Raw genomic sequence first — 57671 nt, forward strand, 5'->3', positions numbered from 1 at the left:
AGTGGGCACGGTGACCATGGCCAGGACCAGGACGGCGGTCGCTATCAGCCCGCCGACGGCGGTGGCGCGCCGCCCGGCGGTGTCGGCGAGGTGGCCGCCCAGGGGCTGGCTCAGCAGGTTGCCGGCACCGTAGCAGGCGGTGAGCAGCGCGGCGTCCGCCAGGTCGAGGCCGCGGGCGCCGGTGAGGTACAGCAGCAGGAAGGGCAGCAGGAATCCGCAGGCCCGGTTGACGAACGCGCCGCCCCACAGCCACCAGAACTCCGTGGGCAGGCGCCGGGGCCCACTGCGGCCGGGGGCTGTACGGGCCGGGTGGGGCGGGTGGGGCATCGCCTTCAGGGGCCTTTCGTGGGGGTGGGGTCGGTGACCTGGACGGTGCAGTGGCCCAGCGCTTGCTGGGCGCGTTCGACGGCCTGGGCGGTGTCGTCTCCGGTGGCGATGACGTGGCCCAGCCGCTCGAGGTTGGACAGCATGCGCGGGGCGCGGTCGCCGACGGCGCGCTGGAAGCGGACTTCCCGTACGCCGGGCAGGGCGGCGAGGTGGGCGGGGTCGGTGAGGTGGGTGATGACGCCGTGGCCGGGTGAGGGGATGAACCGTACGGCGGCGCCGCCCAGGGCCCTGGGGCGTACGTCGGGGCGGCGGCCGAGGAGGGCGTCGAGCTGGGCGCCGAAGAGGTCGACGCCGTCGGCGAGGCGGACCAGTTCGGCGATGCGGTCGCCGGCGACGCGGGGGTTGATCTCGACCACGCGCGGCTGGCTGCGGCCGAAGCGGCAGCGCAGCTCCACGTGGGCCGGGCCCCAGGTCAGGCCGGTGGCGGCCACGGCCCGTTCGGCGGTGCGCAGGAGTTCGGCGGCCAGGGGGGCGGGGATCTGTGCCGGGTAGTGGTGTCCGAGCTCGATGAAGTGCGGTGGCGGGCCCAGGAGCTTGGCGTTCACGCCGATCCCCCGGCCGTGGAAGATCTCCACCGAGAATTCCTCGCCGGCGAGGTACTCCTCGACGAGGACTTCCCGGGGCACTTCGAAGCCGAGGTAGTCGGCCAGGGACAGGATGCGGCCGGCGTCGCGCACGACGTCGCCGGGGGTGGCGCACAAGGTGATGTGGGCGCTGCCGGCGAGGGTGGTGGCCTTGACGACGACGGGGTAGCCGATCCGTTCGGCGTGGGCGAGCGCCTCCTGGGTTGTTTCGGCGCGTCCGAAGGCGGCGTTGAGGCCGGGGTGGGGCTCCAGGGTGGTGCGCAGCAGTGCTTTGGAGCGGCAGCGGCGTACGGCGTCGGGGTCGGGGCCGGGCAGGTGGAGGCGGGCGGCGGCATCGGCGGCGACCTGGACGGAGAACTCGTAGAGGGTGGTGAGGGCGGCCAGGTGATCGATGGTGCGGCAGTGGGCGGTCACGGCGTCGGTGTCGTCGGTGCGGCAGTGGTGGATCTGTGCGCCCGCCTCGCGCAGCCGGGCGGCGCCGGCGGCGGGCATGCGGCCGTCGGGGTGGGTGAGGACCAGCGGCTGGTGGCCTCTTTCGCGGATGAGGCGTACGGCGGCTTCGCCCGCTCCGGTGGGCGGTGCTTCGAGCAGGACGACAGTCGGGGTGGTGGTCGTGGGGGTGGTGGGGTGGAGGGGGCGGGGGTCGGTCACGTGTGGGACTCCTTGTGCGGGGTCGGGCCCCGGGCCGGGGGGTGGTGGTGCGGGGAGGGGTCGGTCACGGGGTCGCGGTGGGGGCCGCGTGGGGTGGCCGGAGAAGCATCGCGGTGTTGCAGAAGGCCGAGTTGGCCATGTTGATGGGGTTCAAAGTGCTCCCGGCGGCGCCGTTCGTGGTGCGGGTGGGGGCGTCGTGGCGTACGAGCAGGCCGGTGGAGCGGCCGCCGATCAGGTAGGGGGACAGCACGAAGGCGACGTCCTCGTGGTGCACGCGGTCCTGTCCGGGTGAGAAGAACGGCATCCGCAGGGTGTCGGCGTCGACGAGTTCCTGCAGGACGACGTCGTCGTGTTCGAGTTCTTCGTGCAGGATGCGCAGCCACTGGGTGGGGCTGAGGTCGCGGCCGAAGACCACGCCGTGGCCGCCGTGGCCGCACGAGGGCTTGAGGACGAGGCGTTCGCGGGCCTGGGCGGCGTGCGCGAGCGGGGCGCGGCGTTCGGCGGCGCTGTGGTGGCGCGGCAGGTGCAGGGTGAACGGCAGGTGGTCGCGGACCAGTTGGCGGTCGGCGGGGTCGAGCAGGTCGATGTCCTGGTGGATCCAGGCCAGGACGGCCTTGGCGGAGAGCAGGCTGGTGGCGTCGCTCTGGAAGAGGCGGACGGTGCCGGCGCGCTGGGCGCGGGCTGTCGCGGCCAGGCCGCCGTTGTCGTCGCTGACCTCGTCGCTGAGGAAGGGGCACAGCATCGCGTCCACGCGGTCGGTGCCGGCGTAGAGGACCGCGGTGTGGTCGGTACGCAGCTCGGACAGGCTTGCCTGGATGACGCGCAGGCCGGCGCGGGTGGCGCTGTCGGCCGAGGGGCGCAGGTAGGCGCGCAGTGCCGCTTCGCCGTCCAGGCCCGGGAGGCGGCCGCCGGCCGTCCAGGTCGGGATGAGCAGGCGGGGCGGTCCGTCGTCGGGGTGGGGCAGGGTCGCGGCCAGGTGGGCGGAGCGGGCTTCGATGACGGAGGGCGGGGGGATGAGGTGGGGGCCGTCCCACAGGTCGTGGTAGGCGGCGGCCAGGACGTCGACGGCGCGGGTGGCCGCGACCGCGGTGCTGATGTTGAGCTCGAGGAAGCGGGGGGTGCCCTCGCTCAGGAGGATGTCGGGGCGGGCGCAGGCGGTGAGTTCGGCGTGGTCAAGGGGCCGGTCGCGGTCGAGCAGGGGCAGTTCGCGGGGGTAGCGCAGGAGGTCGTAGAGGTCGCCGGCGGTGCGGGCGCGGCGCAGGCAGGCGTCGACGGCGAGGTGGATCATGCGGGCGGCCAGGTGGCCGAGCGCGCTCGCGGCGTCTTCGGTCAGGATCAGCGGGCGCAGGGGCTGCCAGGGCTGTTGCCAGCCGGGCAGTTCGTGGGCGGGCCACTGGTCGGTGGCGGCGATGCGGGTGTTGAGGAACCGGGTGCGGTGGGCGGCGGGCAGGTTCTCCCATTGGTCGTGGAGCTTCACTGTGCTGCCTCCGTGAGGGTGGGGGTGGGGTGGGCCAGGCGCCAGGTGATCAGGCGGGCGAGGCGGCGTACGCCGTCGCGGATCTGGTGGGGGTCGAGGTAGCTGATGGACAGGCGCAGGGCGTTGCGGCCGCCGGGGCCGGTGTGGAAGGAGCTCATGGGGGTCCAGATCACGCCGAAGCGTTCGGCGGAGATTTCCAGCAGGGCCTCGTCGGCGGCGAAGGGCACCTCGAGGCAGGCGAAGAATCCGCCGCCGGGGTTGTTCCAGCGCACGCCGCGGTCTGCGGCGTCGGGCAGGGCGGTGGCGAGTGCGTCGAGCAGCACGTCCATGTTGCGGCGGTAGAAGCGGGCCGCGGGGTCGTTGGCGGTGGCCAGGCTGCAGTCGTGTTCGACGAGCATGCCGCCGATCACGGCCTGGCTGACGGCGGGGGTGTTGACCGTGATCATGCTTTTGATCTTGGCCAGTTCCGCGGCGAGCGGGCTGCTGGTGCCGGTGGCGGGGTCGCGTACCGGCTGGCCGGCCACGACGTAGCCGACGCGGGCGCCGGGGAAGCAGGACTTGGCGAACGAGCCGAGGTAGACGACGTGGCCGCGGGTGTCCAGGGAGTGCAGGGTGGGGTGGCGGTGGCCGTCGCGGGTGAAGAAGCCGTAGGGGTTGTCCTCCAGGAGGAGCAGGTCGTGGCGGTGGGCGACGGCCAGCAGGCGGTGGCGGTCGGTCAGGGTCAGGGTGTGGCCGGAGGGGTTGGCGAAGTCGGGCACCACGTAGCAGGCCCGGGGGCGTTTGCCGGCTGCTCGTGCGGCGTCGGCGGCCCGGGCCACCGCGTCCGCATCCAGGCCGTTGGGTCCTTCGGGGACGGGATGGAGGGGGATGCCGAGGACGGCGGCGGCGCCGGTGACGCCGGTGTAGCAGGGTTCGGGGACGAGCAGGACGTCGTCGGGGTCGGCGAAGAGGGCGCGCAGGGTGGTGAAGAGGGCTTCCTGGAATCCGACGGTGATGACGACGTCGTCGGGGCGGGCGTGGATGCCTTCGTCGTTGTGCAGGGTGCGCACGAGGAGTTCGCGGATGATGCCGCTGGTCGGCCCGTACTGGACGAGGGTGGTGGTGATCTGTTCCTCGCTCAGTCCGCGTTCGTCGCGCAGGTACTGGCGGTAGCGGGCGATGAGGCGTTCGGTGTCGCCGGGGGTGAACAGGCCTTCGTGGGGGCGTCCGGGGGCGAAGGAGATCGCGTGGGGGAAGCGGTCGACGATCTCGTTGAGGAAGTTCATCACGTCGAGCAGCGGGTCGCACAGCGACGGGTGGAGGGTGGCTTTGTCGAGGGTGAAGGGGTGGGGGCCGGTGTTCACGGGGCCTCCTGCCGGGTGGTGGCGGGTATGGCGGCTGCCGGGGGGTGGGGGGCGAGGAGGGTGGGGTCGAGGTCGGCGAGGGTGGGGCGGCCGCACAGGGCCATGGCGTCGGCCAGTTCCGAGGTCAGCAGGTTCAGCAGGTGGCGGACTCCCTGGTGTCCGTCCACGGCCAGGGACCACAGGACGGGGCGGCCGATCAGGACGGCGCGGGCGCCGAGGGCGAGGGCCTTGAGGGCGTCGGTGCCATCGCGTACTCCGCCGTCGAAGAGCACTTCGCAGCGTTCGCCGGCCGCGCGGGCGACGTCGGGCAGGAGGTCGATGGTGGCGGCGGTGGTGTCGAGCTGGCGGCCGCCGTGGTTGGAGACGATCACGGCGTCGATGCCTTCGGTGGCCGCGCGGGCGGCGTCGGCGGGGGCCAGGACGCCTTTGAGGACGATCGGCAGGTCGGTGATGCGGCGCAGCCAGGCGATGTCGGACCAGGCCAGGGCGGGTTCGAGGGTGTCGGTGGTGTGCTGGGCGATCGCGGAGTGGCCCGGGGAGGCGTGGCCGAGGCCGGTGTGGGTGTCGGGGGTGAAGTTGCCGGGGCGGATGCCGGGGGGCAGGGCGAAGGCGTTGCGTGCGTCGCGGTAGCGGCGGCCGAGGACGGGGGTGTCGACGGTGAGGACCAGGGCCGTGTAGCCGGCCTGCTGGGCGCGGCGTACGAGGGTCTGGGTGATGTGGCGGTCGCGGAAGCAGTAGAGCTGGAGCCACAGGGGTCCGCCCGCGGCTTGTGCTGTCGCTTCCAGGCTGTGTCCGGAGAAGGTGCTGAGGATGGTGAGGGCGCCGGCGTCGGCTGCGGCCCGGGCGGTGGCGATCTCTCCTTCGGGGTGGGCCAGGGTGTGGTAGGCGACGGGGGCGACGGCGATGGGGGTGGCCAGGGTGGTGCCCAGGACGGTGGTGGTGGTGTCGGGTGTGCCGGTGCCGGTCAGGACGTTGGGGCGCAGGCGCAGGCGTTTGAGGGCGGCGGTGTTCTCGCGGAGGGTGATTTCGTCGCCGCTGCCGCCGGCGATGAAGTCCCGTACGGCGCGGGGCAGGCGGGTGTGGGCGAGGCTCTCGTAGTCCTGGACCCTGAGGGGTTGCATGTCAGGCTCCGCCGGTGGTGGCGGGGGCGGGGTGGGGGGTTTCGGTGCGGCGTACGGCTTCGTAGAGGGCGCGGATGTTGCCGCTGCCGAAGGTTTTGGCGCGGTCGCGCTGGATGAGTTCGAAGAAGAGGGTGCGGCGGGGGTGGGTGGAGCGGGTGAAGATCTGGAAGAGGCGGCCCCAGCGGTCCTGGTCGGCCAGGAGTGAGCGGGAGCGCAGGGCTTCGGTGTCCAGGGGCGGGTGCAGGGGGCCGACGCGCTGTTCGAGGGTGTCGTAGTAGGTGTGGGGGGTGGCCAGGAAGTCCACACCGCCGGAGCGCAGGGTGTCGGCGGCGTGGGCGATGTCGTCGGTGCGGAAGGCGATGTGCTGGACGCCGGGGCCGCCGTGGTCGGTGAGGAAGCGGTCGATCTGGCCTGCCTCGCGCCGGGGGTCGGGTTCGATGAGGGTCAGGACGAGGTGGCCGGCGGGGTCCTGGACGACCTTGGAGTCCATGGCCTGGCCGCCGACGGTGACGTACTCCTCGTAGGTGACGTCGAAGCCCAGGGCGTGGCGGTAGTGGTCGGCGGTGGTGGCGAGGTGACCGTGGGGCAGGCAGATGGCGAGGTGGTCCACGGTGTGCAGCAGGGGGGTGGTGGGGTGGGTGTCTGTGGTGGGGTGCAGGGTGTGTTCGGTGGGCGGCAGGGGGTCGGTGGGGTCGTCGCGTTCGATCAGGGAGTGGGTGACGTCGCCGAAGGCGCGTATGCGGGCGACGGTTCCGCCGGGCAGCCGCACGGGGGCGCTGACCGGCTCGGCGCCGCGGGCGGTCAGGGTGCGGAAGGCGTGGGCGGCGTCGTCGACGCTCAGGGCGATGTCGGCGACGCCGTCGCCGTGCCGGGCGACGAAGTCCCGTGCGGGCCCGTGGGGGGCGGAGCTGATGAGCAGCCGGATGCGGCCCTGGGTCAGGAAGGCGGCCTGGTGGGGGGCTTCGGGTGCGGTGCGGGCGGTCAGGGTGAAGCCGTAGGCGTCGCTCAGGAGGGCGGCCTGGGCGAAGCAGTCCTCGGCGTGCAGGTGGAGGTGGTCGATGCCCTTGACGATCATGGGGTGCCTTTCACGGGCGGGAGCTGCGGAAGGGGGCCGGCGGGGGGCAGGTGCGGCAGGACCTGGCAGGCGATGCGCTCCAGGACCCGCAGGTCGGCCTTGAAGGGCGCTTCGGTGCGCGGGAAGGGGATGACGAGGTCGGTGAAGCCCAGCGCGGCGCAGCGGTGGGCCCGTTCCTCGAAGGCGGCGGCCGAGCGCAGCGGGTGCTCGGCGCGGTTGACGTCGAGGAGCAGGCGGCGCATGGCGGAGGGCGGGCGGTCCTCGTGTGCGCAGGCGCGGGTGAAGGCGGTGATCTGCCGGGCCAAGGTGGTGTCCTCGGCGACGGGTGCGAGGCGTCCGCCGCCTGGTGAGCGGCCGTTGGTCACCCAGATGTCGGCGTGCCGGGCCGCCACGCGCAGGGCGCGGGGGCCGGCCGCGGCCACCGCCAGGGGCATGCGCGGCTGCTGGCGGCAGCCGGGTGTCATGCGGGCGTCCTGTGCGGTGTAGTGGCGGCCGTGGTGGGTGGTGCGGTGCTGGGTCAGGAGGCGGTCGGTCAGAGCGACGAACTCAGCGAAACGCTCGTGGCGCAGGCGGGGGTCCTCAACAGCCGGGCCCAGGACGGTGGCGTCGGTGCCGGCGGGCGCGCCGGCGCCCAGGCCGAGCACCATGCGCCCGTCGGAGAGGTCGTCGAGGGCGATGAAGTCCTTGGCGAGGGTGACGGGGTGACGGAAGTTGGGTGAGCTGACGAGCGTGCCCAGGGCGATGCGGGAGGTGGCCCGTGCGGCGGCGGCCAGGGTGGGGACGGCCGCGTACCAGGGGGCGTCGCTCAGGTCGCGCCAGGCGATGTGGTCGAAGGTCCAGGCGTGGGCGAGGCCGAGGTCTTCGGCCAGGCGCCAGGCGTGTTCGCTCTCGCGCCATGGCCCGGTGGGCAGGATCAGCACGCCCACGCGCAGCGGCGCCCGCTCGGGAGGCTGCGGCGGGTGGCTCATGTGCCGACCACCGCGTTGAAGGAGGCCCCGGTGAAGGTCGTGGAGATCACTCCGGTCCGGTCGAAGGGGTCGTGCCGGGCGAAGCAGCCGCCCGGGCGGCCGTCGAAGAGCAGGGGGCTGATGACCGGTGCCACGTGGTGCTCGGCCGTACGGGCGGCCGAGCGGTCCCAGAAGCGGCAGGGGAAGCGGTCGGGTTCGACGTATTCCTGCACCACCCAGGTGCCCTCCCCCAGGGCGCGCTCGCACTGCGCGTTCCAGGCGGCCGTCTCCAGGCGGGCGCCGATGGACACGGCGGTGCCGCAGTTGCCGGCGGACGGTTTGAGGACCAGGCGCCGCTGTTCGGCGCTCAGCAGGGCGGGCAGGTCCTGGCGGCGGCCGCGGTAGTCGACGGGGCCCTCCCGCACGACGCGGGTCCACGGCAGGTACCGGTCGATCACCTCGCGCTGGCGGCTGCTCAGCCAGGGGCCGCCGGCCGAGGCCCAGGCCAGGACGAGCTTGTTGGAGATGAGGAAGGCGCTCTGCGGCGCGAGCATCAGGCAGCCGCGGCGCTGCGCCTCGCCCAGGGGGGCGGGGTCGATGCCCAGCTCGTGCCAGGCGTCGATCATCAGGTGGCGCAGGCCCACCGGGTAGCGCGGGACGCCCTCGCCCAGGCCGTCGAGGAGGTCCTCGGGTTCGAAGAATTGCGCGGGGATGGCGCGCCGGTGGCGCAGGTAGTCGACTTCCAGGCGGAAGTAGCGGTCGTCGCTAAAGCCCGATTCCCGGCTCGAGCCGAGGATCGCGACGCCGGGGCGCCGCCCGAGGCTGCGGGCGGCCCGCTCGTAGAGGTCGGCCCGCACGGCGAAGGGCCGGGGGGTGGTGTAGGGGACGGGCCGGTGGCGGTAGAGGCGGTCGTAGACGGTCAGGATCTGGTCGGTGGTGACGACGCCGCCGACGGCGCCGCCGACGTTGAATTCCAAGAAGCGTGGTGTGCCGTCGCTGAAGACGACGTCGGGCCGGGCGATGGAGGTGGCCCACTCGGCTTCGATGCCGGGGTCGGCGAAGTAGGGGTGGGAGCGGGTGTTCTGGCCCAGTGCGGCGAGCTGGCCCTCGGGGGTGGTGGCGTGGGCGCGCAGGGTGGTGTGGAGGATGGCCAGGAGGTCGCGGGAGGCCTGGTGGAGTTCTGCCATCCATGGCCGGGGGACGGCTATGGGGTGCAAGGGGACGTGGGAGGAGCGGACGAAGGGCACGCCCCGCATCTCGTGCAGCAGCAGGTCCGCGGCATCCGCGTCGGGCATGACCGGTCGCCAGGGCGCGGGGGGTGTGCGGGGGTTGCTGGGTGGTCTCACGTCGTCTCCGCGGGGGCGTCGGCGTCGCACAGGCCGTCCAGGTCGACCAGGCGGATGCCGGTCAGGCCGGGGCAGGTGGCGGCGAGGGAGTCGGTCAGGGGCGGCCTGGCCTCGTCGTGGAAGTAGAGGGCTTCGAAGGTGTGGGGGCCGTGCACGGCCAGCAGGGGGTTGCGGTGCAGGAAGTCACGGACCTGGGGGGTGTCGTGGGCGACGTGCAGCCACAGCCGCCGTTCGCGGTGCAGGTCGGGCGGCGCTACGACGGCGGCGCCCAGTTTCCGTTTGAACTGCCAGGTGCCCTTGGACAGGAACGGCTCGCTTCCCGACAGGTCGACGCAGTCGATGCCCTTGGCCGCCGCCCATTGCAGTTGCAGGTGGTAGACGGCTGCCAGGGCGCCCTGGCGGCGGTGCTGGTCCTCGCCGTCCAGCACTCCGATGAGCCGGCCGGTCAGGCGCCGCCTGTCCCGGTCGACGGCGGCCAGGGCCCCCGCGACGCGCCGGTGGCCGTCGTGGACGAAGAACAGCAGGCCGCCGGGGCGGAAGAGGCTGTGGTAGGCGGTGTCCCGGTCCATGCTGCGGGCGGACCCACCGTGCCGCTCGCGCATGGTGGGCGCGTGCATGCGGTCGTAGAAGTAGGCGAAGTCGGCGGCGCTGCGGGAGACTTCGAGCCGGTAGCCGTGCCGGCGGACGTTGCGCTGGTGCTGGCGGCGCTCGGAGGCCGAGACGCGCCCGCGCCAGCCCTGCCCGTCATCCGTGCGCACCACCTGGTGGACGCGGAAGGGCAGGACGAAGGAACGCTCGCGGGGCAGGCGGGCCACCGTGGCCGGTGAACCGCCGACCAGGACCAGGTCCGCGCCCAGGCGCGCGCACGCCTGCAGTACCTGGGGCCGCGCCACCCGCAGCACGTGGGTGGTGGCCGGGCCCGTGGTGCCCGGAAGGCTCAGGGCCCGGTCCTGCAGGAACGCGGTGAGGTAGGTCAGGCCGTCGCCGACGCCCGAGTAGGCCAGGGTCAGGCCACCGGCGGTGCGGCAGACCCACAGCGTGGTGGTCGCGCTGCGGTCCTCCGCCCAGGCCCGGACCGTGTTGACCAGCGGGTTCTGCAGATGACGCCAGGCGTAGCCGGCCCGCGCGCGCAACGGCCGGACGTATCGGCCCGCCGCGGTGGCTGCCAGGGGCACGGGACTCTCCTCAAGTGGGTGCGGGGGGCCGCCCCCTGTTGTCCGGGCCGGGCGTCGTGCCCGGCCCGGAGAACAGGGGGGGTGGTGCGGGTGCCGTCAGGGTCAGCGGGTCGGCATCGCTTCGGTGTGCTCGCGGCCGCGCACGATCTCGCGCACCTGGTTGGTGTTCTCGTCCATCAGCAGGACGACGGGGTGCCAGCCGGCCGGAAGCGGCTCGGGCACCTGGGCGTAGGCCATGATGATGACGATGTCGTCCACGTCCACCAGGTGGGCCGCGGCGCCGTTGAGCTGGATCGTGCCACTGCCCCGCTCACCGGGGATGGCGTAGGTCTCCAGGCGGGCGCCGTTGGTGACGTCGACGACCTGGACCCGCTCGAAGTCGCTGATGCCGGCTTCGTCGAGGAGGTCGGCGTCGATGGTGATGCTGCCGACGTAGTGCAGGTCGGCCGCGGTCACCCGGGCACGGTGGATCTTGGAGTGGACGAGCGTCTTGTACATGGTCATCTGGGGTTTCCTCGCAATGCTTCGAGAACGGAAAAGAGGGGGTGGGAAAAGAGGGGTGGAGAAAGGGGGGTGGGGAGAGGGGGCTGCCGGCGGCGGTCTCAGGCGGAGGCCGCCGCCAGCAGCAACCGGCTCACATCGCCCGCGGTGCTCACCGCAGTGGTGTGCGCCTGCGGCAGGGGTGCGAGGAGCCGGTCGGTGTAGAGCCCCGAGCCGTGGATGACGATCTCGGCATGCTCGGGGACAAGATCACGCTCGATGGCGAGATGGACACCGGTGACCGCCTTGACCAGCGACCACTCCCGCAGGTCGCGGGGGTCGGCGGGCAGTTCGTGGCCAAGGGGGGCCAAAAGGCGGCGCAGCCGGGGGTAGAAGGCGAGGCATTCGTGGAGGGAGACCACGATGCCCCCGCCGCCGTGACGGCCGATCAGCTCGTTGACCTGGGCGGAGGTGACGGGGGCCCGGGTGTAGAAGGTGGGGTCGATCTGCTCGTGCGGGTCGTGGGTGACGGCCGGGAAGGCGCCGTCGTCGTCGCCGCGGTGGTAGAGCCCGGTGGTGGGGTCGAGGGCGTAGGGCGGCAGCAGTTCGTGCGCGGGCGAGCCCTTGAGGAGGCTGAGCACCATGTCGGGGGTGGCCAGTTGCTGGATGAGGAAGAACCCGGGGTGCCGGGCGGGCACGGGCAGGCCGGGCACGGTCTGCGAGGTGAGCGTGCGGTGGCCCAGGTGGTAGCCGAGCAGACCGTAGGCGCTGGAGACGGCGTGGGCGTGCAGCCGGGGGGCGCCGTCGGCCTCGACGGGGAAGGCGTCGGCCTCGACGAAGGCGCGGGCGGCGTCGGCGAGCCGGTAGTTGTCCAGGTCCAGCGAGTACCACAGCCGCCACCCTCCTTCTTCGAGGCCGGCCTGCCGGGCCAGGGCCGCCGCCTGGGAGGCCAGGTCCTTCACCGCGGCCGGGCTGTCCACGTCGGCCAGGGCGACGGGGTTGGCGCGCCGGGCGTCCTCGTCCGTGGACAGGGCGCTCTCGCGCAGCTTGGTCAGTGACTGCCGGGGAACGACCGTGACGATGCGCAGCTGGTCGGCGCCGACGAGGCCGTGGGCGTGGGCCCGGGCGACGGCATCACGCAGGGCGGTGCCCTTGTTGCCGGAGGTCGGGGTGAGGATGAGGATCCGCTCACCGGTGGTGCGGATGTGCTCGACGGCGCGGGCCACCATCACCAGGGAGGCGAAGGTCTTGGTGGTCAGGGTGCCCGGGTTGCCCATCAGGTCGAGGAAGAGCAGCCGGCGTCCCCGGTGGGTTGCCAGGTCCTGCATCGACATGCCGGACGTGCCGAAGTAGGCGGTCAGCTCCGGGGTCAGGGGCGGCAGGGTGAAGGCGGGGCTGAAGGATTCCTGCAAGCCCTTGCCCTGCCCGGCGCGTTCGGCACGTTCGGCGCGGATGGTGGCGGCCGCGAGTTCGAGGCCCTGGTAGTAGTGCGCGATCGCGTTGTCGCGGGTCAGCCGGATCGGAGAGGGGTGGGTGGTCGTCATGCGGGCGTCCTCGTCGTCGAAGGGCTCGTCGGGGAATGGCGCTGCGCGGAAGCACGGAAGAAAAGGGCGGGCACGGGGCGGAACCCGGAAAGGGGGGGGTGCGCAGGCGGCGACGGCGGAAAGGGAAAGGAGGCGGGAGCGGGGGCGGGGGCTCAGGGCGCTGTGGGGGCCCAGGTGTCGGCGGCCATCTCGCGGCACAGGTAGGTGGGAGGACCCATGTGGGCGATGGCCCGCGCGTCCCGTGCCAGCCGGTTGACGGGATGGGTGGCGACGAACGCCGCGCTCCCCAGGACCTGCTGGATACGGGTGCAGGCCGACTCCGCCACCGTCGAGCCGAAGGCCTTGGCGTGGAGGGCCAGGCGCAACGCCCCGCCGGACGCGGCCCGGGCACCGGCCCGGTCGACCAGGGCGTGGGCGGCTTCGACCGAGGCCTCCACCTCGGCCAGCGTGTGCCGCATCGCCTGGTGTGCGAGCAGACCCCGGTCGGCCGACTCCCTCAGCGCGGTGTCCAGGGCGGCCCTGGCGATGCCGGTGCTCACCGCGCCCAGCGTGTACCCCAGGTGGTGGGGGTGCGCGATGATCTCGGGGGTCTGCGCGGCCTGGCCGAGCCCGGCGTCCCCGGGGAGGCGGCAGTCCTCGAAGGAGACGAAGCCGGTGGCGGAGGAGCGCATGCCCACCAGGCCGGGGCCGGGATGGGCGTGGGCCCCGGGGGTGCCGGCGTCGACGAGGAAGAGGCTCTGCGCGGTGCTGCCGTAACCGCCCTCTCCCCCGTCGGAACTCTGGGCGAGCACGAGGTAGACGTCGGCGATGCCGGCGCCGGTCGCGAAGGTCTTGTTGCCCTGGACCCGCCAGGTGTCCGGGCCGCACGAGGTGGCCTGGGTGCCGAGCTTCGCCTTCGAGGCGCCGGCCTTCTGCTCGCTCCACACGGAGGCCGCCAGGCATTCGCCCGCGGCGATGGCGCTCAGGTAGCGCTGTTTTTGCCGCTCCGTTCCCCAGCGGGCGATCCGCGCCGTCACCGCGCAGTGCAGGAAGAGGACGATCGCGAGCGAGGCGTCGGCTCCTGCCACCAGCCTGACGGCGTCATTGACCGCGCCGGCACCGGCGCCCACGCCGCCGTACTCCCTGGGCACGGCGAGCGAGAGCAGGCCCGAGGTGCGCAGGGCCTCAAGGCTGCGCGGGTCCGGGCGGCCCTGCTCGTCGGAGGCCGCCGCCCGGGCCCGGAACACCTCGAGGGCGGGGGCGAGGTCCGGCAGCAGAGCGAGCGCGTCGGATGCCGGGAGCGCGTGTTCTACAGCTCGCATGGGTGCAGACCATTGCCTTTCAGAAGGGTGGCGATGCCCCGCGGTCCTTCAAGGAGGGGGCGGGGCGCGTCGGCCGGATGCTGTGCGGGGGCTGTGCGGGTGCTTCCGCAAGCCGGGCGCCGCAGCGACGCGGTGCGATGGGCAGAGCCTCACACGCCATTTCCGGCCGCCGGGGCGGCCCAGCGGCCCCGTGGGAGAAAATGGGACGGGGGATGGTGATGAGGCGGCTCTGACCTGCACCTTCCCCTCCCTGCCCTTCGGGGAGAGCGGGAGCAAACGAGATGGCCCACGGCCGGAACGGGACCACGGGCCGGTCCTCCACCCCCTCCCCCGCGGCCGCGCTGCTCCCCTGATCCGGCGTGCCGGGGTACCGGGGGTGCGGATGCCCGGCGGCGGGCGGGAGCGGCCTGCCCGGACGGGCTGGGGAATCGTCCACGGGAGGTGGGTGGCGGGCAGGACGGCCGCGCAATGCGGCCGGCGCCGCGGGCGGGCAGACGCCGGCGGCCATGGCCCGGCCCTTGTCCAGGGGTGGGAGACGCGTGGGATGGGCGGGAGGGGTGGGGCGGTCCGTACGCCCGGCCGCTGGGCCGTGGCGTCGCCGACGCCGCGCACCGCGTGCGGGTGTGGCGGTGCGTCACAGGGTGTGGCCGGAGGGCGGATTCGCGCGGCGGGGCCGTCTCGCGGGCACGATGTCCGGCGGCGGCAGGGAGGGGTGGGAGGCGCGTTACGGGTGGCGGTCCGGGATCCGTACCGCGCCCGTGCAGGTGCGGTCGGCGACCGCGGGATGGAGCAGGTCCAGGCAGGCGCCCACCGCATCGCCGGGATCGACGGGCAGCATGGGCGAGTCGTGGGAGCTCGCGGTGGGCAGGCCCGTGGTGTCCGCGCGGTGTCCGCCGTTGAACACGGTGAGCACGTCGCCTTCGAGCAAGCGCTCGGCATGGGCCCACACGGTGCGGCAGGTCGGGCTGTGACGCACCTGCACCCGGGCATGGCCGATCCACGCCGCGTGCAGGACGGCCGCGTCCGCGCCGCACTCGGCGGGCGGGAGGCCTCCTGCCGGGGCCCGGTGGCCGGAAGTGGCCGGGCGGTGTGTCGCGGTGCCGGGCGCGGCGTAGAGCACGGCGGTCACGGTGACGAGCAGGACCGCTGCCAGCAGGACCAGCCAGGAGGACGGGGCGGTGCGGGGCGGGCGCAAGCGGCCCCGGGAGACGGTGGGAGGGGTGGGCGGGACGCTGGGTGGCGGGGCCGGGGCGGCAGGTGGCCGGGGGCCGGCGGCGGGGGCGGGGGCGGGTGCCGCGATGCGGCCGTTGGCCAGTTCCCAGCAGCGCACCGCCGGGGCCGGGTCCGCTCCCGCGAGCCGCGCGAGGGCTTCCACGGCGGAACGGGGAGGGAGCTGCTTGCCGTTGAGGAACCGCTCCCAGGAGGAGCGGCTGTAGCCGGTGCGGCAGCCCAGGCGGGCGTAGCTCAGCCCGGTGCGGGCCCGCAGGCAGCGGAGTTCGGTGACGAGCCGGCGCCGGTCACGGTCCATCACGGCAGGTCGTTCACGGGGCCGTGGGCGCGGGTGTGCCCTTGCCGGTGCATTCCTCGTCGTGGCGGGGGATCACCCCGCACGCGATCGCCTCGCCGGGGGTGTCGGTGGCCAGCATGCGGGTGTAGACGTCCTGTCCCCAGGTGATCTCCGCGGTGCGGGAGCGTCCGTCCGGGGTGCTCACGCGGACCTGGTAGCCGACGGTGCCGTTGTCGATCCGTGCCCATACCGCTGAACAGCCGGGGCTGTGGCGCAGGGTGACGACGAGTCCGACGAGCCAGGTCGTGCGGAGGGTCGTGGCGTCGCGGCCGCATCCCATCGCGGTGGGTTCCTGTCCCTCGCAGCTCTTGCCGCGGCATTGCGGGGTAGCCGGGGGTTCGGGGGCGGCCGGTGCCTTGGTGGCGGTCGCGGCGGCGATGGCGGCGTGGTCCGCGGGGTCGGGACGGTGCAGGTGCCGGGCGGTGAGGAAGACCGAGACGGCGGCCACGGCCGCCAGGACGAGGGCTGCGGCCGCCCAGCGGGCGGCGCGTATCCGCAAGGACGGGCGCAGGCGTTGTGCCGGGCGCCTGCAGGCCGGGCAGGCGGCGTCGGTCCCGGTGGGCGGGGTGGTCGGCGGGGCTGTGGCCGGTTCGGGCTGTGGGTCCGGGGTGGGGAGGTGGTCGTCGGTTTCCCGGGCGTACTCCCACAGTGCCAGGAGGCGGTCCCGGTCTCCCCCGGCGACGTCGGCGAGCTGCTCGACCGCCGCGCGGGTGGGGGGCTTGCCCCCGTTGAGGAACCGCTGCCAGGACGAGCGGCTGTAGCCGGTCCGCTCGGCCAGGGCCTCATAGCTGAGGCCCGAGCACTCCTTGAGCCGGAGCAGCTCGGTGACGAGCCGTCGTCTGGCCTCGGCGGATTCCTCGTCGAGACGCTGCCGCATCGCCCCCACGATCCGTCCCCTTCTTTCGCTTCCGGGTCACGGCCGGGTGCCTCCGATGACGTCCCGTCATCACACGGGTGGCTGCCGGAGAAGCTGGCGCCGCGTTGAGTGGACTGTAATCGACGAAGGTGTGAAATCACCCCAACCGGCCAGTGTCATAACGATCACATAAGCCTCCCTGATCGACACATAAGCGCAGCTAGGGGGCTTGCGGTGCGAAACCGGTGGAGGCCTCTCCCGGGTGGGAGGCCGGTCCTGCCCGTGGTGAGCGCCTGGGCGTATCGGACGGGGCGTCAACCTCCGTCTCCGGCATGCCTACGGCCGGGTGGCATGCGCGGGCTTTGCCGCTTAGGGCCGATATCTGTTGGTATGTGCTCACACGTTTCCGGTGGCGCCGCGCCGCCACTGCCGCCGCCCTGTGCCTGTCCGCCCTCGCCGCGACCACCGCCCCCGTATCGGCCGAGGCGCCCCTCTCCGCGCCGGCCGTCCGCCAGGACCTGCCAGAGCCGCCCTCCACGGACGTCGCCCGGGTGGAACTCGCCGACCTCACCGTCGAGCCGCCGCACTCGATGACCGGCTACAGCCGCGCGAAGTTCCCGCACTGGGTCAAGCAGCAAGGCGCCTGCGACACCCGCGAGACGACCCTCGCGCGCGACGGCAGGGACGTGCGGCTCGACGACCAGTGCCGGGCCGTCTCCGGGACGTGGGTCAGCGCCTACGACGGCAAGGTGTTCGCCTCGGCCGGCCAGCTGGACATCGACCACATGGTCCCGCTGGCCAACGCCTGGCGCTCCGGGGCCGACACCTGGAGCACCGACCAGCGCAAGCGGTTCGCCAACGACCTGACCAACCCCCAGCTCATCGCCGTCTCCGCCGCCTCCAACCGCTCGAAGGGCGACCAGAGCCCGGACCAGTGGCGGCCGCCGCTGACCTCCTACTGGTGCACGTACTCCCGCGCCTGGACCCACGTGAAGCACCTGTACAAGCTGAGCGTCACACCAAGGGAGCAGGAGACCCTGGTGACCATGCTGGACACCTGCGAGCACTGAGCGGCGGCCGGCGCCGGCGGGCGGCAGGGGTCTGCCGGCGGGGCTCAGGGCCGCCAGAGGTAGCGCACGTCCGGCTCGCGTTCCTCGTTGCGCTCTCCATCGGTCCGCTCGGCCTCCACGAAGCCGTGCCGCTCGTAGAACCGCCGCGCCCCCGCGTTGACCTGGAACGTCCACAGGCCCAGCCCCTGCGGCCGCTGACGCTTGGCCAGGTCCACGAACCGGTCGCCCAGCCCCCGGCCACGCCACGGCGGATCGAGGTAGAGCTGCTCCAGCTCCGTACCCTCCAGCACCAGGAGCCCGGCCACCGCGCCGTCCCCGGTCACCGCCACCCAGCTCTCGCACCGCGGCACGACCACGCAGGAGAACCACTGCCGTACGGCGGCGTCGTCGTGAGCGCGGCGCACGGTCGGCAGCGCGGCGGCGAAGGAACGCAGCCACACCTCCGCCATGCCCGGCGCATCGCGGTCGTCGGCGCGCCGCAGCACCATGTCATCGGAATCGCTGTTCACAAGGCGTGACTCTCACAGATGAGGGATCGCGGCGCAGCCGGATTTGCGGGGCGTTCCCGGCTGAGGTGATCCGGCCCGGCGTGCCGACTGGTTGGCAAGGCCATGTACGCTCCCCGCCATGCGACTTCCGGCCGACGCCCTCCTGTTCGACAGCGATGAAACGCTGGTCTCCTCCCTGCACTCGGTCGTGCGCGCCTGGACCCGGTGGGCCCAGTCCTACGGGCTGACCCCGGCGGACGTGGCGCGCGTCGAGGTGCACGGCCGGCCGGCTGCCGCGATCGTCGCCGAACTCCTGCCGGCCGAGCAGGTCGCGCAGGCGCTGGTGCGCCTGGAGGAGGCCGAGGTCGCCGACGCGGCCGCGGGCGGTGTCGTGCCGGTTCCCGGTGCTGTGGAGCTGCTGGCTTCGCTGCCGGTGGACCGGTGGGCCGTGGTGACGTCCGCGAACCGGCGGGTGGCCGGGGCCCGGCTGGGCCAGGCCGGCATCCATCCCAAGTTCCTCGTCACCGTCGACGACATCACCCACCACAAGCCCCACCCCGAACCGTTCCTGCTGGCCGCCGAGCAGTTGGGCGTCGACCCGGCCCGCTGCGTGGTCGTCGAGGACGCGCCCGCCGGGCTGGCCGCCGGGCGGGCGGCCGGCATGGCGACCATCGCCCTGACGACCACGCACCGTGCGCAGGAGCTGGAAGCGGACGTGACGGTCGCCGACCTCACCGCCCTGTCCGTTCAGGTCATGGGAGACGGGCGGCTGGAGATCTCCGTCGCCGGCTGACGGCAGCCCTGTCAGGGGTTGTCAGGGGTTCAGTGGTGGGAACCCTGACGGCATCGGAACGTCCGGCGGGGCGGGGAGATCCGGCGGCCTGGGGAGGTCGGTGGGCCAGCCGGCCGGCGGGTCCTGTCGCGGGGGCGGGTCCTGTCGCGGCGGGAGGGGGTGTTCCCTCACCTCGCCCACCTTGTCCTTCACCTCCGTGAAAACGCCGGCGACAGTGGCGAAGACGGCCGTCGCTCCCAGGCAGAGCAGGGTGGCGAACACCGCGAAGCCGATCTGCCAGCCGGCCTTCGCCCTCGCCTGCGGGTCACCCGGCGGATACGCCGTCGCCCGGTCGGGGCGCCCGGCCGGGTAGCGGACCAGGACCGTCTCCCCTTCGAAGACCGTCGCGCGCCCGTCCTCCTCGAAACGCCTCGTCCTGCCGTCCTCGTCGGTGAACTCGTACACGTGGCTGAGGGACCTCGACGTACCGCGTTGCAGGCCGCGCCGCCACACCGTCGTGGTCACGTACGTGCGTACGCAGCGGCCCTCGACCGCCCTCCCGTCGCTCCAGGCCGCCTTCAGGCGCCGTCGCCGCCGCAGTGCCGCCGTCAGCAGGGCCAGGGCGCCGAGGGTCATGAAGCCGGGTATCGCCGGCAGAACGTACTCGATCACGGGCTAGGCGTCGCCCTTCGCGGTCGCCTTCTCGGCGGCGGTGGCCGTGGCCGTGGCTGTGGCTGTGGCCGTCCGGCGGATGACGTCCAGGGTGTTGCGGACCGTCTCCAGCGTGCGGGCGCGCATCTCCTCCAGGACCTCCTCCTTGCTCCGGCCGTCGGCCGCCCGCGTGCCCGCGGAGGGCAGCTGCGGCATGTCGCCGATGAAGGTCAGCGTCAGGGCACCGGAGGCGTCCTCGCCTATGCGGTTGCGGATGACCCAGCTGGCCCGGTCGTCGCGCCGGAAGAAGCTGACCAGGAGAGGGGCCTCGAAGGTGACCTCCTCCCTCAGGCGCTCACCGCCTACGACGACCTCGCGCAGCAGCCCGTTCTCACGCCGCTCGAGCACCGTGCACTCGCTCATGCCGGGGACGAACGGCACGGCGTTCTCGGCCTTGCGCAGCAGTCCCTCCCAGACCTGGGCTCGGTCGAGGCGTGGCTGCTCGGGATGGGCGGGGTCATTGACGGGCAGGGTGACTTCAATGCGCATGACAGGGACTCCACGGTGGGTTTCGGCGCTTGCCGGACACTTGGTGATCTTGCTGTCTCGCGCGGCCCGTATCAAGGGATATCCGGGTGGCGTGGCTCGATTTCACGTCCCCGGCCGCCCCGGCCCTTTGCACGGCCGGGGCGGTGGAGGGGCTTCAGGCCGCCGTACCGGGGCGGTCCGGCAGGGCGTCGGGGGAGGTGCGGGGGTGCGGGATCTCGGGCTGGCCGCTGTGCTGCAGGGCCACGGTCCGGGCGGGGGCGGGGATGCGGATGCCCTCGGTGCGGTAGCGGTGGTGCAGGCGCTTGATGAACTCGTGCTTGATGCGGTACTTGTCGCTGTACTCGCCGACCCCGAGGATCACGGTGAAGCCGATGCGGGAGTCGCCGAAGGTGTGGAAGCGGATGGCCGGCTCGTGGTCGGGGACGGCGCCGTTGATGTCCTTCATCACGCTGTCGACGACCTCGTTGGTGACCCGTTCGACGTGTTCCAGGTCGCTGTCGTAGGCGACGCCCACCTGGACCGTGACGGTCAGGTTCTGCTCGGGCCGGCTGAAGTTGGTCATGTTGGTGCCGGCGAGCTGGGCGTTGGGGATGATGACGAGGTTGTTCGAGAGGTCCTCGACCACCGTGATGCGCCAGTTGATGTCGCGGACGTAGCCCTCCTCACCGCTGCTGAGCCGGATGTAGTCGCCGGGCTGGACCGTCTTGGAGACGAGGATGTGCACGCCCGCGAAGAGGTTGGCCAGGGTGTCCTTCATCGCCAGGGCGATCGCCAGACCGCCCACGCCGAGGGCGGTGAGCAGCGGGGCGATGGATATGCCGAGGGTTTCCAGGACGATGAGGAAGCCCATCGCCAGGACCGCGATGCGCGTGATGTTGACGAATATCGTGGCCGACGCGGCGACGCCGGACCGGGACTGCGCCACGGTCTGCACCAGACCGCTGATCACCCGGGCGGCGGTGAACGTCGCGGTCAGTATGACGAGCGTCGTCAGTACCTGGTTGACGGTGTGTCCGACCTGGCTGGTCAGCGGGAGGGCCGCTGCCGCGGCCGCCACGCCGATCGCCACCGACGACCAGGGGGCGAGCGTGCGCAGCACGTCGACGATGATGTCGTCCCCGGCCCACTTGGTCCTGCGGGCCCGCTCGGCGAGCCAGCGCAGGATCACGCGCAGCAGCAGGGCCACGGCCAGGCCGGCGGCGATGGCGATGCCGGCGACGATGATGTCGTGGAGTGTCAGGGCCCGGGTCATCGGCGCTCCCCCGCCGTTACGGAGAGCTGGGCTGCCAGGTCGCACGCTGCCGCGGTCGCCGGGAGGCCGGAGTAATGACCGGAGTAATGAATCGTCACCTTTTACCTGTCTGTCCTGACGGATCGTGATCGCGCCAGGTCACGGGGTGGCTTGGCGCGCGAAGTCATCCTCCATCACGCCTGTTTCGGCGCTGCGCGGAGGAGGGGGATTGTGGGATTGCGGGGGTGGCCGGCTGACCGGTGACCGCCGGGGGGCGGACGGCGTGTGACCGTCCGCCGTGAGGGCACCGACCACATTCTCGGCATGGCCTACAGCGACGCCGATGTCGTGGAATTCCTGCGCCGGGCCGGGCTGCCGGACGCCGAAGCCCTGCTGGACGACCCCGACGCGGTGGAATGGGCCGGAGGCCGGCCCCACGAATGGACGGCCGCCTGACCCCCGGCGGGGGGGTGGCGGGAGGGTGCGTGGTGGGGCCGCCGGTACCGGCCCGGGGGCTGGTCCGGATGCGTCCGGGGGGTTTCGGGGGCAGGCTGGAGGCGTGTCCGGAGTTCCGCGGATCGTGGTCCACCCGCCGGCGCCCTCAGGCGGCCGGCGGGTGAGCATCGGCGCGGAGACCCTGGGCGTGGCGTACGGGGTCGTGGATCTGCTGGAGTTCCTGGTGCGGGCCGGCGTCAGTACCGATGTGCCGCTCGACGATCCAGAGGTGATCGACTGGCGTGGCGGCGGTCCCGGCATCTGGTCGTGAGCGCCCGTCCGGGGTAGGTACGGCAGGTACGGCGGTCAGGGGCCGGGGGCGGTCAGGGGGCTGCGGAGGCTGGGGACGGATCCCGGGTGCTGGTCTGAGGCCGGCGGCCTGTCGTGCGCTCAGGCCCACGGGGGCCGGCAGCCAGCGGCCAGGCGCCGCCTCGCCCTTCAACAGCGTTCGCTTGTAAGCGGGTTGAGGATGCAAGGCATCCTCCCTGACCTCGAACAGCGTCTGGCGGCGTTCACGCCGATCCGCCGCGTCGTGTACGAATGGATGTGCCCAGTGGGGCGACGCTTCGGAACGGTCTTCGAGGAAGGGTGTGGCGGATGCTGGTGCTCGGACGCTCGCAGGTCGAGGGTTTGCTCGAGATGGACGCGCTGATCGATGCCCTGGCCGTCGCGATGGCCGACCTCAGCGCGGGCCGCGCCTCGGCGCCCGACCGCGTCGCCGCGCTCGTACCCGGACGCCAGGGGCTCCTGGCCGCCATGCCCGGCTACGTTCCCTCGGCCCCGGTGCTGATGAGCAAGCTGGTCTCCCTCTTCCCGCGCAACGCCGGGACAGCGCTGCCGACCCACCAGGCCGTCATCATGGTGTTCGACCCGGACACCGGCGAGCCCACGGCCCTGCTGGACGGTACGGCCATCACCGCGGCGCGGACCGCCGCCTGTTCGGCGCTGTCCGCGCGGCTGCTGGCGCGCGAGGACGCCACCGTGCTGGCGGTCCTGGGCACGGGCGCGCAGGCCCGCTCCCATGCCCATGCGATCAGCCGGGTCCGGCCCGTCCGGCAGATCCGCGTGGCCGGACGGGACCCGGCCAAGGCCGCCGCCCTGGCCGGGGAACTGTCCGACGCCCTGGAGGCGGACGTCCGGGCGGCCCCCAGCTACGCGGCGGCGCTCGACGGCGCGGACATCGTCGCCGCGACCACCCACTGCCTCGAACCCGTGGTCCGCCGCCCCTGGCTCACCCCCGGGGTGCACATCACCTCGGTCGGCTACAACCCGGACGGCCGCGAGATCGACGACGCCACCGTCGCCCAGGCCCTGGTCTGCGTCGAGTCGCGGCAGGCCGCGCTCGCCCCCTTCCCCGCCGGCAGCAACGACCTGCTCCTGCCGATCCGCGACGGCCTCATCACGCCCGACCACGTCCACGCCGAGCTGGGCGAACTCCTGGCCGGCACGAAGAGCGGCCGTACCTCGCCCGGGCAGATCACCCTCTACAAGTCGGTCGGTGTGGCCGCGCAGGACGCGGCGGCCGCGGCCCTGGTCGTTGCCGCCGCCCGCGAGCGGACGGTCGGCGAGGAGATCACACTGGGGTGATGCGGGGGAAGGGCCCGCCGTTTGCTCAGGTCAGGCGGCGCTTTTCGTACGTGCGCGAATAAACCTGTGGAAGCGGCGGGCGCGTTCATGGCAAACTGATCTTGGCGAAAGCCGAAGGGGTGTAGCTCAGCCCGGCCAGAGCAGCGGACTCCAAACCCGCTAGTCGCAGGTTCGAATCCTGTCACCCCTGCCCATCCCCCCTAGGGGACCTGTTACAGCGTCAGGACCACTTTGCCCTCGGCCTGGCGGGTCTCCAGGGCGGCGTGCGCGTCCGCGGCCCGCTCGAGGGGGAAGCGGGTGAGCAGCGGGGTCAGCCGGCCTTCGGCGGCCTCGTTCAGCGAGCGGGTGATCAGTTCGCGCATGCCGCCGGGGGGAATCATGTCCGGGCCGATGGCCCAGGTGGCGGTCAGTTGCCGTTCGATAAGGTCCCGGGTGGAGATCTCGGTGGGCTCCCCCGCGGCCCAGCCGTGCAGCAGGAAGCGTCCTGCGGGGCCGAGCAGTTCCAGCGCCTGACGGCCCGCGGTGCCGCCGACTCCGTCGAAGACCACGCTCACCTCGCGGCCGTCCAGGGCGGTGCGGACCTGCGCGGGCCAGTGGTCGGTGCGGTAGTCGACCGCGACGTCGGCGCCCAGCGCGCGGACCCGTGCGGTCTTCGCCGCCCCGCCGGCCACGCCGACGACGAGCGCGCCGGCGGCGCGTGCCGCCTGCACCAGGAGGCTGCCCAGGCCGCCGGCCGCCGACATCACCAGCACCACGTCCTCTGCGGTCAGGCGTGCGACGCGCAGCAGTCCCTGGGCGGTGGCGCCGGTGGTGACCATCGCGACGGCGGCGTCGGCGTCCAGGCCGCCTGGGATCGGGTACAGGTCGCTGACGGAGGCGAGGGCCTGCTCGGCGTAGCCGCCGCCTGCTGTCAGCTGGGCGACGACCCTGCGGCCCAGCCAGCCGGCGTCGACGCCGGGGCCGAGGGCTGCGACGACGCCGGCGACCTCGCCGCCGAGGACGGCGGGCAGCGGCGGCGGGAGGTGGGGGCCGACGGTCGTGCCGCTGCGCAGACGGGCGTCGATCAGGTGGACGCCGCTGGCCTGGACGTCGATGCGCACCTGCCCCTCGGCGGGGAGGGGGGCGGGCACCGTCTCGTGGGTCAGGTTCCGGGCGGGGCCGTAGGCGTGCAGCCGTATCGCGTGCATGTCGTGCGCTCCAAGATCGCCTCGCCGGCACACGGGGCCGGCGAGTGGTGACCCTGACTATCCGGCATCAACCATGCTTGAGGTCAAGAGCCCGCCGTCCGTCGTGGCGGCGTCCGTCGTGGCGGCGTCCGTCGTGGCGGCGTCCGTCGTGGCGGCGTCCGTTGACGGCGCTCCTACAGCGCTGGGTATGACGGCGATGAGGAACACTCGTACGGGGAGGTGCTCGTGAGGAACGTCGCGCTGCCGGCCGGTGTCGTCGAGTACGACGACCGTGGAGCGGGGCCCGTGGTCGTCCTGCTGCACGGGCTGCTGATGGATCACACCCTGTGGGACCGCGTACTGCCCCTCCTGCCCCAGGGGTTTAGGTACGTGCGTCCCGTGCTGCCGCTCGGGGCCCATCGCCGGCCGATGAACCCCGGCGCCGACCTCACGCTGCGCGGACAGGTCCGCCTGGTCGCCGACTTCCTCGACGAACTCGGCCTCGAGGACGTCACCTTGGTGCATGCCGACTGGGGCGGGGCGCTGTTCCTGACCGCCCACGGCTGGGACCGGCGCGTCGCCCGGCAGGTGATCCTGCCCTGCGAGGCGTTCGAGAACTTCCCGCCCGGCCTGCCCGGCAGAATGGTCTCCCTCGCCGCCCGCCTGCCCGGCGGCTTCCAGCTCGCCGCCCGCCAGCTGCGCCTGCGCCCGCTGCGCCGGCTGCCGGTGCTGCTCGGGCAGATGGCCCGCCGGCCGCTGCCGGACGACCTCGTGCGCCGCTGGACCGAGCCGATCCTGCGCGACGCCCGCATCCGGCGCGACCTGCTCGCCTACTGCCGCAGCCCCTTCGACAAGCCCGAACTCGTCCGCGACACCGAGGCGCTGGCCCGCTTCACCGGCGACGCGCTCGTGCTGTGGTCGCCCGACAACCGCGTGATGCCGCTCGCACACGGCCGCCGCCTGGCCGGCCTGCTGCCCGCGGGCCGGTACGCCGAGGTGCCCGGCGCGTACGTGCTGTCGATGCTGGACGAACCCGAAGCCGTGGCACGCGAGATCGGCCGCTTCCTCACCTCTCCCCCACCCCCGACATAGGGCGCGCGTGTCGGCCGGAGGGGGCCGGGTTTCACACCGTCACCACGATCTTGCCGGTGTGGGTGTTGGACTCCATCAGGCGGTGGGCGTCCACCATCCGCTCCAGGCCGTCGAAGGTCTCGGCGATGACGGGCGTGAGCGCGCCGCCATCGAGGCCCGAGCCGATGAAGGCGGCGGCGCGGCGGCGGAAGGCCTCCTGGCGGGCGAGGGCTGCGTGGGAGTAGGTGTGGACGGTCAGCGGCCAGTTCATGGACAGCTCCAGGGGGCGTGTGTCGAGCCAGCCGTAGAGGACCGCGGTGCCGCCGGGGGTGAGCGCGTCGCCGAGGGCCGCGAAGCCGGGGCCGCCGACCGCGTCGAAGGCCAGGTGGGCGCCCTGGCCGCCGGTGATCCGCTTGACCTCCTTGGCCAGGTCCTGGGAGTCCGTGGTGATCACATGGGGCGCGCCGAGCTCCTCCAGCTGCTGCCGCTTGGCCTCGCCGCGGGTGGTGGCGATGGGGATCGCGCCGATGCGCAGGGCGCTCTGGAGCGCGGCCGTGCCGACGCCGCTGGAGGCGCCCGTGATCAGGACGTGGTCGCCGGGGGCCAGGCGGCCGGTCTCGACCAGGCCGCCGTAGGCCGTCGCGTAGGTCAGCCACACCGCGGCGGAGGTCACCGCGTCCACGCCTTCGGGGCGGCGCACCACCGATTCCTGGGGCAGGACGACGCGTTCGCCGTAGACGCCGTGGATGCCGAAGTCGAAGTTGGCGGCGGCCATCACCGCGTCGCCGGGGGCGAAGGCGTCGACGCCTTCGCCGACCGCTTCGACCACTCCGGCGGCTTCGTATCCGAGCCGGGATGCGGGCAGGGTCGGCTGGTAGTAGTAGGTGCCGGCGCGGAAGAGGGCCTCGGCGCGGTTGAGGCCGATGGCCTCGACGCGGAAGAGGACCTCGCCCGGGCCGGGGTCGGCCAGCGGCACGTCCTCGGTCGTGAGGACCTCGGGGCCGCCGAGTTCGTGGAAGAGGACGGCCTTGGTGGTGGATGTCCTGCCGGTGACTGCCGTATGTGCGGGGGAAGTTGTCATGTGGACGACCGTATGCAGCGTTCAAGAGACGATCCATGTCTTGAACCCTTTCCTTTATGTCTCATCGTCTTTGTGTTGCTGCGGTACGGTGCGGTCATGGACGTACTGAGCGATGCGATCGCGGCCATGCGCACCGGGCTCCCCCACTCCTCGCGCGCGGTCAAGCGTGCGCCGTGGGGCGTGCGTTTCCCGGCCTCCGAGGGCGCCGGGTTCCACGTCGTGCTCCAGGGGTCGGCCTATCTGCTGCCGCCCGGGGACGCGGCCCCCGTGCGGATGGGCCCCGGCGATGTCGTCTTCCTGGCCCATGGATACGGTCACGGCCTGGCCGACCGTCCCGGAACCCCGCTGGAGGAAGCCCGCCTGGAGCCGGACGGCTCCTGGCCGACGCTGCGCCACACCGGGCCCGTGCACGACGAGGACACGCTCATGCTGTGCGGGGCCTACCGGCTGACCAAGGCGCGGGCCCATCCGCTGCTCACCGAGCTGCCGCCCTTCATCCATCTCCCGGCCCGCGTCGGAGCCGGCGGCCGGCTGCGCGCCGCCGTGGATCTGCTCGGCGCCGAACTGGCCGACCCCCAGCCCGGCTCCGACGCCGTCGTGCCCGCGCTCCTGGACACCCTGCTGCTGTATCTGCTGCGCACCTGGTGGCTGGCCGAGCGGCCGGAGGGCCCCACGGGCTGGGCGGGGGCCCTGAACGACCCGGCCGTGGCGGCCGCGCTGCACGCCATCCACGACGAGCCGGCCAGGGGCTGGACCGTCGAGGAGCTCGGCGCCCGCGCGGGGCTCTCCCGCGCCGCGTTCGCCCGCCGTTTCACCACGCTGGTCGGCCAGCCGCCGCTGGCGTACCTGACCTGGTGGCGCATGACGACGGCGGGCAGGCTGCTGCGCGAGGCCGGCGACCCGCTGCGCACCGTCGCCGAACAGGCGGGCTACACCTCGGAGTTCGCCTTCGCCAAGGCCTTCAAGCGGGAGTACGGGGTGGCGCCCGGCCAGTACCGCAAGCAGAGCGCGGCAAGCGCCGGATGAACCTGGCCCGGTAGCCGCGGCGGCCGCGGGACGCCGAAGGCCCGGCCCGCCTGCGCGGGCCGGGCCTTCGGGGTGGCCGGGTGCTGCCGGAACCGGAAGGGGGTCAGGCGGTGGGCTGGGGCTCGGGGGCGGCCGGCTGGGCGGGCTGCTGGGTGGGTTGGGCGAATTGGGTGCGGTGGAGTTCTTCGTAGCGGCCGCCGGCGGCGAGGAGATCGGTGTGGGTGCCGCGTTCGACGATGCGGCCGCCTTCGAGGACCAGGATGAGGTCGGCCGCGCGCACGGTGGACAGGCGGTGGGCGATCACGACGGCGGTGCGCCCTTCGAGGGCCTCGTCGAGGGCTTCCTGGACGGCGGCCTCCGAGGTGGAGTCGAGGTGGGCGGTGGCCTCGTCGAGGATGACCACACGCTGGCGGGCCAGGAGCAGACGGGCGATGGTCAGGCGCTGGCGTTCGCCGCCGGAGAAGCGGTAGCCGCGTTCACCGACGACCGTCTCCAGCTGGTCGGGCAGGGCCGCCACCAAAGCGTCGAGGCGGGCGCGGCGCAGGACGTCCCAGATCTCTTCCTCGCTCGCGTCGGGACGGGCCAGGAGCAGGTTGGCGCGGACGGTGTCGTGGAAGAGGTGGCCGTCCTGGGTGACCATGCCCAGGGTCTCGCGCAGGGAGGCGGCGCTCAGGTCGCGTACGTCGACGCCGCCCACGCGCACGGTGCCGGCGTCGGTGTCGTAGAGGCGGGGCAGGAGCTGGGCGATCGTGGATTTCCCGGCGCCGGAGGAGCCGACGAGGGCGACCATCTGACCGGGTTCGGCGCGGAAGGAGACCTGGTGCAGGACGGGGGTGCCGCCGCGGGCATCGAGGGTGGCGACGTCCTCGAGGGAGGCGAGGGAGACCTTGTCGGCGGCCGGGTAGGCGAAGTCGACGCCGTCGAACTCCACCGACACCGGCCCCTCGGGCACGGCCCGGGCGTGGGGTTTTTCGGTGATCAGCGGCTTGAGGTCGAGGATCTCGAAGACCCGCTCGAAGCTGACCAGGGCGCTCATCACCTCGACGCGGGCGCCGGCGAGAGCGGTCAGCGGGGCGTAGAGGCGGGTCAGGAGCAGGGCGAGGGCGACGACGGCTCCGGGCTGGAGGTGGCCGCGCAGGGCGTAGAAGCCGCCCAGTCCGTAGACCAGGGCCAGGGCCAGGGCGGAGACGAGGGTGAGGGCGGTGATGAACACCGACTGGGTCATGGCGGTGCGGATGCCGATGTCGCGCACGCGCCGGGCCCGGGCGGCGAATTCGGCTGACTCGTCGGCGGGGCGGCCGAAGAGTTTGACGAGGGTGGCGCCGGGGGCGGAGAACCGCTCGGTCATCTGAGTGCTCATGTCGGCGTTGTGGCGGGCCGCTTCGCGCTGGAGGGCGGCCATGCGCGAGCCCATGCGGCGTGCGGGCACGACGAAGACGGGCAGCAGGAGGAGTGCGAGGAGGGTGATCCGCCAGGAGATGCCGAGCATCACGACGAGGGTCAGCAGCAGGGTGACGAGGTTGGAGACGACACCGGAGAGGGTGTTGCTGAAGGCGCGCTGCGCGCCGATGACGTCATTGTTCAGGCGGCTGACCAGGGCCCCGGTGCGGGTGCGGGTGAAGAAGGCGACGGGCATCTTCTGGACGTGGTCGAAGACCGCGGTGCGCAGGTCGAGGATGAGTCCCTCGCCCAGGGTGGCGGAGAGCCTGCGGGTGAGCAGGGCCAGGCCCGCCTCCGCCACGGCGATCACCGCGATGAGGGCGGCCAGGCGGGTGACCGCGCCGGTGTCCTCGCTCTTGACGATGGCGTCGACGACGCGGCCGGCCAGGACGGGGGTCGCCACCGCCAGGAGCGCGGTGACCACGCTGGCCAGCAGGAACCAGCCCAGCTGCCGGCGGTGCGGCCGCGCGAACGCGGCGATACGGGCCAGGCTCGCCCGCGAGAAGGGCCGCCGGTCCTGCTGGGCGTTCATCGCACTGTGCAGCGATGTCCACGCGGTGACTTCCATGTCCACGGGTTCCTCCGGGGTGTCGGTTCACCCCGAACGCTAGAACCTCAACCATGCTTGAGATCAAGTGGCGGCGGACGGCGGGTGACGAGCAGCCTGCCCCTGACGGGGTATCACCTCCCTTTCGCCTTCGATTCTTAGACGTGGACCCGCAGAGGCGGTTGCGATTCCCAGGCACACGGCAGGCCGCTAGGGGTGCGGTGCGGCCGTGGGGTGGTCAGTGGATGCCGGTGCGCCGGCCCTCCCAGAACCGGGTCCGCAGCTCACGGCGCAGGATCTTGCCGGTCGGGTTGCGCGGCAGGGCGTCGACGAAGCCGTAGCTCATCGGGATCTTGTAGTCGGCGATGGCGCCCTTCAGCGAGAGCATCAGCTGCCGCGGGCTGACCTCCTGCCCCTCCCGCAGCACCACGCACGCGTGCACCGCCTCACCCCAGGTCTCGTCCGGCACCCCGATCACCGCCGCCTCCGCCACCGCCGGATGACGCCCGAGCGCCTCCTCCACCTCGGTGGGATAGACGTTGGCCCCGGCGACGATGATGGTGTCCTTGACCCGGTCGCACAGGAACAGATAGCCGTCGGCGTCGAGATAACCGGCATCGCCCATGTGCAGCCAGCCGTCGACGACCGCCGCCGCGCTCGCCTCCTCGTTCTTCCAGTAGCCCAGCATCCGCGCCGGAGTGCGCACGCACACCTCGCCGGGCTCCCCCACCGCGGCCTCGCGCCCGTCCTCGGTGACGATCCGCACCTCCACCCCCGGGCAGGCGAGCCCCGTCGCCCTCAGCCGCGCCCCGCCCGGCACATGCTCCCCCGGCGGCAGCAACGCCACCGCGTTGCCGGCCTCCGTCGCCGAGTACGCCTGCACGAAATCCGCCCCGATCACCTCCAGACAGCGCGAGAGCAGCGCCTCCGAGATCGGCGACGCCCCGTAGACCACCTTGCGCAAAGAAGCGAAACTCTGCGCCGTGGCCGCAGGCTCGTCCAGCATCATCTGCAGCATGGCCGGCGCGACGAACGTCGTCGTCACCCCCGCCTCCCGGATCAGCCGGACCGCCTCCTGGCCGATGAAACTGCGCATCACCACATTCGTCACACCCGCCGCGAAACCCTGCATCGACCAGTTCAGCCCCGCCAGATGCAGACCCGACAGGCTGATCAGGCTCCTGTCCCCGGGCCGGAAGTCCACCCAGTCCAGGCCCCCCTGCCGCATGGACTCCCCCAGCGCGAAGAAACTGCGGTGCGCGATGACCGCCCCCTTCGGCGCCCCGGTCGTCCCACTGGTGTACACCTGCGCCACCGCGTCATCGGGGGTCGCGTCCACGGTGAGGTCCGTATCGAGGTGGCCGGTCTTCCACGCGGTGAAGCCCGCTCCCCGCTCCTGCTCCGAGTCCAGCGCCACCACCGTCCGCAGCGCCCCCAAATCCGGCCGCAGCCGGGCGAGGGTGTCGAGGAACTCGCGCTCGGCGAAGACCAGTGCGGTGTCGGAGTCGCGCAGGATGTGCTCGATCTCGGGGGCCGTCAGCCGCCAGTTGACGGGGACGAGAACGGTGCCGCTCTTGGCGCAGGCGAAGGCGATCTCGTAGTAGCGGGCGGACTCCTTGCCCAGGTAGGCCACCCGCGCGCCCCGCTCCAGGCCCGCGCCGAGGAGCGCGTGGGCGCTGCGGTTGCTCTCCCGGTGCAGCTCGCGGTAGCCGACTTCGGTGCCCTCGAAGCTGATGGCCGGGTGATCGGGGCGGCAGCGGGCGTGGTGGCCCGTGATGGCGTCAAGAGTGCACGGTCGGCTGTCGTTCATGCTCGCTCACAGGGAGAGGAAGGGAAGGAAGGGGGTGGGGTGGGGGCGGGTCAGTTCAGGGCTTCGACGGCGTCGGCGGCGGCGGTTGTGGTGGTGGGGAGTTGCTGGTCGATGGCGGCGGCCAGGAGGCGCGCGGTGGGGTGGGCGAACACCTCCGAGACCGGCAGCGTGATGCGCAGCGCGTTCTGCAGCGCCTCCCGCAGGTCCACCGCGCCCAGCGAGTCCAGACCCAGCTCGGAGAAGTTCGCCCCGGCCTCGACCTCGCAGGCGTCGTCGAAGCCGAGCGTTGCGGCCAGTACCTCGCGGACGAACCCGGTCAGCGCTTCGCGGCGTTCGTCCGCGGTGAGCGCGGCGAGCTGTTCGGGGGACGGCGGGAGCGGGGCAGCGGAGGTCGGGGCGCTGAGGGCGGGGGGCGGGGCGTCGGTGTCCCGCTCGGCCACCCCTGCCGCTGCCGCTGTCGGTGCCGGTGTCGGTGTCGGTGCCTGTGGTGTTGTCCTGCCGGTCAGCGGGAGCCAGTAGCGCTTGCGGTCGAAGGCGTAGGTGGGCAGGGCGACCTTGCGCCGGGTGCTGCCGCGGTGGAAGGCGGGCCAGGAGACCGGCAGGCCCTGCTCGTAGAGCCGTGACACCGCCTTGAGCAGCACGCTGTCGTCGCGTACGCCCGGCTGCAGGCTCGTCAGCCACACCTGGTCCTTCGCCGGCAGGCACCGCTTGGCCAGCGCCGAGAGCGTCCCCGCGGGGCCGATCTCGACGAAGACGTGCGGGCCACGGCGCTCGAGCGTGCGCATGCCGCCCATGAAGTCCACCGGCTCGGTCAGGTGCCGTACCCAGTACTCGGGGCGGGAGATCTGCCGCCAGCGGGCCGGCTCCCCGGTGAGGTTGGAGATGAAGGCCAGCTCCGGCTCACGGAATTCGACCGTCTGGAGCACCGCGCGGAACTCCTCGGCGATCTCGGCCATCAGCGGGGAGTGGAAGGCCTGCGAGACCGACAGCGGCTTGCACATCACGTCCTGCCGCCGCAGCTGGCCCACCAGTTCCTCCAGCGCCCGGCGGCCGCCGGAGACCACGACCTGCGAGGGGGCGTTGAGCGCGGCGATGGCCAGGTCCGGGTACTTCTCCACCAGCGGCGCCACCGTCTGCGCGTCCGCCCTGACCGCGGCCATCGCCCCGGGCGCCGGCACCGAGTCCATCAGCGCGGCCCGTACGGCCACCAGGCGCACCGCGTCGGGGAGGGAGAACAGCCCGGCGACCGTGGCGGCCACGATCTCGCCGAGACTGTGACCGATCATCGCGCTGGGCCGCACCCCCCACGACAGCCACAGCCTGGCCAGCGCGTACTCCAGGACGAACAGCGCGGGCTGGGTGTAGCGGGTGCGGTGGATCTCCTCGGCCGCCTCGCCACCGGCCTTGACCGCCGCACCGGACTTGCCGGTCTCGCCCGTCTTGCTGGTCTCACCCGTTTTGTCGGTCTCGCCGAACATCATCGCCTTGATCGAGCGGCCCAGATGCGGCGCGAACAGCTCGTCGCACTCGTCGACGACGGCACGGAAGACGTCATGGCGCCGGTAGAGACCGGCTCCCATGCCCACGTGCTGGCTGCCCTGCCCGGTGAACAGGAACGCCACCTTGCGCGGACCCCCGCCGTCCTTGCCCGGCCTGGTGGTGAGCGCGTCGAGCCCGTCGTCCAGCAGCCGCTCCAGACCCTCGCGGTCCTTGACCACACCGCTCAGACGGTGCGCGAAGTGCGCCCGGCCGACGTTCGCGGTGTAGCAGAGGTCCGCGACGTCGAGGCCGAGGTGCCGCCCCAGGAACTTCTGGTAACGCTCGATCTGGCCGGCCAGGGAACGCTCGCTCTTCGCGGACAGCGTGAACAGGCAGGCGGCCGAACCGCCGGAATCCGCACCCGAGCCGGCACCGGAGCCGGTGGCGGCGTCGGGGGCGGGGTCGGTGGCTGCGGCAGGGTCTGTAGCGGGGTCGGGGACGGGCGGGTGGGGGGCCTCTTCCAGGACCGCCGAGGCGATGGTGCCCGTGAAACCGAAGGAGTTCACCACCGCCCGCCGCGTCGGCGCCTGCCAGGGGCCGGCCTCGGCGGGCACCGTGACCGGCAACCTCTCCCACGGGATCCGCGTGGACGGCGTGGTGAAGCCCAGGTGGGGGAAGAAGGCGCCCTCGCGCATCTGCGCCACCGCCTTGACCACGCCCCCGATGCCCGCCGCCGCCTCCATGTGCCCGATGTTCGCCTTGTGCGAGCTGACCACCACCGGGCGCTGCGCGCTGTGGGAGGCGGCGAACACGTCGCTGATCGCCCCCATCTCGATGGGGTCGCCCAGCGGTGTGCCCGTTCCGTGGGCCTCGACGAACTGCACGTCCGAGCTCTGCAGCGCGCCGGCGGTCAGGGCGCGCCGCATCACCGTCTCCTGCGCCAGGCCGTTGGGTACGTACAGGCCGGCGCTCTCGCCGTCCTGCCCGACCGCGGTTCCCCGTACGAGGGCCAGCACGGTGTCCTTGTCCCGCTTGGCATCCGACATCCGTTTGAGGACCAGAACGCCGCAGCCCTCCGCGCGGCCGTAGCCGTCGGCGCTGTCGTCGAAGGTCTTGCAGCGCCCGTCGGGGGCCAGGGCCTCCAGGTCGCGGAAGAGCATGGTGGTGCGCGGGTGGTGGATGGCGTTCACTCCGCCGCACAGCGCGATGTCGCACTCCCCGCGCCGCAGGCCCTCCACCGCGTAGTGCAGCGCCACCAGCGAGGCCGAGCAGGCGGTGTCGATGCTGATGCTCGGCCCGCGCCAGCCCAGGAAGTACGACAGGCGGCCGCACACGCCCGCGTGCGAGACGCCGGGGGCGACGTTGCCGTCGAGCTCGTCGTAGCCGAGTCCTTCCAGCTCCATCGCGTAATCGATGTTGCTGGCCCCCATGTACACGCCGCCGTTGCCGCCCCGCAGCGCGGTGGGGTCGATGTTCGCGTGCTCCAGCGCCTCCCACGCGGTTTCCAGGACCAGGCGCTGCTGGGGGTCGATCCAGTTGGCGCCCTTGGGTGAGATGTTGAAGAACCGGGCGTCGAAGAGGTCGATACGGTCCAGGAAGCCGCCCGCCTGCGCGGAGCCGGCCTCCTTGGCGCCCCGGCCCGGGGCGAACGCGCCGGCCTCCCAGCGGTCGGTGGGGACCGGGACCGTCGCCGAGCTGCCGGCCCGCAGGAAGTCGGTGAACTCCTCGAGGGAGTTGTTGCCCCCGGGCAGGCGCAGTCCGATGCCGACCACGGCGATCGGTTCGTACTTCTCCAGCAGCAGCTTCTGGAGCAGTTCGCCTTGCCGGCGGATGGTGTCGGCGGATTCGGCCATGGTGCTCACCTCTCGTATAGGTCCTTCAGCGCGGCGTCCAGGAACGACGCGGCACCGGCATCCGCGGGCGTGGGCTCTGCGGGATCCGGTGCGGGTGCGGGCGCGTGGAAAAGGTCGGCGAGAAGACCCTCGGTGAGGTGTTCCAGCAGCTTCTCCAGGGTCGGGCTGTTGAAGAGCAGGTTCGCGTCCAGCTCCACGCTCAGCAGCTCTTCCAGGCGCTGCTTGAGGCGGGTGATGCTCAGCGAGGTCAGGCCCAGGTCGAAATAGCTCTGGTCCGCGGGGAGGTCTTCCTCGTCCGTCATCAGCAGGACCGCTCTGAACTCCCGCCTCACCAGGTCTTCGAGAGCGTCCCGGCGCTCGGGCCTGGCAAGATCCGACAGCATCGTCAAGGCCGGTGTGGCCGCCGCGTCCGGCCTTGGAAGCGTCATCCGGGATTCCTTCCCCTTTTTCCCCGGGCACGCCGGAGGGCATATCGGTGCCGGGAGATGTGTGGTGCGCAGAACTACTGCCGGCGGATTCCTTCGCGGAGTTACGCCGGATTCATCCAAGCAACCGGGGGGAAGGAGCGTCCAGGGCGTGGAAGGGGCCCGGCAGGCGGGTGTGGGTCCGGCGTCAGCACGGCATCAGGAGCGGGCGTCTGTGGCGTGGTGGTTGCCGGGGCCGGTGCCGGGAAAGCCGCGGACCCCGCTCACTGCTGGGGGCGTCGACGCCTCCGGTGTGAGCGGGGTCCGGGGAAAAAAGAGCCGGGCTCTTTTCCTTCTTGCTTGTCTACTGGGCGGCCGGGTCGACGTCCATGAACTGGTAGTCGATGCGGATGAGGCCGTCCGCGTCGAGGATGATGAACTCCGTGCCCACGGCCGCCACATCGCCGCCGCCGGCGGGCACCATGTGCCAGATGATCCGCACCGCGTCGTGGTTCTCGTGGTACTCGTGCACCTTGAAGGTGAAACCCTTCAGGATGAAGTCCTCATAAGCCTCGCGGATGGCCGCGTCCACCTGCTCGTGCCCGCGGTACTCCTCGCTCACGTTGGCGTAGTGGCCATCGCTCGCCCACAGTTCGCCGATCGCCTTCAGACGGCGGTCGGCGTCCGCCTCGTTCCACACCGCCGTGTAACGGGCAACGAAATCGGCAACCTTGCTCACGGAAATCTTCCTCCCACACAAGAAAAACTGATTACGGACATCGGCTGCCCACACACTGGCAGCGGGGATACGGGGCCGTCGATTACCTGGGAAGTAATCCACCGCCAGCACTGACGGCAGCTACGGCTGCGGCTGCGGCTGCTTGCGCCACTCGAGCACGGCGGTTCTGCGCTTGCCCTCGACCATTCCCGACCCCTCCAGGGTCAGATGGCCCGGGCGCAGGTCGGCGACCTCGCGGACCTGCTCGGTGCCGGCCCAGCCGGTGATCGGTGAGGTGACGCTGACGAGATGGACGGCCTGCCCGCCGGCCAGGCGCCACTTTCCCGCGTAGCCGACGGCGTCGGAAGCCCCTGGGGTGCTCGCGGTTCCCGAGGTGCGCATCATGTTCACCGACATGTGGCCGTCGGGGGTGTAGATGAGCAGTCCCCTGGGGTCCGGGCCCAGGGGTCCTTCCAGGCGGTTGCCGTCCTCGTCGCGTTCGTAGCAGGCGGCGAGAGTCCACGCTCCCACCAGGTCTTGGGCGTTCATGTCTGCTGGTCTCCGAAACGTCATGGGTCATCAAGGGCGGGCGGGGCGCGGGCCGGCGGCGGATTCCATGAGGTGGGTGGCCGCCAGGCTCCACTCCTCGAACGTCCGGCACTGACGGGCGAGCCCGGTCACCTGCTCGCAGGTCTCCCCCACCGGCACGTGCAGCGGGCTCTTGGGGTCCAGTGCCGCGCGGACCACGACATCGGCCACGGCGCCGGGATGCCCGCCGCCGGCGTCGTCGCAGGTGGCGCGCATGTACCGTTCGGCCCACGCGTGGTCCTGCGCGTAGGGGCCGTGGGGGTCGACGCTCTCCTGCCAGCGTCCGGCGAAGATCTGCGTGGGAACGTAGTCCGGTTCGACGCACACCACCCGGATGCCGAGCGGGCCCACTTCCATGGCCAGGCACTCGCTGGTGACGGACAGCGCGTGCTTGCTGGCCATGTAGAAGGCGTTGTACGGGATGCCGGGGACGAGGCCGGCCATGGAACCCACGTTGACGATCACCCCGTGGCCGCGTGCCCGCATGCCCGGCAGCACGGCGCGGGCCATGCGCACCGCGCCCCAGTAGTTGGTGTCCATCACTTCTTCGGCGCGCTGCGCCGCGATCGTCTCCACCGGTCCGGCGTGGGAGAGCCCCGCGTTGTTGACCAGGATGCCGACCGCGCCGTGCCGCTCCTCGACCGCGCGCACCGCGGCGGTGACCGACGCCTCCTGCCGTACGTCCAGTCGCAGGACCTCCAGCGGCAGGCCCTCCTCCCGTGCGGTCTCCAGCAGTGGGGTGGCCTTGGCGGTGTCCCGCATGGAGGCGTAGGTGAGGGTTCCCTGTCGGGCGAAGGCCAGAGCGCTGTGCATGCCGATGCCGCTGCTGCATCCGGTGACCAGTGCGACGGTCAATTCTGCTCCTGGGGTGTACGTAGCGGGCGAAGAGAGCTGACAGTGCGCGGCGGCTCGGGTGGCGCCGCGATGACAGGCCCGGCCCGGCCCGTGTCGGGGCAGGTGGGGGGAAATGTTGTTCCGGTGGCGCGGGTGGGCGGAGAGGGCAGGATTCGAACCTGCGAGGGCATGCACCCCGGCCGGGCGTGATGCCCGGCCCCCGTTGGGCCGCTACGGGAACCTCTCCTTGATCCGGGTTCCGGGGTTTTCCGGAGCCGTTCACGAGAACCACTATGCCGCATGCTTCTGATGTTCTGCTGACGTCCGGCTGACGATGCGAAATGCGGGTGCGGAATGCGGGTGTGGGTAAGGGTTTTCGGCGGGCTGTCCCGGGCTGGCGGGCTGTATTCCGCAATTACTAGGTGAGTCATCGCATCTGCCGGTCACGCGCTGGTACTGTCCCGGCAAAATTTTGATGCTTCGCATCCTTCGACGGAGGCTTGATGAGTTACGGCACGGCACAGGCCGCGGGCCGCTGGTTCCACTCGGGCGCGCTGCGCCCGGACGCGGCCGTCCGGTTGTTCGTCCTCCCCCACGCCGGCGGGTCGGCTGCTTCGTACGCGCGGTGGGCGTCGTTGTTCGACGCCGGGGTGGACGTGCAGATCGTGCAGCTTCCCGGCCGCCAGGACCGCAGGGGTGAGGTGCCGTTCACCGAAGTGGGGGCGGCGGTGGAGGCGTTGTACGACGCGGTGGAGGCCGAATGGGACGGGCGGCCGTTCGCGTTCTTCGGGCACAGCATGGGTGCGCTGCTCGCCTACCGGCTGACGGTGGCGATGCAGGCCGAGGGCGGTCCGGGGCCGTGTCTGCTGGCGGTCTCCGGCTGGGCCGGGACCGCGCACCGGGCCGGCCCGGTCGCGGTCGGGGAGTTGTCGGACGAGGAATTCCTGGATCAGGTCGGGCAGTTCGGGGGGCTGCCGCCGGAGGTCGCGCGGAACGCGGAGCTGCGTGAGCTGGTCCTGCCCGCCCTGCGCGCGGACTTCTGTCTGCTGAGCGATTACCGCGACGACCAGGCCCGCGTCTCGTGTCCTGTCGTGGCCTACAGCGGGAGCGGTGATGCGCTGCTGGCCGGGGGCGCCATGGGCGGCTGGTCGGGGCTCAGTGAGGACTTTCTCGGGCTGAGTGAATTCCCCGGAACGCACTTCTACCTCTACGAACACGCCCTGCCCCTCGCGGCGGACCTGGGCCGGCACCTGCGGCGGTGCGCCGCCGGCACAGCAGGATAAGAGAGAGGGGGGGTGGTGTTGTGGGGTTTGCGCCCTGATGGGGCGCTGACGTGAGGCTGACCGAATTCGGCGCCCGGCGGGAACAGACTTCACCGGCGGCCATCAACCGGTGTTAACTGAGCCCCGATTCACCAGAAGCCGCGGGCATTCCTTTTTCACTTCACGCCATCCGGGCATCGCGGCACTTCATATTCGCTTTGGTGCACGCCGGGTGTGCGAACCTCGGAAGGGACACAGCCGAAAGCATGAATTCGTCGACCGGGGCCTGCCCGGATCATGTGAGGACCGGCCCCTCCACAACCGGCGCAGGCATTCTCACCTACCCCTCCTACGTGGGTGGCCGCGACATCCCATCGGACGCGCACGTCTACACGGTCACGACCTCCTCGATCCTGGACGACGTCTTCGAGAGCCTGACGCTCAAGCGCAAGCTGGAGCGCGGCACCGCCGACGTCCCGGCCGCCGCCGGCTTCGTCGTCGGCCGGTGCGCGGTCGCCGAAGCCCCCCTGGTCGCCGAGGCCACCGAGGCCGCGGCCGCCGCGGCCCCGTTGTGGGCGCGGCGGCCGTTGCGGGAGCGGATGGCGCTGGGTGAGGGCATCAGGCGGCGGTTACGGCAGCGGCACGCGGAGTTCGTCGAGCTGCTCACCGCCGAGGGCACCCCCCGCTCGCTCGCCGAGTGGCAGGTCGCCGGCCTGCTGGAGATCTTCAGCGAGCAGACGCTGGGCTGGTGCGCGGCGCAGATGCGGCAGGAGATCGACTACGGCGGGCGCCGGATGCTGCTGCGGCGCGTCCCCGACGGCGTGGTGGCGGTCAACCCGCCGCAGAACGCGCCGGCCAGCAGTGCCCTGTTCGGCATCCTTCCCCTGCTGGCGGGCAACACCGTCGTGCTCAGGGCGCCGCGCAGCGCACCGCTGGGCGTGATGTTCGCGATGCGTGAGCTGGTGGTGCCGGCCCTGGAGGAGATCGGTGCGCCGGCGGGCACACTCAATGTGTTCTGCGCCCGGCCCGGCCCGGTCATCCAGCACTGGCTGGACAGCCCGCACGTGCGCGACATCTTCTACACCGGCGGCGTGAGCCGGGGCCTTGAGCTGGAGCGCGAGTGCGTGGCCCGCGGCAAGAAGCCGGTCCTGGAACTGGCCGGCAACGACTGCGTGCTGGTGTGGCGCGACGCGGACCTGGACGCGGCCACCGAGGCCATCAGCGAGTGCTTCTTCGGCTCCGGGCAGATCTGCATGGTGCCCAACCAGGTACTGGTCCACCCGGACGTCGCCGACGAGCTGCTGGAGCGCCTGCGGCTGGCCGCGGCGATGATCCGGCCCGGGCTGCCCGAGGACCCCGGGGCGCTGCTGTCGCCGGTGCTGCGCAGCGAGCGGTTCTTCGACTACGTACGCGACGCGCTGGACAAGGGCGCGAAGGTGGTCCACGGGGCGCGGCGGCTGGAGACCGACGGCACCGCCTCCGACACGGGGCTGTTCCTGGAGCCGACCGTGCTGCGCGTGGACGGGCTGCGCGGGTGCCGGGAGATCGAGGCGGTGCGGGAGGAGACGTTCTTCCCGCTGCTGCCCGTGGTGGTGCCCGAGCCGGGTCCGGACGGCGAGGTGCTCGCGGCGATGCTCGGCTACGTCAACGACAACCCCTACGGGCTGCGGAACTCCCTGTGGGCCGGCGATACGGGGGTGATCGAGGCGTTCGTGGAGCAGGTCGGCAACGGCGGGCTGCTCAAGGTCAACGACTCCCACATCGGGTTCCTGCCCTACATGCCCACCCACGGTGGCACCGGCCGCACCGGCGGGGCGTTCGGCGAGGCCAACTTCCCCATGCTGCGCACCACGCACCTGCAAGGGGTGTCCATCGCCGGCGGGTCGGTACGGCCGCGGGAGGCGGTGTTCGGTTCGTACGCCGAACTCCTCAAGGGCGACGGCGCGGCGAGCAGTGACGGCGGGGTAAGCGGCGGTGGCGGGGCGAGCGGTGACGGCGGGACGAGCGGTAACAGCGGGGCGAGCGGTGACGGCGCGGTAAGCGGTGACGGGCGAGATGGTGCTGCGGGCCGGGCGTTCGCGGCGGAGAGGTAAGAGGGAGCGAGCCATGCGGTTCATGCAAGCCGACCGACAGACATGTGACCGGCTTCTGCCGGGGCTGCGCGCCGAGCTGGAAGGGCTGCCGCTGGCGGCCCTGGAGGCCGAGGGCGGCCCGGCGATGGAGCTGTTCCGAGCCCACGGCGGGTCGAACCTGCTGGTACCCAAGGCCTACGGGGGCCTGGATGCCGACGCGCTGGAAGCCACCCGGGTGGTGCGGGTCCTCGGTTCCCTCTCGCCGTCGCTGGCGGTGGCCACCGCCATGCACCACTTCTCCATCGGCACGCTCTTCGGTATCGCGGACACCTTCGCCAAGGACACCGACCTGGACGGCCTGCTGCTCGAGCGGGTCGCCGGGGAACGGATGCTGGTGGCGTCCGGGTTCGCCGAGGGCCGCAGCGGCCAGGGCATTCTCAGCCCCACCATGGAAGCGGTCCCCGTCGAGGGCGGCTACCTGCTCAACGGGTCGAAGAAACCGTGCAGCCTGTCGAAGTCGATGGACCTGCTCACAGCGAGCGTGGGCATGCGCCAGGCCGACGGATCGGTGGAGATGGGCTTCCTGCTGCTGCCCGCCACCACCCCCGGCATCAGCGTCCACCCGTTCTGGTCGAACCCCGCACTGGCGGGCGCCCAGAGCAACGAGGTGCGCCTGACGGACGTCTTCGTCACCGACAGCCAGATCCTCAAGCCCCCGGCCGAGTACGCCCAGGCCCTGAGCGAACTGCAGGAAGTCGGCCTGATCTGGTTCCAGATGATCACCTGCGCGGCCTATACGGGCGTGGTCAGCGCCCTGGTGGAACAAGTGCTGCTACGGAGCCGGGCCAGCGCGGACCGACGGGCCGCGGTCGCGGTGCGCGTGGAGAGCGCGGCCGCACTGACCGAAGGCCTGGCCCGGCGGGTGATGGACGGCGACACCGGCAACGACGGCCTGGCCGCCGCCCTGGTGACCCGCTACACCGTCAAGGACCTGCTCGCCGCCACCGTCACCGAGGCCGTCGAGCTGCTCGGCGGCATGTCCTACATCTCCTCCGGCGACGTCTCCTACCTGGCCACCGCCTCACACGCACTGGCCTTCCACCCGCCCTCACGCGGCGGCATGACCGACGCACTGCTCGACTACTACGCCGGCCAGCCACTGGTCGTGGCATGAAACGCCCGGTGTCGAATACCGGCTCGCGTCCACACTCGCATCCCAGCTCGCATCCCCGCTCGCATGCCAGCTCGTGTCCCAGTTCGCGTCTCAGGAGGTACAGGCGATGACCACCACGACCGGAACCACGACCACAGCCGCGGCTACGGCTGCGGCTGCGGCCACATCCGCGGGTGCGGGTGCGGGTGGTGAGGGGGCGCGGGTGCGTGCGCTGACCACGCGCTACCGCACGTATTTGAGCAAGGGCCGGGCCTCGCTCGGTGAGATGTTCGGCGGGGACGTCGAGGACTCCTCGGACGGGGCCTGGCTGCAGACCGCTGCCGGGCGGCGGATCCTCAACTGCGGCGGCTACGGCGTGTTCCTGATGGGCGCCCGCCACCCCCGGGTCCTGGCCGAGGTCAGACGCCAGCTGGAGACCAACCCGGTGGCCACCCGCCTGCTGCTGGAACCGGAAGTCGTCGACGCGGCCGAGGCCCTGGTGGCCGTGGCCCCCGCGGGCCTGCAGAAGGTGCACTTCGCCGGCGGCGGCGCGGAAGCCGTCGAGGCCGCCATCAAACTCGCCCGGGCCCAGGGCAGACGACACCTGGTGTCCATGGAAGGCGGCTACCACGGCAAGACCATGGGCGCCCTCAGCGTCACCGCCAAGGACACCTTCCAGGCCCCCTTCCAGCCCCTGCTGCCCGGCGTGTCCCGGGTCCCCTACGGCGACGCCGGCGCCCTGGAGAGCGTACTGGCCCGCCACGAGGGCGAGGCCTGCGTCATCGTCGAACCCGTACAGGGCGAGGCCGGCGTCATCGTCCCGCCCGCCGGCTACCTGCACCAGGTACAGCAGCTGTGCCGCCGCTACGGGGCGCTGTTCGTCCTGGACGAGATCCAGACGGGCCTGGGGCGCCTGGGCCACTGGTGGGGCGCGGATGCCGAGGGCGTGCGTCCCGACGTGCTGCTGGTCGGCAAGGCCCTCAGCGGCGGCATCGTGCCCGTCTCCGCGATGGTGGCCACCGCCGAGGCGTTCCGCCCCTTCGACAAAGACCCCTTCATCCACACCTCCACCTTCTCCTGCAACCCGCTGGCCATGGCCGCCGCCAAGGGCGCGCTCGCCGCGATCGGCGAGGACCGCCTGGTCGAGCGGGCGGCCGAGCTCGGACAGCTGCTGCGCAGCGAGATCGAACGCATCGCCCGGCACGTCCTGGGCGACCGGGTGCTGGAGGTCCGCGGGGCCGGACTGCTCATCGGTATCGAGTTCACCGTGCCCGGCATGGCCGGTGACCTGCTGCTGGAGCTGATCGGCGCGGGAGTGCTGGGCAACCACTCCCTGAACTCCGCGACCGTCATGCGCCTGACCCCGCCGGCCATCCTCACCCCCACCGACGTCACCTTCCTGCTCGACGCCTTCGAACGCGCGGCCCGCGCCGTCCTGAACTAGCAACCCCGAGCGTTCGGCCCGCTCTGCGCCCCGCCCCCACTGAAGGAGCCTTCACCAGCCGTGCGAAGCATCCATCTCTGTGTCGACATCACCACCGACGACGCGGCGACCGCCTTCGGGCAGATCGCCGACTTCACCCGATTCCCCTCCATGGCCGAGGACGTGCACGCCGTCGAGACCGTGCCCGGCACGCCCCGGCACAGCGACTGGGAGGTCAACTTCCGGCGCGGCATCATGCGCTGGACCGAGGCCGAGAGCCTCGACCCCACGCGCCTGCGCATCGATTTCGACCAGACCGACGGCGACTTCGAGGAGTTCCGCGGCAGCTGGCAGCTGGCCCCCGGCCCGCTGGGCGCGCAGGTCCGTTTCGAGGTGACCTACGACTTCGGCATCGAGAGCCTGGTCGGGATCATGGACCCCATCGCCGAGCGCGTCATCAAACGGGCCATCTGCTCCGTGCTGGCCGGACTGTTCACCACCATCTCCGTACGCGAGGGCGGCGAGGCCCTGCACGACCTGGCAGAGGCCCAGGCGCAGGTGCTGCCGGCCCAGGGCAGGTGAAGGGGGTCCGATGGATGCGCTCAACCATTTCGAGACGCCGGCCACCTACCGGCTGATCCGGCTGGAGTACCTCGCCGGCCTGGGGGCGGCCTTCTACCTCCTGTTCACCCACCTCTCCGACGTCAACTGGTGGGCTTTTGCCGCCCTGTTCCTCTACATCGACCTGATCGGCTACATCCCCGGCGCGATCGCCTACCGGCGCAGCGCCACGCAGCGGATCCCGAAGGTCTACTACGTGCTCTACAACGTCATGCACAGCCTGGCCACCCAGGCCGCGGTGGCGGTGGTGTGGGTGTGGGCGGGCGGGCCGGTGTGGTCGCTGCTGGCGCTGGCGATCCATCTCTTCGGTGACCGGGCGCTGTTCGGCAACTTCCTCAAGCCCTTCGGTCTCGGTTTCGAGCCGGTCGCCCACCCCGGTTTCGCGCAGCTGCAGCGCGAGGTGGCCTGCGCCCCCGAGGCGGCGTCCGCGGCGTCCGCTCCGGGCCGGCGGGCCGCGCTGTCGTGACCACCGGCACGCGGGGCGCGGCCGGCGGCCGGGGCGTGATTGCCGCGGCCGGCAGCGGCGAAGGCGAGGAAGGGACGGGCGGCGGCCTGAAGACGGTGATGCCGGCGGCGGAGGTAGTACCGGGTGAGGCGGTGTTGCCGGGTGCAGAGGTAGTGGCGGGTGCGGGTGCGGGGGTGGTGGCGGGTGAGGCGGTGTGGTCGGCCGCGGGGCGCTTCGCCACGGGGGTGTGCGTGGTGACCGCGGGCAGCGGGCCGGCGGTGCACGGCAGCACCGCGAGCACGTTCACCTTCATCTCCCGCCGGCCGCCGCTGGTGGCGCTCTCCCTGCGGCACGGCAGCCACCTGCTCGCGCTGATCGCCGAGCACCGGGACTTCGGCATCAATGTGCTCTCCAGCCGGCAGGCCGCCCTCGCCCGGCACTTCGCCAGCCGTAAGCGCGCCATGGGCACCCGCCAGTTCGACGGTGTCGGCTGGGCCCCGGCCGCCGGCGGGCTGCCCCGGCTGGCGGGCACGGTGTGCTGGCTGCACTGCCGGGCGCAGCGCCTGATCCCGGCGGGGGACCACGAGATCGTTCTGGCGGAGGTGGCTTCCGTCGCCGAGGCGGGCGGCAGCCCGCTGCTGTATTTCGCCGGTGCGCTGCATCCGGGAAGCATTCCAAGCGACAAGGAGTGAATTGATCATGACGATGCCGGTTCCGCGGGAAGCGGACTGGGACCTGGCCCCGGGTCTGCTCGAGGGGGCCATGGATCTGGAGCTGACCGCCGAGCAGTGCGATCTGCGGTACTGGCTGCAGGCGGCGGTGCAGGGCACCTTACGGGGCCGCCCCGACGGTCACGACCCGCGACTGACGGTCGGTCCGCACATGCTTCGGGGGCCGTTCTTCGACGCCATCGCCCAGGAGTACGCCTTCCGGTCGCTGGCGGAGGAGAAGGCCACGCGGGTGCTGTCGTTCCTGGTCGCCAATGCCCCCGATGTCGCCTCGATGGAGTTCTACGCCACCCAGCTCCTCGATGAGTGCCGTCATTCGATGGTCTTCCGCAACCATCTCCTGGCCCTCGGTGTTCCCGCGCAGCGGCTGACACAGGCCGTGCAGGACTTCGCCGACCCCTACCGCACCTCGGTCCTCGAGCCGCTGGAACAGCGCTGTCTTGAGGTGATGCGCGATGAGCGGGACTTCATCGGTGGTGTGGTGATGATGACGGTCATCCTGGAGGGCGCGCTGGCGCCGGCGGCCGAGCTGAGCGAACGCAAGTGGCGGCCGCTGGACCCGGCCGCGGCCGAGATCGACAAGGGCGCCGGCATCGATGAGATCCGGCACCTGACCGTCGGTGCCTGGATCGGCCGGGAATACCTGCGGGAACACCCCGGGGAGCGGGACCGGGTGGTGAAGATGATCCGGGACGGGATGCGGCTGTGGGACGAGCTGCCCACCCATCAGATGGTCTACGACCGTGAAGTGCGCTTCCAGGAAGGCCTGGAGCTGCACCGGGACATCGTGGGGGACTACGAGATCTGGCCCGGCCGCCGGCTCATCGACACCACCCCCAAGGAGCGGCAGGACACCGCCGACCGGTGGTCGGACGAGATGAAGACCAAGCGGCTTGTCTACATGGGTCTCGAGGAGGCCCTTCGATGACCGACACCCACCACCCCCCCCACCCCCACCACCCCCACCACCCGCAAGCCCAGCAGGCGCCGCAGGCTCCGCAGGCGCCGGCCCGGGTGCCGGACGTGGGCGTGGGCGTGGGGGTGGGGGGTGGGCGGGGGCCGGCCGCGGTGGTGTGCGGGCTGGGGGCGTACCTGCCGCCCAGGGTGATCACCAACGACGAGCTCGCGCAACACCTGGGCACCTCCGACGAATGGATCCGCAGCCGGACCGGGATCCGCCGGCGTCATGTCATCGCGCCGGGCAGCGCCACCTCCACCCTCGCCGTCGAGGCCGCCCGCCGGGCGCTGAAGTCAGCGCGGTGCGAGCGGGCGGACGCAGTGATCGTGGCGACGAGCACCCCGGACCGGCCCTGCCCGGCCACCGCCCCCGAAGTCGCCTCCCGCCTGGGACTGGCCGGCGTCGCGGCCTTCGACCTCGGGGCGGTGTGCGCGGGCTTCGTCTACGCCCTGGCGGCCGGTGCGGGGCTGATCGGTGCGGGTGTCGCGACGCGGGTGCTGGTCATCGGCGCGGATACCTTCTCCACCATCTGCGACCCGGCGGACCGCACGACACGGGCGGTCTTCGGTGACGGGGCGGGGGCGGTGGTCCTGCGCCGCGGCGAGCACGGGGAACCGGGCGCGCTCGGCCCGTTCGATCTGGGCAGCGACGGGGAACTGGCCGACCTGATCACCGTGCCGGCGGGCGGTTCACGCCAGCGCGCCCACGGCCTGCCGGCACCGGCGGCGGACCACTACTTCGCCATGCAGGGCAAGCCCGTCTTCATGCAGGCCGTCCTGCGGATGACCGAGTCCGCCCAGCGGGTCCTTGACCGTGCGGGGTGGGATGTCGGGGAAGTCGACCGGTTCGTGGGACACCAGGCCAACGCGCGGATCCTGACCGCGCTGGGCGAACGCCTGGGCCTGCCCGAGCAGCGGATCGTCAGCAACATCGACCGGGTCGGGAACACCGCCGCCGCCTCGATCCCCCTCGCCCTCGCCGACGGCGACCTACGGGCGGGCCACAAAGTCCTGCTCACCTCGTTCGGCGGGGGCCTGGCCTGGGGCTCGACCGTCCTGCACTGGCCGGACCTCACCCCCCACTGACCACCAGACAACCAGCACCAGAAACCAGCACCGGGCAGCACCAGGCAGCACCAGGCAGCACCAGGCAGCACCAGGCAGCACCAGCACTACCGATATCGATCACGCTAGGAGTGTTTTTTCGATGAGTACTGTTACGGACCAGGTCGCCACCCTGCTCGCCGACCGGTTCGGCGTCGAGGCCGGGGAAGCGCGTGCGGACGCCAGGATGCGCGACCTCGACCTCGATTCCCTGACCCTCGTGGAGTTCGCGCTGGTCGCCGAGAAGGAGTTCGGGGTGAAGCTGGCGGAGGACGAGGTCAACCTGGACCACACCATCGGTGATGTCGCCACCCTGATCGACACCAAGCTCAGCGAGAACAAGGCCCTCCAGTGAGGACCGGCCCCCAGGACAGCCCCCAGGCCGGTCCTCAGGCCGGCTCCCAGGCCGGTCCTCAGGCCGGCTCCCAGGCCGGTCCTCAGGCCGGTCCTCAGCCAGGTCTTCAGGGTGGCTCCCGGGCCACCCCGGGGGGTGGCCCGGGGGGTGGCCGGGGTGGTCGCTGCGATATCGCGGTGACCGGTCTGGGTCTGGTGACGGCGGCCGGGACCGGTGTCGCAGCGAACTGGGCCCGGGTCAAGGCCGCGGAACCCACCGCGGCCACCGACCCCCGCCTGGCCGGCCTTCTCGTCGACATCGCCTGCCCCGTCACCGGCTTCGACCCCGACCGGGAACTGGGCCGGCGTACCGCCTGGCGCCTGGACCGGTACGTCCAACTCGCCCTGGTCGCCGCCCGTGAAGCGCTCCGCGACAGCGGCCTGGACCCCCAGGCGTGGGACGGTGCCCGGGTGGGGGTCGTCCTGGGCAATGCCCTGGGCGGCACCACCACCTACGAAACCCAGATACGCAACCTGATCCAGGACGGCCCCGACCAGGTCTCCCCCATGCTCGTGCCCATGGCGGCCATCAACATGGTCTCCGGCCAGGTCGCCATGGACTGCGGCGCCCGGGGCCCCAACCTGGTCACCGCCACCGCGTGCGCTTCGGGAACCACCGCGATCGGCACCGCACGCGACCTGCTGCGCTCGGGCGCCTGCGACGTGGTCATCACCGGTGGCACCGAGGCCAGTCTGACCCCGGCCATCGTCTCCGCCTTCGCCCGCATGGGCGCACTGTCCCGACATACCGGCGACCCGGCGGGCGCGTCGAGACCGTTCGACGCCGGGCGGGACGGTTTCGTCATCGCCGAAGGCGCGGGCGTACTCGTCCTGGAACGCCTGACCGACGCCAGAGCCCGCGGCGCGCGTGTGCGGGCGTGCCTGAGCGGCTACGGGGCGTCCGCCGACGCCTACCACGCCACCGCCCCCGACCCGGAAGGCACCGGGGCGCAGCAGGCGATCGTCGCCGCGCTCGCGGACGCGGGGATCGGGCCGGACGAGATCGATCACGTCAACGCCCATGGCACCTCGACACCGCTCAACGATGTCATCGAGGCCCGTGTCCTGAACCGTGTGCTGGGCTGGCGGGCCGCGGTGACCTCGACCAAAGGCGTGACGGGCCACTGCCTGGGAGCGGCGGGGGCCATCGAGGCCGCCTACACCGTCCTGGCCATCGAGACCGGTCTCGTGCCACCCACCGCCAACCTCGACAGCCTCGATGCGGCCATCGATATCGACGTGGTCAGCAAAACGCCCCGGGAGATGTGTATCGAAGCGGCGATGAGCAACTCCTTCGGCTTCGGCGGACAAAACGCGGTCCTGGTCTTCACCAAAGCCTGACCCCAGACACGACCCCGGACACGACCCCGGACACGACCCCGGGCAGGGGGCCGGGCAAGGGGCCGGGCCCAAGCAGGGCAGGGGCCGGGCAAGGGCCAGGCCGAGGCCGGACCCGATCCGGACAGGGGCCAGGCAAGGGCCAGGCCGAGGCCGGACCCGATCCGGACAGGGCCGCGCCCGATCCGGACAGGGGCCAGGCGAAGGCCGGGCAGGGCCAGGCCGGGGCCGAGCCCGATCCGGACAGAGGCCGGGCAAGGGCCGGGCCCGATCCGGACAGAGGCCAGGCCTGCGGGGCAGGGGCCAGGCCTGATCCGGGCAGGAGCCGGGCCCGATCCGGGCCTAAGCAGGGCCGGGCCCGATCCGGGCAGGAGCCGGGCGAGGGCCGAGCCTGAGCAGGACCGAGGCCGAGCCTGAGCCAGGCAAGGGCCGAGCCTGAGCAGGACCGAGGCCGAGCCTGAGCAGGACCGAGGCCGAGCCTGAGCAGGACCGAGGCCGGGGCTGCAGGGCTGGGGCCGGGGCTGCAGGGCTGGGGCCGGGGCTGCAGGGCTGGGGCCGGGGCTGCAGGGCTGGGGCTGCGGGGCAGGGATGTTCGCCGGCACGGGAGTTGAAGGTGCCCCCAGGGTGGGGCACCCTCACCTCTGCCCCACCCCAGGCCAGGCCCCCAGGCCGCGCCCCGGCCAGGCCCCTGAGCCAGGCCCCTGGGCCAGGCCCCTGAGCCAGGCCCCTGAGCCAGGCCTGCGGGCGGGGATGTTCGCCGGCGCGGGAGTTGAGGGTGCCCCCTAGGGTGGGGGCACCCTCACGTCTGCCCCGCCCCCAGGCCCCGCCCCCAGGCCCCGCCCCCGGGCCGGGCCCCCAGGCCGGGCCCCCAGGCCGGGCCCCCAGGCCGGGCCCCCAGGCCGGGCCCCCGGGGGCGGTTTGGTGTGTCAGGGCGGTGTCAACGGAAAGTCAGGGCTGGCTGGCAGCATGGTCCCTGCCCGGCAACCGATGGCAGGCCGGGGCGGACGGACGGCACATGGAGAGGCGCCCGGAGCGGTTCAACGGAGACCAGAACCCACCCATCACTTCCGGACCCGACCGGTCAGGTCCGGTCGGGTCAAGTCCGGTCGGGTCCGGTCGGGTCCGGTCGGACCGGACCGGGTCCTTGAGGTCTTCGCAGGTTCACTTCCTGCCCTCTCCGCCACCACGCACCCTTCATCCACCTCGTCCCCTGAGAGCGTGCAGGATGACCACAGCGACACCCATCACCACCAGCCTCGAGACGGTCCACCAAGCGATCGCCGAGCACGGTGACAACCCCAGCGGATTCCTCGCCCTCAGCAGCGGGAACTCCTACTTCCGCGTACCCGACGTCCCCGGCGTGATCGTCTACCGGACCTCCGGGCCCTACCTCGTCCAGTTCGGCGGCCCCTTCGCCCCCGCCGACCACGCACCAGAACTCCTCGAACGCTTCCTGGACTACGCCGCCGAACACAACCGCGGCATCGTCTCCATCCAGGTCCAGGAAAACGAAACACACCTCTACACCGAGCAAGGCTTCACCGTGAACCAGATCGGCGCGTCCTACGCGCTCGACCTCCAACAGTTCACCCTGCGCGGCACCCGCTTCATGCAACTACGCAACAAAATCGCCCGCGCCGCCCGCGCCGGCCTCACCGTCATCGAAGGCCGCCTAGAGGAATGGGCCGACAGCGTAGCCGCCGTGGACACGGCATGGCTCGGCAGCAAAGGCGAACACACCAAAACACTGGAATTCCTCGTCGGCGAGTGCGGAGGCCCCGCACAAACCCACAGAAGACTCTTCATCGGCCTCATCAACGGCAAAGCAGTCGGCTACATCTCCTACTCCCCCGCCCACGGCACCCGACCCGGCTGGCTCCACGACCTCAGCCGCAGACTCCCCGGCGACACCCCCGGCATCATGGAAGCCATCAACAAACACGCCATCGACACCTTCCAAACAGAAAACACCGACTGGCTCCACTTCGGCTTCACCCCCTTCACCAGCCTCAACCCCGACCACGAAACCCCCAACTCCAGCCCCGCCTTCACCTGGCTCATGCACTGGCTCAGCGAAAACGGCAACGCCGTCTACCCAGCCCAAAGCCAGCTCGCCTACAAACACAAATGGGGCCCACACCTCGCACTACCCGAATACATCGCCTTCTGGGGCCCAGCCCAAACCAGCGCCCTCATCCACACCTTCAAAGCATCCAACGCCATCTAACACCCAACACCACAACACACCCGCCAGGAACACATAAGAACGGCAACGGGAACGGGGAAGGGGTCTGGCGGTGGTTCACCGCCAGACCCCTTTACGCATACACGGGCACGTACACGCTGATCGTGCCGGCGAGGTCGGGGATCGGGGTGGTACCGGTGCCAAGGCGGCAAGCCGCATGCCGCATGACCGTGCGTGGCCTCCCCCCTGCCCGCCACCATCCGCACCCTCACCGTCGCGCAGTTGAACACCCCACCGACGCTCCCACCCACGAAGCACCGAACAGCAGCGCGTGACGGCGTCATCGGCACAGGCCGGAATCAGCCATATCGGGCACCCGCGCCATCGCGTACCGGTTCGCGGTCGGAACAAATCCCCCGAAGCGCCGCGACATACCCGCCTACCATGCCACCGCATGTGAAATTCCCTACAGCCCGGACCATGTGAACTACGCATCTGTTATGGCCCCTCCGGGGCCCTGACCTGCGAAGAAACAAACGTTGACAGTCGTTGACAGCCATCGCGACGTCGATCTAGGTTCGTTGTCGGCCGAGCTCAGCCGCTCGGGCGCAGACATTGACAGTTGGGGGACTGGGGCTGCATGAGTACGTTGATTCTGCCTGCGTCTGATATCGCCAGGATCGTGCAACTCGTCGGCCGCGATGCACTGATGGACCGGATGATCGACCGAATGGCATCCGGAATGGCCGCACTGGGGCGCGGTGAAGTCGCTCCGACACCGCCGCGAGGCGGATTCACCCGGGACTCCGCCGGCATCGGCGTCATCGAATGGATGCCGCACCACGAACCCGGCAAGGGCATGACGCTCAAGACCGTGGGATACACCCCGGCCAATCCTCTGCACCATGAACTGCCCACCATTTTGGGCACGGTGACCCGCTTCGACGATGCCACCGGCCGACTGGTGGCGCTCGCGGACGGTGTGGTTCCCACGGCGATCCGGACCGGGGCCATGTCCGCGGTGGCGAGCCGGCTGCTGGCCCGTCCGGACAGTGCGACCGTCGGTCTGATCGGCGCCGGCGCCCAGTCCGTCACACAACTGCACGCCCTTACACGGGTGTTCGACGTGCGCCGGGTCCTGGTGTCCGACATCGAGCCCGAGCACGCGGCGACGTTCGCCCGCCGGGTCGCCTTCCTCGGCCGGGACCTCGAGATCGAGCTGGTCACAGCCTCGACCGTGGCCGCCGAGTCCGACATCATCTGCACCGCCACCACGGTGGGCGTCGGCGAAGGCCCCGTCCTTCCCGACACCGCCATGCGCGAGCACGTGCACGTGAACGCGGTCGGCGCCGACCTGCCGGGGAAGACCGAGCTCCCGATCGGGCTGCTCACCCGTTCGCTCGTCACCTACGACCACTTGGCGCAGTCCCGCGTCGAGGGCGAGTGCCAGCAGCTGCCCGAGGACGCCGTCGGCCCCGCGCTGGCCTCGTTCTGTGCCGATCCCGGTTCGGCCGTTGCCTGGCGTGGGCGCAGCACGGTATTCGACTCCACCGGTTTCGCCTTCGAGGACCACTTGGCCCTCGATCTCTTCCTTGAACTCGCCATCGAATACGGGCTCGGCCACACCGTCGAGGTGGAATACCACCCGGTCGACAGCCTCGACCCGTATCCGCCGCTCGTCGGTGCCGATTCCGCCGCGGGTGCTCCCGCGCGTTCCGTGGTGCCGGCCACCGCGGCTTGACCGGATCAATCAGCAGCATTCGCCGGGGGCTTGTCTCGCCGGCCATCCAGAGAAGGCTGAACAATGGGGCACGCAGGCATGCCTAAAACCGGTGGGCTCGGCGCGGCGATGAGCAATCTCTTCGAGCGGACGCGCCGTAAGGAACAACCCACCGGAGTTGTTCCCGTCGGAAGAGACCGGACCCTCAAGGCGTCGTTCGCACAACAGCGACTGTGGTTTCTCGACCAACTGGAGCCGGGCAACGCCTCGTACAACATCCCGCTCGCGATGCGCATCCGGGGCGAGCTGAACGTCGGGCACCTCGCGCGGGCCGTCTCCATCGTGGTCGGCCGGCACGAGGCGCTGCGCACGGCCTTCGGCGAGGACGGCGGGGAGCCGGTCCAGCGGATCAGTCCGGCCGAGGACGTCCCCGTCCCGGTCGTGACCGTGCCCGGCGACTCGCCCGCCGAGCGGCTGGCCGCCGCGCGGGAGCTGGCCGGCGCGGAGATCGCCGAGCCCTTCGACCTGGCCGTCGGGCCGTTGTTCCGGGCCAAGGTGCTGCGGCTGGACGAGCAGGACCACGTCCTGGTGCTGATCGTGCACCATGTGGCCACCGACGCCTGGTCGCAGGGCGTGCTGGTGCGGGAGCTGTCGGCCGCCTACGGGGCGCTCGTCGCCGGGCGCACGCCGGCGCTGCCGCCCCTGCCCGTGCAGTACGCGGACTACGCGGTGTGGGAGCGCGAGTGGCTGTCCGGCCCGACCCTGCGGCGGCAGCTGGACCACTGGCAGAAGCAGCTGGCCGGCATGGAGCCGGCGCTGGAGCTGCCCACCGACCGGCCCCGCCCCTCGATCGCCCGCCAGGAGGGCGAGGCGGCACGCTGGGAACTGCCCGCCGAGCTCGTCGAAGCCGCCCGGAAGCTGGGTGCCGGCGAGAACGCGACCCTCTACATGACCCTGCTGGCCGCCTTCCAGCTGGTGCTCGCGCGGTACGTCGACAGCGAGGACATCGCCGTCGGCACACCGGTGGCGAACCGGGGCCGGTCCGAGATCGAGGGCCTCATCGGCTTCTTCGTCAACACCGTGGTCCTGCGCACCGATCTCTCCGGGGACCCGACCTATCGTGAGCTGCTGCGCCGGGTCCGGAACGTGACGGTCGGCGCCTTCGCACACGGCGACCTGCCCTTCGAGTACCTCGTCGAGCACGTGCAGCCCGAGCGTGACCTGTCGCGCAATCCGCTGGTGCAGGTCCTCTTCCAGATGATCAACATCCCGGCCGAGCGGCTGTCCCTGGCCGGGCTGGAGACCGAGCAGTTCGACCCGGGCCGCATCCTCACCCGCATGGACCTCGAGTTCCACCTCGTCGAGGGCGACGACGGCGGCCTCATCGGCCACATCGTGTACAGCAAGGCCCTCTTCGACGCGTCGACCATCGAGCGGCTCCTGCGCCACATCGGTGTCGTCCTGCGGTCCGCGCTGGCGGACCCCGACCAGCGGATCTCCGAGATCTCCCTGCTCGACGACGCCGAACGGGCCCAGGTAATCCAGGAGTTCAACGACACGGCAGGGCCCGTACCCGAGGGTTCCCTGTCCGAGCTGTTCAGCGCGCAGGCGCGGCGGCGCCCGGACGCCGTGGCGGTGATCCACGGCGACGAGCGCCTCACCTACGCGGAGCTGGAGCGGCGCGCCAACCAGCTCGCGCACCACCTCCAGGGCCGGGGCGTCGGTCCCGAGACCCTCGTCGGGCTGTGCGTCGAGCGCGGCCCGGAGGTGGTCGTGGCGATCCTCGGCATCCTGCGGGCCGGCGCGGCCTACGTACCGATCGGCCCGAACCACCCGCGCGACCGCATCCGGTTCGTCCTGGACGACGCCAAGGTGACCACCGCCGTCACACAGCAGCGCTTCACGGAGCTGTTCGAGGCGCCGGGCACCGATCTCGTCCTCCTCGACGCCGAACGCGAGACGCTCGACAAGCAGCCGGAGACCGCGCCGGCGACGCCCACGAGCGCGGACGGCCTCGCCTACGTCATCTACACCTCCGGCTCCACCGGCGTGCCCAAGGGCATCCTGATGCCCGCCGCCTGCGTGATCAATCTGGTGGCGTGGCAGAAGCGAGCCCTGCCGGTGGGTCCCGACGCGAAGACGGCGCAGTTCGCCGCGGTGACCTTCGACATCTCGCTGCAGGAGATCTTCTCCGCCCTGCTGTACGGCGAGACGATCGTCATCCCCGACGAGGAACTGCGGATGGATCCCGCCGCGTTCGCCGCCTGGGCGCACGACCACGAGCTGGACCAGCTGTTCCTGCCCAATGTGATGCTGCGGGCGATCTCCGAAGAGGTCGATCCGCACGGCGCGGAGCTGTCCGCCCTGCGCCACCTCTCCCAGGCGGGCGAGCCGCTCTCGCTCCACCACGACCTGCGCGAGCTGTGCGAGAACCGCCCCGAGCTGCGGCTGCACAACCACTACGGCCCCAGCGAGGCCCACGTCGTCACGTCGTACTCGCTGCCGGCGTCCGTGTCCGACTGGCCGCTCACCGCGCCGATCGGCAAGCCCGTCGGCAACACCCGCGTGTACGTGGTCGACGGCAATCTCCGGCCGGTCCCGGTGGGCGTGCCCGGCGAGCTGTGCGTCGCCGGATCCGGCCTGGCCAGGGGTTACCTCGGCCGCCCGGAGCTGACCGCGACCCGCTTCGTGGCGGACCCCTTCCGCGCCGACGGCTCCCGGATGTACCGCTCCGGCGACCTGGTGCGCTGGCTGCCGGACGGCAACCTCGAGTTCCTCGGCCGGATCGACGACCAGGTCAAGATCCGTGGCTTCCGGATCGAACCGGGCGAGATCGAGGCGATCCTGGCCCGGCACGAGGACGTCCTGCACGCCGCCGTGATCGTGCGGGAGGACGTGCCCGGGGACAAGCGGCTGGTGGCCTACGCCGTCGCCGAGCCGACCGCGGCGGGCCGGGACGGACGGCTGGCCGAGACCCTGCGCCTGCACGTCGAGGCCGCGGTGCCGGAGTACATGGTGCCCTCGGCGGTCGTCGTCCTGGATTCGATGCCGCTGACCACGGGCGGAAAGATCGACCGTGGCGCGCTGCCCGCGCCCGACCTGCGCACCGTGCTCGAGGTCGGCTACGTCGCCCCGCGCACGCCCGAGGAAGAGGCCGTCTGCGCCATCTACGCCGACCTGCTGGGCGCGGAGCGGGTCGGCATCGAGGACGACTTCTTCTCGCTGGGCGGTCACTCCCTCATCGCCACCAGGGTGGTCGCCAGGATCCGGGCTGCGCTCGGCGTCTCGATACCGCTGAAGGCGATCTTCCAGCAGCGGACGCCACGGGAGCTGGCGGTCACGGTGGCCGGTGCCGCCGGTGCCGGCGCCGGCACCGAGCACGAGCTTCCGCCGCTGGTCCCGCTCGAGCGCTCCCGCTCCCTGCCGGTGCCGTTCAGCTTCGCGCAGCGGCAGGCGGACATGTTCTTCGAGGACATCCTGCAAGCGGGGCACTGGACGATCCCGCTGGCCGTGCGGGTCTCGGGCGAACTGGACCTGGCGCACCTGCGGCGGGCCATGGAGATCCTGGTCGCCCGGCACGAGGCCCTGCGGATCACCGTCGTCGGGAAGCCGGGCGGATACGCCCAGGCGGTCCAGGCGAGCGCGCCGGTCCGTATGGAGGTGATCGAGGTCGCCGACGCCGCGGAGGCCTCGGTGCTGGCGGGCCGCGAGGCCGCCCGGCCGTTCGACCTCACCGGGGACGCGCTGGCGCGGCTGAGCGTCCTGCGGCTGGGCGAGCGCGACCACGTCCTGGTGCTCGCCCTGCACCACCTGGTCACCGACGGCTGGTCCCGGGGCGTGCTCATCCGTGATCTCTCCGAGGTGTACTCGGCGCTGGTCGGCGGAACCGAGGCCGAACTGCCGGAGCTTCCGGTGCAGTACACCGACTTCTCCCTCTGGGAGCAGCAGTGGCTGCAGGGGCCGCTGCTGGAGGGCCTGCTGGACTACTGGCACCGCCACTACGACGGCATGGTGCCGGCCGAGCTGCCCACCGACCGTCCGCGCCAGGAGGTGGCCAGTTACGACAGCGGCGTCTTCCACTGGCGGCTGCCGCTGGAGGTCGTCACCGCCGCCCGCCGGCTGGGCGAGTCCGCGCACGCCACGCTGTACATGACCCTGCTGGCCGCGATGAAGCTGGTGATTTCCGCCCGTTCGGCGAGCCCGGACGTCCTCGTCGGCATGCCCATGGCCGGCCGGGGCCGTGACGAGCTGGAGAACGTGGTCGGCCTCGTTTCCAAGCTGCTGGCCGTGCGGACCGACCTGGGCGGCGATCCGACGTTCCACGATTTGCTGGTCAAGGTGCGCGACGCGATGTCCGACGCGCACACCCACCAGGACGTGCCGTTCGTCTGCGCCGTCGACCGGTGGGCCGGCGGTGCGCCGCTGTTCCAGGACCCGCCGGTGAAGGTGGTCTTCCAGATCGTCAACACGCCGCCGCAGACCCTGCGCCTCGCGGAGGCGACGGCCGAGCCGTTCGTGATGAGCCACCCGCCGGTCCACATCAACCTGGACATGGAGATCGACCTGTACGAGGACACCGTGGACGGCTCGCTCGCCGGCACGGTGCTCTACAGCACCTCGCTCTTCGACAGCGCGACCATCGAGAGCCTCTGCGACGACGTCGTGGCCGTCGTCGCGTCCGCTGCGGCGGATGCCGGCCGACCGCTCTCACACGTGTGGAGCGAGCGCTTCCACGGTCGGTGACCGGGGCGGCGGCATGACGTCCCCGCCCGGTCAGTGACCACACTTCCCGCCAGGATCACCCAGTACCACCGAGGATCATCATGGAAGCGGACGAGGCTGTCGCCGTCGTCGGAATGTCCTGCCGGTTCCCGCAGGCCCCCGACCCCACCGCGTTCTGGCGGCTGTTGACCGCCGGCGCCTCGGCCGTCACCGAGGTGCCGGCCGGGCGGTGGACACTGCCCGGGTCGGCGCCCGTCGGCATCCGCCACGGCGGCTTCATCGACGACGTCGACCGCTTCGACCCCGCCTTCTTCGGCATTTCGCCGCGGGAAGCGGCGGCCATGGATCCGCAGCAGCGGCTGATGCTGGAGCTGGCCTGGGAGGGGCTGGAGAACGCCGGTATCGTCCCCGCCGCCCTGGACGGCGCCACGGTCGGCACGTTCCTCGGCGTGATGTCGCACGACTACGCGGAGCTCTCCCGCGGCCGGCGCTCGCACCACACGCTGACCGGCACCCACCGGGCGATGATCGCCAACCGCATCTCGCACAGCCTCGGCCTGCGCGGCCCCAGCGTGACCGTCGACGCGGCCCAGGCGTCCTCCCTGGTCGCGGTGCACATGGCGGCGGACAGCGTGCGCCGGGGCGAGTCGCTGCTGGCGCTGGCCGGCGGGGTGAACCTCAACCTTGTCCCGGAAACCGCCGCGGACATCGCCGAGTTCGGCGCGCTCTCCCCCGACGGCCGCTGCTACACCTTCGACGCGCGCGCCAACGGCTACGTACGGGGCGAGGGCGGCGGCCTCGTCGTGCTGAAGCCGCTGTCCCGCGCCCTCGCCG

Annotated in this window: 49 protein-coding genes and 1 tRNA gene (2 of these 50 running past the window's edge); 23 read left to right on the forward strand and 27 right to left on the reverse strand. The window is 72.0% G+C overall.

Annotation, left to right across the window (positions count from 1 at the left end):
- The 14 genes from AB0G59_RS20425 to AB0G59_RS20490 all read right to left on the reverse strand — a co-directional run.
- Positions 1–327, reverse strand: the 5' portion of a protein-coding gene (locus AB0G59_RS20425; protein ID WP_360913448.1) for an MFS transporter. Its footprint begins 906 nt before the window's first position; the window shows 327 of its 1233 coding nt (coding positions 1–327); its start codon is at positions 325–327; the stop codon falls past the left edge of the window.
- A gap of 5 nt (positions 328–332) precedes the next feature.
- On the reverse strand, positions 333–1622 hold the full coding sequence (locus AB0G59_RS20430) for an ATP-grasp domain-containing protein (RefSeq protein ID WP_360913450.1): 1290 nt from the start codon (positions 1620–1622) through the stop codon (positions 333–335).
- Between the two features lie 64 nt (positions 1623–1686).
- On the reverse strand, positions 1687–3099 hold the full coding sequence (locus AB0G59_RS20435; RefSeq protein ID WP_360913452.1) for a hypothetical protein: 1413 nt from the start codon (positions 3097–3099) through the stop codon (positions 1687–1689).
- Positions 3096–4442, reverse strand: coding sequence for a PLP-dependent aminotransferase family protein (locus AB0G59_RS20440; RefSeq protein WP_360913454.1), 1347 nt, complete (start codon positions 4440–4442; stop codon positions 3096–3098). The genes AB0G59_RS20435 and AB0G59_RS20440 overlap by 4 nt, the downstream gene beginning before the upstream one ends.
- The gene (locus tag AB0G59_RS20445; RefSeq protein WP_360913456.1) at positions 4439–5563 is read right to left on the reverse strand and encodes an alpha-hydroxy acid oxidase; all 1125 of its coding nucleotides are present in this window, start codon (positions 5561–5563) and stop codon (positions 4439–4441) included. The genes AB0G59_RS20440 and AB0G59_RS20445 overlap by 4 nt, the downstream gene beginning before the upstream one ends.
- Position 5564: 1 nt before the next feature.
- Complete coding sequence (hppD, locus tag AB0G59_RS20450; protein WP_360913458.1) at positions 5565–6638, reverse strand: 4-hydroxyphenylpyruvate dioxygenase; 1074 nt, start codon at positions 6636–6638, stop codon at positions 5565–5567.
- A complete protein-coding gene (locus AB0G59_RS20455) occupies positions 6635–7606 on the reverse strand; it encodes an LLM class flavin-dependent oxidoreductase (protein ID WP_360913460.1) in 972 nt (323 codons plus the stop codon). The genes hppD and AB0G59_RS20455 overlap by 4 nt, the downstream gene beginning before the upstream one ends.
- Positions 7603–8880: a hypothetical protein gene (locus AB0G59_RS20460; protein WP_360913462.1), complete on the reverse strand. Its 1278-nt coding sequence runs from the start codon at positions 8878–8880 to the stop codon at positions 7603–7605. Before AB0G59_RS20460 ends, AB0G59_RS20455 begins: the two co-directional genes overlap by 4 nt.
- A 47-nt stretch (positions 8881–8927) precedes the next feature.
- On the reverse strand, positions 8928–10106 hold the full coding sequence (locus AB0G59_RS20465; protein ID WP_360913464.1) for a GNAT family N-acetyltransferase: 1179 nt from the start codon (positions 10104–10106) through the stop codon (positions 8928–8930).
- Positions 10107–10208: 102 nt separating this feature from the next.
- Positions 10209–10610, reverse strand: a complete 402-nt coding sequence (gene panD, locus AB0G59_RS20470; protein WP_360913466.1) for an aspartate 1-decarboxylase — start codon at positions 10608–10610, stop codon at positions 10209–10211.
- A 98-nt stretch (positions 10611–10708) separates the two neighbouring features.
- Positions 10709–12130 (reverse strand): DUF6002 family protein, encoded by a 1422-nt coding sequence (locus AB0G59_RS20475; RefSeq protein WP_360913468.1) that lies wholly within the window; start codon positions 12128–12130, stop codon positions 10709–10711.
- A gap of 152 nt (positions 12131–12282) precedes the next feature.
- The gene (locus tag AB0G59_RS20480; protein ID WP_360913470.1) at positions 12283–13431 is read right to left on the reverse strand and encodes an acyl-CoA dehydrogenase family protein; all 1149 of its coding nucleotides are present in this window, start codon (positions 13429–13431) and stop codon (positions 12283–12285) included.
- A gap of 724 nt (positions 13432–14155) precedes the next feature.
- Complete coding sequence (locus tag AB0G59_RS20485) at positions 14156–14959, reverse strand: helix-turn-helix domain-containing protein (RefSeq protein ID WP_360913546.1); 804 nt, start codon at positions 14957–14959, stop codon at positions 14156–14158.
- 13 nt (positions 14960–14972) lie between these two features.
- Positions 14973–15875 carry a DUF2690 domain-containing protein gene (locus AB0G59_RS20490; RefSeq protein WP_360913472.1) on the reverse strand — a complete coding sequence of 301 codons (903 nt, stop codon included), beginning with the start codon at positions 15873–15875 and terminating at the stop codon, positions 14973–14975.
- 371 nt (positions 15876–16246) lie between these two features.
- Between AB0G59_RS20490 and AB0G59_RS20495 the strand changes: the two genes are divergently transcribed.
- A complete protein-coding gene (locus AB0G59_RS20495; protein WP_360913474.1) occupies positions 16247–16924 on the forward strand; it encodes an HNH endonuclease family protein in 678 nt (225 codons plus the stop codon).
- Between the two features lie 44 nt (positions 16925–16968).
- Here the strand turns inward: AB0G59_RS20495 and AB0G59_RS20500 are convergent, their stop codons facing one another.
- Complete coding sequence (locus AB0G59_RS20500) at positions 16969–17412, reverse strand: GNAT family N-acetyltransferase (RefSeq protein ID WP_360913548.1); 444 nt, start codon at positions 17410–17412, stop codon at positions 16969–16971.
- A gap of 139 nt (positions 17413–17551) precedes the next feature.
- Between AB0G59_RS20500 and AB0G59_RS20505 the strand changes: the two genes are divergently transcribed.
- Positions 17552–18205, forward strand: coding sequence for an HAD-IA family hydrolase (locus AB0G59_RS20505; protein ID WP_360913476.1), 654 nt, complete (start codon positions 17552–17554; stop codon positions 18203–18205).
- Positions 18206–18226: 21 nt separating this feature from the next.
- Here the strand turns inward: AB0G59_RS20505 and AB0G59_RS20510 are convergent, their stop codons facing one another.
- From AB0G59_RS20510 to AB0G59_RS20520, 3 genes are all read right to left on the reverse strand, one after another.
- A complete protein-coding gene (locus AB0G59_RS20510) occupies positions 18227–18856 on the reverse strand; it encodes a DUF3592 domain-containing protein (protein WP_360913478.1) in 630 nt (209 codons plus the stop codon).
- 3 nt (positions 18857–18859) lie between these two features.
- Positions 18860–19384 (reverse strand): SRPBCC family protein, encoded by a 525-nt coding sequence (locus tag AB0G59_RS20515; protein WP_360913480.1) that lies wholly within the window; start codon positions 19382–19384, stop codon positions 18860–18862.
- Between the two features lie 154 nt (positions 19385–19538).
- Positions 19539–20636, reverse strand: coding sequence for a mechanosensitive ion channel family protein (locus tag AB0G59_RS20520; protein ID WP_360913482.1), 1098 nt, complete (start codon positions 20634–20636; stop codon positions 19539–19541).
- Between the two features lie 264 nt (positions 20637–20900).
- Here AB0G59_RS20520 and AB0G59_RS20525 point away from each other — a divergent pair, with 264 nt between their 5' ends.
- From AB0G59_RS20525 to AB0G59_RS20540, 4 genes are all read left to right on the forward strand, one after another.
- Positions 20901–21071, forward strand: coding sequence for a hypothetical protein (locus tag AB0G59_RS20525; protein WP_360913484.1), 171 nt, complete (start codon positions 20901–20903; stop codon positions 21069–21071).
- A 103-nt stretch (positions 21072–21174) separates the two neighbouring features.
- Positions 21175–21381 (forward strand): hypothetical protein, encoded by a 207-nt coding sequence (locus AB0G59_RS20530; RefSeq protein ID WP_360913486.1) that lies wholly within the window; start codon positions 21175–21177, stop codon positions 21379–21381.
- Positions 21382–21707: 326 nt separating this feature from the next.
- Entirely contained in the window at positions 21708–22697 is a 990-nt protein-coding gene (locus AB0G59_RS20535) for an ornithine cyclodeaminase family protein (protein WP_360913488.1), read from the forward strand.
- A gap of 115 nt (positions 22698–22812) precedes the next feature.
- A tRNA-Trp gene (locus AB0G59_RS20540) sits at positions 22813–22887 on the forward strand.
- A gap of 22 nt (positions 22888–22909) precedes the next feature.
- Here the strand turns inward: AB0G59_RS20540 and AB0G59_RS20545 are convergent.
- Positions 22910–23884: a zinc-binding dehydrogenase gene (locus AB0G59_RS20545; RefSeq protein WP_360913490.1), complete on the reverse strand. Its 975-nt coding sequence runs from the start codon at positions 23882–23884 to the stop codon at positions 22910–22912.
- A gap of 225 nt (positions 23885–24109) precedes the next feature.
- Here AB0G59_RS20545 and AB0G59_RS20550 point away from each other — a divergent pair, with 225 nt between their 5' ends.
- Positions 24110–24955: an alpha/beta hydrolase gene (locus AB0G59_RS20550; RefSeq protein ID WP_360913492.1), complete on the forward strand. Its 846-nt coding sequence runs from the start codon at positions 24110–24112 to the stop codon at positions 24953–24955.
- Between the two features lie 31 nt (positions 24956–24986).
- Here AB0G59_RS20550 and AB0G59_RS20555 read toward each other — a convergent pair whose 3' ends face one another.
- Positions 24987–26015 (reverse strand): zinc-dependent alcohol dehydrogenase family protein, encoded by a 1029-nt coding sequence (locus AB0G59_RS20555; RefSeq protein ID WP_360913494.1) that lies wholly within the window; start codon positions 26013–26015, stop codon positions 24987–24989.
- A 96-nt stretch (positions 26016–26111) separates the two neighbouring features.
- Here AB0G59_RS20555 and AB0G59_RS20560 point away from each other — a divergent pair, with 96 nt between their 5' ends.
- A complete protein-coding gene (locus AB0G59_RS20560) occupies positions 26112–27041 on the forward strand; it encodes an AraC family transcriptional regulator (protein WP_360913496.1) in 930 nt (309 codons plus the stop codon).
- A 103-nt stretch (positions 27042–27144) separates the two neighbouring features.
- Here AB0G59_RS20560 and AB0G59_RS20565 read toward each other — a convergent pair whose 3' ends face one another.
- The 7 genes from AB0G59_RS20565 to AB0G59_RS20595 form a co-directional block, all read right to left on the reverse strand.
- Positions 27145–29055: an ABC transporter ATP-binding protein gene (locus AB0G59_RS20565; protein ID WP_360913498.1), complete on the reverse strand. Its 1911-nt coding sequence runs from the start codon at positions 29053–29055 to the stop codon at positions 27145–27147.
- Between the two features lie 211 nt (positions 29056–29266).
- Positions 29267–30838 carry a long-chain-fatty-acid--CoA ligase gene (locus AB0G59_RS20570; protein ID WP_360913500.1) on the reverse strand — a complete coding sequence of 524 codons (1572 nt, stop codon included), beginning with the start codon at positions 30836–30838 and terminating at the stop codon, positions 29267–29269.
- A 50-nt stretch (positions 30839–30888) separates the two neighbouring features.
- Positions 30889–34170 carry a beta-ketoacyl synthase N-terminal-like domain-containing protein gene (locus tag AB0G59_RS20575; RefSeq protein ID WP_360913502.1) on the reverse strand — a complete coding sequence of 1094 codons (3282 nt, stop codon included), beginning with the start codon at positions 34168–34170 and terminating at the stop codon, positions 30889–30891.
- A 5-nt stretch (positions 34171–34175) separates the two neighbouring features.
- Positions 34176–34598 carry an acyl carrier protein gene (locus AB0G59_RS20580; RefSeq protein WP_360913504.1) on the reverse strand — a complete coding sequence of 141 codons (423 nt, stop codon included), beginning with the start codon at positions 34596–34598 and terminating at the stop codon, positions 34176–34178.
- 340 nt (positions 34599–34938) lie between these two features.
- Entirely contained in the window at positions 34939–35313 is a 375-nt protein-coding gene (locus AB0G59_RS20585) for a nuclear transport factor 2 family protein (RefSeq protein WP_360913506.1), read from the reverse strand.
- 120 nt (positions 35314–35433) lie between these two features.
- Positions 35434–35841 (reverse strand): lipocalin-like domain-containing protein, encoded by a 408-nt coding sequence (locus tag AB0G59_RS20590; protein WP_360913508.1) that lies wholly within the window; start codon positions 35839–35841, stop codon positions 35434–35436.
- Between the two features lie 30 nt (positions 35842–35871).
- Positions 35872–36735 carry an SDR family oxidoreductase gene (locus tag AB0G59_RS20595; protein WP_360913510.1) on the reverse strand — a complete coding sequence of 288 codons (864 nt, stop codon included), beginning with the start codon at positions 36733–36735 and terminating at the stop codon, positions 35872–35874.
- 482 nt (positions 36736–37217) lie between these two features.
- Between AB0G59_RS20595 and AB0G59_RS20600 the strand changes: the two genes are divergently transcribed.
- The 15 genes from AB0G59_RS20600 to AB0G59_RS20670 all read left to right on the forward strand — a co-directional run.
- Positions 37218–37997 (forward strand): alpha/beta fold hydrolase, encoded by a 780-nt coding sequence (locus AB0G59_RS20600; RefSeq protein WP_360913512.1) that lies wholly within the window; start codon positions 37218–37220, stop codon positions 37995–37997.
- Positions 37998–38242: 245 nt separating this feature from the next.
- Positions 38243–40069 (forward strand): aldehyde dehydrogenase, encoded by a 1827-nt coding sequence (locus AB0G59_RS20605; RefSeq protein ID WP_360913514.1) that lies wholly within the window; start codon positions 38243–38245, stop codon positions 40067–40069.
- A gap of 13 nt (positions 40070–40082) precedes the next feature.
- Entirely contained in the window at positions 40083–41222 is a 1140-nt protein-coding gene (locus AB0G59_RS20610; protein WP_360913516.1) for an acyl-CoA dehydrogenase family protein, read from the forward strand.
- Positions 41223–41328: 106 nt separating this feature from the next.
- The gene (locus AB0G59_RS20615) at positions 41329–42645 is read left to right on the forward strand and encodes an aminotransferase class III-fold pyridoxal phosphate-dependent enzyme (protein ID WP_360913518.1); all 1317 of its coding nucleotides are present in this window, start codon (positions 41329–41331) and stop codon (positions 42643–42645) included.
- 60 nt (positions 42646–42705) lie between these two features.
- The gene (locus AB0G59_RS20620; protein ID WP_360913520.1) at positions 42706–43206 is read left to right on the forward strand and encodes an SRPBCC family protein; all 501 of its coding nucleotides are present in this window, start codon (positions 42706–42708) and stop codon (positions 43204–43206) included.
- 10 nt (positions 43207–43216) lie between these two features.
- Positions 43217–43711, forward strand: a complete 495-nt coding sequence (locus AB0G59_RS20625) for a hypothetical protein (protein WP_360913522.1) — start codon at positions 43217–43219, stop codon at positions 43709–43711.
- The gene (locus AB0G59_RS20630; protein ID WP_360913524.1) at positions 43708–44382 is read left to right on the forward strand and encodes a flavin reductase family protein; all 675 of its coding nucleotides are present in this window, start codon (positions 43708–43710) and stop codon (positions 44380–44382) included. Before AB0G59_RS20625 ends, AB0G59_RS20630 begins: the two co-directional genes overlap by 4 nt.
- A 7-nt stretch (positions 44383–44389) precedes the next feature.
- The gene (locus AB0G59_RS20635; protein WP_360913526.1) at positions 44390–45346 is read left to right on the forward strand and encodes a VlmB-like protein; all 957 of its coding nucleotides are present in this window, start codon (positions 44390–44392) and stop codon (positions 45344–45346) included.
- Complete coding sequence (locus tag AB0G59_RS20640) at positions 45343–46461, forward strand: beta-ketoacyl-ACP synthase III (RefSeq protein WP_360913528.1); 1119 nt, start codon at positions 45343–45345, stop codon at positions 46459–46461. The genes AB0G59_RS20635 and AB0G59_RS20640 overlap by 4 nt, the downstream gene beginning before the upstream one ends.
- Before the next feature lie 121 nt (positions 46462–46582).
- The gene (locus AB0G59_RS20645; RefSeq protein WP_360913530.1) at positions 46583–46834 is read left to right on the forward strand and encodes a phosphopantetheine-binding protein; all 252 of its coding nucleotides are present in this window, start codon (positions 46583–46585) and stop codon (positions 46832–46834) included.
- Between the two features lie 176 nt (positions 46835–47010).
- The gene (locus AB0G59_RS20650) at positions 47011–48213 is read left to right on the forward strand and encodes a beta-ketoacyl-[acyl-carrier-protein] synthase family protein (RefSeq protein WP_360913532.1); all 1203 of its coding nucleotides are present in this window, start codon (positions 47011–47013) and stop codon (positions 48211–48213) included.
- Positions 48214–49435: 1222 nt separating this feature from the next.
- Positions 49436–50437, forward strand: a complete 1002-nt coding sequence (locus AB0G59_RS20655; RefSeq protein WP_360913534.1) for a DUF2156 domain-containing protein — start codon at positions 49436–49438, stop codon at positions 50435–50437.
- Positions 50438–51017: 580 nt separating this feature from the next.
- Complete coding sequence (locus AB0G59_RS20660; protein ID WP_360913536.1) at positions 51018–52136, forward strand: ornithine cyclodeaminase family protein; 1119 nt, start codon at positions 51018–51020, stop codon at positions 52134–52136.
- A gap of 78 nt (positions 52137–52214) precedes the next feature.
- A complete protein-coding gene (locus AB0G59_RS20665; protein WP_360913538.1) occupies positions 52215–56858 on the forward strand; it encodes an amino acid adenylation domain-containing protein in 4644 nt (1547 codons plus the stop codon).
- An 80-nt stretch (positions 56859–56938) separates the two neighbouring features.
- Positions 56939–57671: part of a type I polyketide synthase coding region (locus AB0G59_RS20670; RefSeq protein ID WP_360913540.1), annotated on the forward strand (this coding region is incomplete at its 3' end). Its footprint extends 10999 nt past the window's final position; the window shows 733 of its 11732 annotated nt.

Origin of the sequence: Streptomyces sp. NPDC021096, from assembly GCF_040641275.1 — a bacterium.
In the GTDB taxonomy this organism is placed as follows: Bacteria; Actinomycetota; Actinomycetes; order Streptomycetales; family Streptomycetaceae; genus Streptomyces.

What these genes read in the sequence shown, in the direction of transcription:
- AB0G59_RS20445 (WP_360913456.1), bottom strand. Translation starts at nt 5,563, where the DNA reads ATGCAACCCCTCAGGGTCCAGGACTACGAGAGCCTCGCCCACACCCGC.
- hppD (WP_360913458.1), bottom strand. Translation starts at nt 6,638, where the DNA reads ATGATCGTCAAGGGCATCGACCACCTCCACCTGCACGCCGAGGACTGC.
- AB0G59_RS20455 (WP_360913460.1), bottom strand. Translation starts at nt 7,606, where the DNA reads ATGAGCCACCCGCCGCAGCCTCCCGAGCGGGCGCCGCTGCGCGTGGGC.
- AB0G59_RS20460 (WP_360913462.1), bottom strand. Translation starts at nt 8,880, where the DNA reads ATGCCCGACGCGGATGCCGCGGACCTGCTGCTGCACGAGATGCGGGGC.
- panD (WP_360913466.1), bottom strand. Translation starts at nt 10,610, where the DNA reads ATGACCATGTACAAGACGCTCGTCCACTCCAAGATCCACCGTGCCCGG.
- AB0G59_RS20475 (WP_360913468.1), bottom strand. Translation starts at nt 12,130, where the DNA reads ATGACGACCACCCACCCCTCTCCGATCCGGCTGACCCGCGACAACGCG.
- AB0G59_RS20480 (WP_360913470.1), bottom strand. Translation starts at nt 13,431, where the DNA reads ATGCGAGCTGTAGAACACGCGCTCCCGGCATCCGACGCGCTCGCTCTG.
- AB0G59_RS20485 (WP_360913546.1), bottom strand. Translation starts at nt 14,959, where the DNA reads ATGGACCGTGACCGGCGCCGGCTCGTCACCGAACTCCGCTGCCTGCGG.
- AB0G59_RS20490 (WP_360913472.1), bottom strand. Translation starts at nt 15,875, where the DNA reads ATGCGGCAGCGTCTCGACGAGGAATCCGCCGAGGCCAGACGACGGCTC.
- AB0G59_RS20500 (WP_360913548.1), bottom strand. Translation starts at nt 17,412, where the DNA reads ATGGTGCTGCGGCGCGCCGACGACCGCGATGCGCCGGGCATGGCGGAG.
- AB0G59_RS20505 (WP_360913476.1), top strand. Translation starts at nt 17,552, where the DNA reads ATGCGACTTCCGGCCGACGCCCTCCTGTTCGACAGCGATGAAACGCTG.
- AB0G59_RS20515 (WP_360913480.1), bottom strand. Translation starts at nt 19,384, where the DNA reads ATGCGCATTGAAGTCACCCTGCCCGTCAATGACCCCGCCCATCCCGAG.
- AB0G59_RS20520 (WP_360913482.1), bottom strand. Translation starts at nt 20,636, where the DNA reads ATGACCCGGGCCCTGACACTCCACGACATCATCGTCGCCGGCATCGCC.
- AB0G59_RS20535 (WP_360913488.1), top strand. Translation starts at nt 21,708, where the DNA reads ATGCTGGTGCTCGGACGCTCGCAGGTCGAGGGTTTGCTCGAGATGGAC.
- AB0G59_RS20545 (WP_360913490.1), bottom strand. Translation starts at nt 23,884, where the DNA reads ATGCACGCGATACGGCTGCACGCCTACGGCCCCGCCCGGAACCTGACC.
- AB0G59_RS20555 (WP_360913494.1), bottom strand. Translation starts at nt 26,015, where the DNA reads ATGACAACTTCCCCCGCACATACGGCAGTCACCGGCAGGACATCCACC.
- AB0G59_RS20560 (WP_360913496.1), top strand. Translation starts at nt 26,112, where the DNA reads ATGGACGTACTGAGCGATGCGATCGCGGCCATGCGCACCGGGCTCCCC.
- AB0G59_RS20570 (WP_360913500.1), bottom strand. Translation starts at nt 30,838, where the DNA reads ATGAACGACAGCCGACCGTGCACTCTTGACGCCATCACGGGCCACCAC.
- AB0G59_RS20575 (WP_360913502.1), bottom strand. Translation starts at nt 34,170, where the DNA reads ATGGCCGAATCCGCCGACACCATCCGCCGGCAAGGCGAACTGCTCCAG.
- AB0G59_RS20580 (WP_360913504.1), bottom strand. Translation starts at nt 34,598, where the DNA reads ATGACGCTTCCAAGGCCGGACGCGGCGGCCACACCGGCCTTGACGATG.
- AB0G59_RS20590 (WP_360913508.1), bottom strand. Translation starts at nt 35,841, where the DNA reads ATGAACGCCCAAGACCTGGTGGGAGCGTGGACTCTCGCCGCCTGCTAC.
- AB0G59_RS20600 (WP_360913512.1), top strand. Translation starts at nt 37,218, where the DNA reads ATGAGTTACGGCACGGCACAGGCCGCGGGCCGCTGGTTCCACTCGGGC.
- AB0G59_RS20605 (WP_360913514.1), top strand. Translation starts at nt 38,243, where the DNA reads ATGAATTCGTCGACCGGGGCCTGCCCGGATCATGTGAGGACCGGCCCC.
- AB0G59_RS20610 (WP_360913516.1), top strand. Translation starts at nt 40,083, where the DNA reads ATGCGGTTCATGCAAGCCGACCGACAGACATGTGACCGGCTTCTGCCG.
- AB0G59_RS20615 (WP_360913518.1), top strand. Translation starts at nt 41,329, where the DNA reads ATGACCACCACGACCGGAACCACGACCACAGCCGCGGCTACGGCTGCG.
- AB0G59_RS20625 (WP_360913522.1), top strand. Translation starts at nt 43,217, where the DNA reads ATGGATGCGCTCAACCATTTCGAGACGCCGGCCACCTACCGGCTGATC.
- AB0G59_RS20635 (WP_360913526.1), top strand. Translation starts at nt 44,390, where the DNA reads ATGACGATGCCGGTTCCGCGGGAAGCGGACTGGGACCTGGCCCCGGGT.
- AB0G59_RS20640 (WP_360913528.1), top strand. Translation starts at nt 45,343, where the DNA reads ATGACCGACACCCACCACCCCCCCCACCCCCACCACCCCCACCACCCG.
- AB0G59_RS20645 (WP_360913530.1), top strand. Translation starts at nt 46,583, where the DNA reads ATGAGTACTGTTACGGACCAGGTCGCCACCCTGCTCGCCGACCGGTTC.
- AB0G59_RS20655 (WP_360913534.1), top strand. Translation starts at nt 49,436, where the DNA reads ATGACCACAGCGACACCCATCACCACCAGCCTCGAGACGGTCCACCAA.
- AB0G59_RS20665 (WP_360913538.1), top strand. Translation starts at nt 52,215, where the DNA reads ATGCCTAAAACCGGTGGGCTCGGCGCGGCGATGAGCAATCTCTTCGAG.